At 63.1% G+C, this 49,702-nt stretch carries 46 protein-coding genes; 25 read left to right on the forward strand and 21 right to left on the reverse strand.

The annotated features are described in order from the left end of the window. Positions 1 to 127: 127 nt before the first annotated feature. Together macA and AC07SU_RS27050 are read left to right on the forward strand one after the other, a co-directional pair. On the forward strand, positions 128 to 1,279 hold the full coding sequence (macA, locus tag AC07SU_RS27045; RefSeq protein ID WP_176998981.1) for a macrolide transporter subunit MacA: 1,152 nt from the start codon (positions 128 to 130) through the stop codon (positions 1,277 to 1,279). Positions 1,280 to 1,282: 3 nt separating this feature from the next. Beyond that, positions 1,283 to 3,241: a MacB family efflux pump subunit gene (locus AC07SU_RS27050; RefSeq protein WP_494998785.1), complete on the forward strand. Its 1,959-nt coding sequence runs from the start codon at positions 1,283 to 1,285 to the stop codon at positions 3,239 to 3,241. A 131-nt stretch (positions 3,242 to 3,372) separates the two neighbouring features. On the opposite strand, the gene AC07SU_RS27055 is transcribed toward AC07SU_RS27050, so the two are convergent. Together AC07SU_RS27055 and AC07SU_RS27060 are read right to left on the reverse strand one after the other, a co-directional pair. Continuing rightward, positions 3,373 to 4,044: a response regulator transcription factor gene (locus AC07SU_RS27055; protein ID WP_176998983.1), complete on the reverse strand. Its 672-nt coding sequence runs from the start codon at positions 4,042 to 4,044 to the stop codon at positions 3,373 to 3,375. Between the two features lie 227 nt (positions 4,045 to 4,271). Next, the gene (locus AC07SU_RS27060) at positions 4,272 to 5,516 is read right to left on the reverse strand and encodes a methionine gamma-lyase (protein ID WP_494998786.1); all 1,245 of its coding nucleotides are present in this window, start codon (positions 5,514 to 5,516) and stop codon (positions 4,272 to 4,274) included. Positions 5,517 to 5,639: 123 nt separating this feature from the next. Here AC07SU_RS27060 and AC07SU_RS27065 point away from each other — a divergent pair, with 123 nt between their 5' ends. Continuing rightward, the gene (locus AC07SU_RS27065) at positions 5,640 to 6,110 is read left to right on the forward strand and encodes an Lrp/AsnC family transcriptional regulator (protein WP_176998985.1); all 471 of its coding nucleotides are present in this window, start codon (positions 5,640 to 5,642) and stop codon (positions 6,108 to 6,110) included. A 3-nt stretch (positions 6,111 to 6,113) separates the two neighbouring features. Here the strand turns inward: AC07SU_RS27065 and AC07SU_RS27070 are convergent, their stop codons facing one another. Beyond that, positions 6,114 to 6,902 (reverse strand): AraC family transcriptional regulator, encoded by a 789-nt coding sequence (locus AC07SU_RS27070; RefSeq protein WP_178923240.1) that lies wholly within the window; start codon positions 6,900 to 6,902, stop codon positions 6,114 to 6,116. A gap of 85 nt (positions 6,903 to 6,987) precedes the next feature. Between AC07SU_RS27070 and AC07SU_RS27075 the strand changes: the two genes are divergently transcribed. The 14 genes from AC07SU_RS27075 (at position 6,988) to AC07SU_RS27140 (ending at position 23,061) form a co-directional block, all read left to right on the forward strand. Continuing rightward, positions 6,988 to 7,986, forward strand: a complete 999-nt coding sequence (locus tag AC07SU_RS27075) for a bile acid:sodium symporter family protein (RefSeq protein ID WP_494998787.1) — start codon at positions 6,988 to 6,990, stop codon at positions 7,984 to 7,986. 107 nt (positions 7,987 to 8,093) lie between these two features. Further along, complete coding sequence (locus AC07SU_RS27080) at positions 8,094 to 8,879, forward strand: EAL domain-containing protein (protein WP_176998988.1); 786 nt, start codon at positions 8,094 to 8,096, stop codon at positions 8,877 to 8,879. 63 nt (positions 8,880 to 8,942) lie between these two features. Beyond that, positions 8,943 to 9,569, forward strand: a complete 627-nt coding sequence (locus AC07SU_RS27085; RefSeq protein WP_176998989.1) for a response regulator transcription factor — start codon at positions 8,943 to 8,945, stop codon at positions 9,567 to 9,569. Next, the gene (locus AC07SU_RS27090) at positions 9,570 to 13,241 is read left to right on the forward strand and encodes a transporter substrate-binding domain-containing protein (protein WP_494998788.1); all 3,672 of its coding nucleotides are present in this window, start codon (positions 9,570 to 9,572) and stop codon (positions 13,239 to 13,241) included. 303 nt (positions 13,242 to 13,544) lie between these two features. Continuing rightward, a complete protein-coding gene (locus tag AC07SU_RS27095) occupies positions 13,545 to 14,003 on the forward strand; it encodes an REP-associated tyrosine transposase (RefSeq protein ID WP_494998789.1) in 459 nt (152 codons plus the stop codon). A gap of 387 nt (positions 14,004 to 14,390) precedes the next feature. After that, entirely contained in the window at positions 14,391 to 14,936 is a 546-nt protein-coding gene (locus tag AC07SU_RS27100) for a fimbrial protein (RefSeq protein ID WP_176998991.1), read from the forward strand. A gap of 62 nt (positions 14,937 to 14,998) precedes the next feature. Next, positions 14,999 to 15,736 (forward strand): fimbria/pilus periplasmic chaperone, encoded by a 738-nt coding sequence (locus tag AC07SU_RS27105; protein WP_494998790.1) that lies wholly within the window; start codon positions 14,999 to 15,001, stop codon positions 15,734 to 15,736. 26 nt (positions 15,737 to 15,762) lie between these two features. Beyond that, complete coding sequence (locus AC07SU_RS27110) at positions 15,763 to 18,333, forward strand: fimbria/pilus outer membrane usher protein (RefSeq protein ID WP_494998791.1); 2,571 nt, start codon at positions 15,763 to 15,765, stop codon at positions 18,331 to 18,333. Between the two features lie 12 nt (positions 18,334 to 18,345). Further along, positions 18,346 to 19,464 carry a fimbrial protein gene (locus AC07SU_RS27115; RefSeq protein WP_176998993.1) on the forward strand — a complete coding sequence of 373 codons (1,119 nt, stop codon included), beginning with the start codon at positions 18,346 to 18,348 and terminating at the stop codon, positions 19,462 to 19,464. A gap of 9 nt (positions 19,465 to 19,473) precedes the next feature. Further along, positions 19,474 to 20,685, forward strand: a complete 1,212-nt coding sequence (locus AC07SU_RS27120) for an EAL domain-containing response regulator (RefSeq protein WP_176998994.1) — start codon at positions 19,474 to 19,476, stop codon at positions 20,683 to 20,685. Then, a complete protein-coding gene (locus AC07SU_RS27125) occupies positions 20,682 to 20,966 on the forward strand; it encodes a hypothetical protein (RefSeq protein WP_494998792.1) in 285 nt (94 codons plus the stop codon). Before AC07SU_RS27120 ends, AC07SU_RS27125 begins: the two co-directional genes overlap by 4 nt. Positions 20,967 to 21,021: 55 nt before the next feature. Next, positions 21,022 to 21,381, forward strand: coding sequence for a type 1 fimbrial protein (locus tag AC07SU_RS27130; protein WP_494998793.1), 360 nt, complete (start codon positions 21,022 to 21,024; stop codon positions 21,379 to 21,381). A 124-nt stretch (positions 21,382 to 21,505) separates the two neighbouring features. Further along, positions 21,506 to 22,690: a sugar transporter gene (locus tag AC07SU_RS27135; RefSeq protein ID WP_176998997.1), complete on the forward strand. Its 1,185-nt coding sequence runs from the start codon at positions 21,506 to 21,508 to the stop codon at positions 22,688 to 22,690. 11 nt (positions 22,691 to 22,701) lie between these two features. Continuing rightward, complete coding sequence (locus tag AC07SU_RS27140) at positions 22,702 to 23,061, forward strand: lysozyme inhibitor LprI family protein (RefSeq protein WP_494998794.1); 360 nt, start codon at positions 22,702 to 22,704, stop codon at positions 23,059 to 23,061. A 46-nt stretch (positions 23,062 to 23,107) separates the two neighbouring features. On the opposite strand, the gene AC07SU_RS27145 is transcribed toward AC07SU_RS27140, so the two are convergent. Next, positions 23,108 to 23,518: a hypothetical protein gene (locus AC07SU_RS27145; RefSeq protein ID WP_176998999.1), complete on the reverse strand. Its 411-nt coding sequence runs from the start codon at positions 23,516 to 23,518 to the stop codon at positions 23,108 to 23,110. Between the two features lie 212 nt (positions 23,519 to 23,730). Here AC07SU_RS27145 and aqpZ point away from each other — a divergent pair, with 212 nt between their 5' ends. Further along, complete coding sequence (gene aqpZ / locus AC07SU_RS27150) at positions 23,731 to 24,435, forward strand: aquaporin Z (protein WP_494998795.1); 705 nt, start codon at positions 23,731 to 23,733, stop codon at positions 24,433 to 24,435. Positions 24,436 to 24,486: 51 nt separating this feature from the next. On the opposite strand, the gene tal is transcribed toward aqpZ, so the two are convergent. From tal to AC07SU_RS27185, 7 genes are all read right to left on the reverse strand, one after another. After that, positions 24,487 to 25,410, reverse strand: coding sequence for a transaldolase (gene tal, locus AC07SU_RS27155; RefSeq protein WP_176999001.1), 924 nt, complete (start codon positions 25,408 to 25,410; stop codon positions 24,487 to 24,489). Between the two features lie 24 nt (positions 25,411 to 25,434). Further along, a complete protein-coding gene (locus AC07SU_RS27160) occupies positions 25,435 to 26,388 on the reverse strand; it encodes a sugar-binding transcriptional regulator (RefSeq protein ID WP_494998796.1) in 954 nt (317 codons plus the stop codon). A 45-nt stretch (positions 26,389 to 26,433) separates the two neighbouring features. After that, positions 26,434 to 27,234: an SDR family oxidoreductase gene (locus tag AC07SU_RS27165; protein WP_494998797.1), complete on the reverse strand. Its 801-nt coding sequence runs from the start codon at positions 27,232 to 27,234 to the stop codon at positions 26,434 to 26,436. A 23-nt stretch (positions 27,235 to 27,257) separates the two neighbouring features. Beyond that, positions 27,258 to 28,022, reverse strand: a complete 765-nt coding sequence (locus AC07SU_RS27170; RefSeq protein ID WP_494998798.1) for an SDR family oxidoreductase — start codon at positions 28,020 to 28,022, stop codon at positions 27,258 to 27,260. A gap of 155 nt (positions 28,023 to 28,177) precedes the next feature. Beyond that, positions 28,178 to 29,686 (reverse strand): sugar ABC transporter ATP-binding protein, encoded by a 1,509-nt coding sequence (locus AC07SU_RS27175; protein WP_494998799.1) that lies wholly within the window; start codon positions 29,684 to 29,686, stop codon positions 28,178 to 28,180. 15 nt (positions 29,687 to 29,701) lie between these two features. After that, positions 29,702 to 30,634, reverse strand: a complete 933-nt coding sequence (locus tag AC07SU_RS27180; RefSeq protein WP_176999006.1) for a sugar ABC transporter substrate-binding protein — start codon at positions 30,632 to 30,634, stop codon at positions 29,702 to 29,704. Between the two features lie 50 nt (positions 30,635 to 30,684). Next, positions 30,685 to 31,692, reverse strand: coding sequence for an ABC transporter permease (locus tag AC07SU_RS27185; protein WP_494998800.1), 1,008 nt, complete (start codon positions 31,690 to 31,692; stop codon positions 30,685 to 30,687). A 361-nt stretch (positions 31,693 to 32,053) separates the two neighbouring features. Here AC07SU_RS27185 and AC07SU_RS27190 point away from each other — a divergent pair, with 361 nt between their 5' ends. The 3 genes from AC07SU_RS27190 to AC07SU_RS27200 are packed head-to-tail and all read left to right on the forward strand — an operon-like array spanning position 32,054 to position 35,292. Further along, the gene (locus AC07SU_RS27190; protein ID WP_494998801.1) at positions 32,054 to 32,890 is read left to right on the forward strand and encodes a transketolase; all 837 of its coding nucleotides are present in this window, start codon (positions 32,054 to 32,056) and stop codon (positions 32,888 to 32,890) included. Beyond that, the gene (locus AC07SU_RS27195) at positions 32,880 to 33,812 is read left to right on the forward strand and encodes a transketolase family protein (RefSeq protein ID WP_494998802.1); all 933 of its coding nucleotides are present in this window, start codon (positions 32,880 to 32,882) and stop codon (positions 33,810 to 33,812) included. Before AC07SU_RS27190 ends, AC07SU_RS27195 begins: the two co-directional genes overlap by 11 nt. Positions 33,813 to 33,816: 4 nt before the next feature. Continuing rightward, on the forward strand, positions 33,817 to 35,292 hold the full coding sequence (locus AC07SU_RS27200) for an FGGY family carbohydrate kinase (RefSeq protein WP_494998803.1): 1,476 nt from the start codon (positions 33,817 to 33,819) through the stop codon (positions 35,290 to 35,292). A 115-nt stretch (positions 35,293 to 35,407) separates the two neighbouring features. Here AC07SU_RS27200 and AC07SU_RS27205 read toward each other — a convergent pair whose 3' ends face one another. The 6 genes from AC07SU_RS27205 to AC07SU_RS27230 all read right to left on the reverse strand — a co-directional run bounded on the left by AC07SU_RS27205 (position 35,408) and on the right by AC07SU_RS27230 (position 40,103). Beyond that, a complete protein-coding gene (locus AC07SU_RS27205) occupies positions 35,408 to 36,352 on the reverse strand; it encodes an aliphatic sulfonate ABC transporter substrate-binding protein (RefSeq protein ID WP_494998804.1) in 945 nt (314 codons plus the stop codon). Positions 36,353 to 36,590: 238 nt separating this feature from the next. Continuing rightward, entirely contained in the window at positions 36,591 to 37,487 is an 897-nt protein-coding gene (locus tag AC07SU_RS27210) for a DMT family transporter (protein WP_494998805.1), read from the reverse strand. Continuing rightward, entirely contained in the window at positions 37,474 to 37,749 is a 276-nt protein-coding gene (locus tag AC07SU_RS27215) for an Ada metal-binding domain-containing protein (protein WP_494998806.1), read from the reverse strand. The genes AC07SU_RS27210 and AC07SU_RS27215 overlap by 14 nt, the downstream gene beginning before the upstream one ends. Continuing rightward, on the reverse strand, positions 37,746 to 38,444 hold the full coding sequence (locus tag AC07SU_RS27220) for a 2OG-Fe(II) oxygenase (RefSeq protein ID WP_494998807.1): 699 nt from the start codon (positions 38,442 to 38,444) through the stop codon (positions 37,746 to 37,748). Before AC07SU_RS27220 ends, AC07SU_RS27215 begins: the two co-directional genes overlap by 4 nt. A 2-nt stretch (positions 38,445 to 38,446) precedes the next feature. Further along, positions 38,447 to 39,154 (reverse strand): 2OG-Fe(II) oxygenase, encoded by a 708-nt coding sequence (locus tag AC07SU_RS27225; RefSeq protein ID WP_494998808.1) that lies wholly within the window; start codon positions 39,152 to 39,154, stop codon positions 38,447 to 38,449. A gap of 85 nt (positions 39,155 to 39,239) precedes the next feature. Then, on the reverse strand, positions 39,240 to 40,103 hold the full coding sequence (locus AC07SU_RS27230; protein ID WP_494998809.1) for a LysR family transcriptional regulator: 864 nt from the start codon (positions 40,101 to 40,103) through the stop codon (positions 39,240 to 39,242). A gap of 102 nt (positions 40,104 to 40,205) precedes the next feature. Here AC07SU_RS27230 and AC07SU_RS27235 point away from each other — a divergent pair, with 102 nt between their 5' ends. Beyond that, a complete protein-coding gene (locus AC07SU_RS27235; RefSeq protein WP_494998810.1) occupies positions 40,206 to 41,204 on the forward strand; it encodes a quinone oxidoreductase family protein in 999 nt (332 codons plus the stop codon). Positions 41,205 to 41,265: 61 nt separating this feature from the next. On the opposite strand, the gene AC07SU_RS27240 is transcribed toward AC07SU_RS27235, so the two are convergent. Further along, positions 41,266 to 41,613 (reverse strand): hypothetical protein, encoded by a 348-nt coding sequence (locus AC07SU_RS27240; RefSeq protein ID WP_494998811.1) that lies wholly within the window; start codon positions 41,611 to 41,613, stop codon positions 41,266 to 41,268. A gap of 145 nt (positions 41,614 to 41,758) precedes the next feature. Continuing rightward, complete coding sequence (locus AC07SU_RS27245; RefSeq protein WP_494998812.1) at positions 41,759 to 42,481, reverse strand: pirin family protein; 723 nt, start codon at positions 42,479 to 42,481, stop codon at positions 41,759 to 41,761. Between the two features lie 180 nt (positions 42,482 to 42,661). Here AC07SU_RS27245 and AC07SU_RS27250 point away from each other — a divergent pair, with 180 nt between their 5' ends. Together AC07SU_RS27250 and AC07SU_RS27255 are read left to right on the forward strand one after the other, a co-directional pair. Further along, positions 42,662 to 43,612 (forward strand): GlxA family transcriptional regulator, encoded by a 951-nt coding sequence (locus tag AC07SU_RS27250; RefSeq protein ID WP_494998813.1) that lies wholly within the window; start codon positions 42,662 to 42,664, stop codon positions 43,610 to 43,612. A gap of 149 nt (positions 43,613 to 43,761) precedes the next feature. Next, positions 43,762 to 45,213, forward strand: a complete 1,452-nt coding sequence (locus AC07SU_RS27255; protein ID WP_494998814.1) for an ATP-binding protein — start codon at positions 43,762 to 43,764, stop codon at positions 45,211 to 45,213. On the opposite strand, the gene AC07SU_RS27260 is transcribed toward AC07SU_RS27255, so the two are convergent. Continuing rightward, on the reverse strand, positions 45,160 to 47,922 hold the full coding sequence (locus AC07SU_RS27260; protein ID WP_494998815.1) for an ATP-binding protein: 2,763 nt from the start codon (positions 47,920 to 47,922) through the stop codon (positions 45,160 to 45,162). The two genes, AC07SU_RS27255 and AC07SU_RS27260, sit on opposite strands and share 54 nt — an antisense overlap. A 58-nt stretch (positions 47,923 to 47,980) precedes the next feature. Further along, a complete protein-coding gene (locus tag AC07SU_RS27265) occupies positions 47,981 to 48,379 on the reverse strand; it encodes a helix-turn-helix domain-containing protein (RefSeq protein WP_176999023.1) in 399 nt (132 codons plus the stop codon). Between the two features lie 205 nt (positions 48,380 to 48,584). On the opposite strand from AC07SU_RS27265, the gene AC07SU_RS27270 reads away from it, so the two are divergent. After that, positions 48,585 to 49,493 carry a LysR family transcriptional regulator gene (locus tag AC07SU_RS27270; protein ID WP_176999024.1) on the forward strand — a complete coding sequence of 303 codons (909 nt, stop codon included), beginning with the start codon at positions 48,585 to 48,587 and terminating at the stop codon, positions 49,491 to 49,493. Positions 49,494 to 49,702 lie beyond the last annotated feature (209 nt).

Raw genomic sequence — 49,702 nt, forward strand, 5'->3', positions numbered from 1 at the left:
CGAGTGTTGGGGCAAGAGCCCTTTTGGTTACTTTTGGGGCTCTTTTCCAAAAGTGACCCGCCGTAAGGGCGGAACCCATTTCAGCCGTTACCCAAACAACGGATATGTACCCGATCAAAGGCCATCTATGGAAAAGTCAAAGTTACGCAAGCTGGGAATGCTAACGGTATTAGCCGTAGCCATCGGCCTACTCATTTACACCGTCCAAGCCCCCGCCGACGCCCCCCAATACCTCACCGCCACCGCCGAACGCGGTGACATCGAAAACGCCGTCCTGGCCACCGGCCTGCTCGAAGGCATCAAACAGGTCGACGTCGGCGCCCAAGTCTCCGGCCAGCTCAAATCCCTCAAAGTCAAAGTCGGCGACAAGGTCAAGAAGGGCCAATGGCTCGCCGAAATCGACCCCTTGATCCTGCAAAACACCCTGCGCAAGGCCCAGGTTGACGAAGAAAACCTCCAGGCCCAACGCCGCGCCACGGCCGCCCAACTCAAGCAAGCCAAGTCCGTGTACGAACGCTACAAAGGCCTGCAAATCGACGAATCGGTCTCACGCCAGGACTTCGAAGACGCCGAGTCCACCTACCAGGTGCAACAGGCCAACCTGCTGTCCCTGGACGCACAGATCAAAAGCGCCCACATCCAGATCGACACCGCCAAGGTCAACCTGGCCTATACCCGCATCGTCGCCCCCATCGACGGCGATGTGGTGGGCATCGTCACCCAGGAAGGCCAAACCGTGATTGCCAGCCAACTGGCGCCGGTGCTGCTCAAGCTGGCAGACCTGGACACCATGACCGTCAAGGCCCAGGTCTCCGAGGCCGATGTGATTCACATCAGCCCCGGCCAGCAGGTGTATTTCACCATCCTCGGTGAAGCGGACAAGCGCTACTACGCCAAGCTGCGTGGCACTGAACCGGCACCGCAGAACTTCCTCGAAACCCAGCCCGCCGGCACCCCCAAGCAGAACACGGCGGTGTTCTACAACGCGCTGTTCGACGTGCCCAACCCCGACCATCGCCTGCGCATCGCCATGACGGCCCAGGTGCGCATCGTGCTCGACACCGCCCAAGCGGCGCTGATGGTGCCGGTGGCGGCGCTGGGGCCGCGCAACAACGACGGCACTTACTCGGTGCGGGTGCTCGACGCCAAGGGCAAGGCGGTGTCGCGGGAGGTGAAAACCGGCATCAATAACAACGTCAAGGTGCAGGTGCTCGAAGGCCTCGCCGAAGGTGACAAAGTGGTGATCGGCGACGCCACGCCGGCCGTGGCGGGGAATTGATCGATGACCCAGCCACTGTTGGAACTCAAGGGCATCACCCGCAGTTTCATGGCCGGCGAGCGCGAGTTCATTGCGCTCAAGGGCATCGACCTGACGATCCAGGCCGGGGAGATGGTCGCGATCATCGGCGCCTCGGGGTCGGGCAAGTCCACCCTGATGAACATCCTTGGCGGCCTGGATTACGCCACGGCCGGCAGCTACAAGATCAACGGCATCGAAACCCGTTCCCTGGGCGATGAACAACTGGCGGAACTGCGCCGCGACTACTTCGGTTTTATCTTCCAGCGCTACCACCTGCTGGCGCACTTGAGTGCCTTGCACAACGTGGAAATGCCGGCGATCTACGCCGGCACGCCGGAAACCACGCGTCATAGCCGCGCGCGCGAGCTGCTGGCGCGCCTGGGCCTGGCGGGGCACACCACCCACCGGCCCAGCCAGTTGTCAGGCGGGCAGCAACAGCGCGTGAGTATTGCCCGGGCCTTGATGAATGGCGGGGAGGTGATCCTGGCCGATGAACCCACCGGCGCCCTCGATACCCACAGCGGCAAGGAGGTGATGCGAATCCTCGCCGAGCTGCACGCGGCCGGGCACACGGTGATCATCGTCACCCACGACCCCAAGGTGGCCGCCAATGCCCAGCGCATTGTCGAGGTGTGCGATGGCGAGATCGTCAGTGACAAGGCCAACGACAGCGTCGGGCTGGAGCTGAACACTGAGGCGCCCATCGAGCCCAAGCGCAGTGGCGCCCGGCGTTTGGTGGCCAGCCTGGGGTTGTTCAAGGAAGCGTTCAACATGGCCTGGGTCGCGCTGGTGTCCCACCGCATGCGCACGCTGCTGACCATGCTCGGGATCGTCATCGGTATCACCTCGGTGGTGTCGATCTCGGCCATCGGCGAAGGGGCCAAGCGCTATGTGCTCAAGGACATCCAGGCGATCGGCAGCAACACCATCGACATCTTTTCCGGCACCAGTTTTGGCGACAGCCGTGCCTCGGCCATCGAGACGTTGATGCCGTCGGATGTGGAAGCGTTGAACCAGCTGTATTACGTCGACAGCGCCACGCCGGTGGTGGGCCGCAACCTGTTGCTGCGCTTTGGCAACATCGACCTGGATGCGCAGGTCAACGGCGTGAGCGACCGCTACTTCAAGGTCAAGGGCTTGAAGCTCGAGGCAGGCATTGCCTTCAGCGAAAGCGATGCGCGGCGCCAGGCCCAGGTGGTGGTGATCGACCACAACACCCGCCAGCGCCTGTTCGGGCCGAACATCGACCCCCTCGGCCAGGTGATCCTGGTGGGGAACCTGCCGTGCACGGTGATCGGGGTGACGGCCGACAACAAAAACATGTTCGCCGCGAGCAAGGCGCTGAACGTGTGGGTGCCCTATGAAACCGCAGCGGGGCGGCTGCTGGGGCAACGCCACCTGGACAGCATCACCGTGCGCATCAAGGACGGCCAACCGAGCAAGGTGGTGGAAGACAACGTCAACAAGCTGATGCTGCAACGCCACGGCACCAAGGACTTCTTCACCAATAACCTCGACAGCATCATGCAGACGGTGCAGAAAACCAGCCGTTCGCTGGCGTTGCTGTTGTCGTTGATTGCGGTGATTTCGTTGTTGGTGGGGGGCATTGGGGTGATGAACATCATGCTGGTGTCGGTGACCGAGCGCACCCGCGAGATCGGTATCCGCATGGCGGTGGGCGCGCGGCAGTCAGATATCCGTCAGCAGTTTCTGGTGGAAGCGGTGATGGTGTGCCTGATCGGCGGGATGATCGGCATCTCGCTGTCATTTGCCATTGGCTATCTGTTTTCGTTGTTTGTGAAGGAATGGGAAATGGTGTTCTCCCTGGGCTCGATCGTCACGGCGTTCGCCTGTTCGACGATGATCGGCATCGTGTTCGGCTTTGTGCCGGCACGAAACGCCGCACGCCTGGACCCCATCGAGGCATTGGCCCGGGATTGATGCTTCACGAACGATGAAGGTCAAAATGTGGGAGCTGGCTTGCCTGCGATGGCGGTGTAACAGTCAACCCAAGGGTAGCTGACCCACCGCCATCGCAGGCAAGCCAGCTCCCACATTTGTTCAGCGGTGCCTTAAAGTGCTGTGGTTTCTTCAGTGGCATACATCCACCGCAACAACGAATGCCGCCCGCTGATCCCCAGCTTTATCGATGCGCGCTTGAGGTAGCTTTCGATGGTGTTGACCTTCAACGCCAGTTGCTCCGCCAATTCCGGCGCGGTACGCCCGGCCAGCAGGCCGACGCACACTTCCAGTTCGCGGTTGGACAAGGTCAACCCCGATTGCACCAGGCGTTCTTCAATGCGCCGGCGCAGGGTGTCGATGCCCTGGCTTTGCGGTACCTGCAGTTCGCTGTCGGTGCGGCACGGCTGGATGGCGGCGATGTGTTTTTCCACCATGGGCAGCAACAGCGAGGAAAAGTCCTGCAACATGCTGCGTTCCTGTGGCGAAAAGCTGTCGGACTGGCTCGCGCGGTACACCGACAGCACATAGCGCATGTCGTCTTTGCGCCGCGTCAGGTGCAGTTGTGCCGCGGGCTGTTCTTCCCCCAGCGCGGTCATGGAATCGGTGTACACGGGGCTGATCTTGCGGCGCAATTGCCCTTCGGAACTCACCCGTAGTTGCGAGATATGCGTGGCGTCCACTGCCAGTTGGGTGAGGATGAGGTCATGCAGCATGCGTGGGAAATGGCGACTGCCGGTGCTGGCGATGACCTTGCCTATATGTGGGAACAGGTGTGAGTTCATCAATTCGTCCATGAGATTCAAGTGCAGGCATTCGGCTATATAGCGACGGGGATTAAGAAGGTAACAAGTGCGAATAACCCACAGTGATAATGCGTCCCGTCGGAACGTATGCTAGTACAGCCTGGCGAAAGGATGGGGATCCAATCTGTAAAAAGTCGACATTAAAAACACAAAACGGTGGTCGGACCTGTCCGACCACCGTTGTGGGAAAGTGCCGTGCTTGAGCCTTATCTGACGGCGTGAGCAACCATCGGGGTATGACGCGGGGTTGTGCGTGTGCACTTGGCCAGTGCTTGCTGCACGTCCGCCAGCAAATCGGCGACATCTTCAAGCCCCACCGACAGGCGCACCAGGCCTTCACTGATGCCGTGGGCCGCCCGTTCCTCGGGCGTGTAGGTGGAGTGAGTCATGCTGGCCGGGTGCTGGGCCAGGGATTCGGCATCCCCCAGGCTGACCGCGCGGGTGAACAGCTTGAGTGCGTTCATGAAGCGTCGGCCAGTGTCGATCCCGCCCTTGAGTTCGAAGGCGATCATGCCGCCTGATTGGCTCATTTGCCGCGCCGCTAACTCGTACTGTGGGAAAGAGCGCAAGCCGGGGTAGGTAACGCTCACCACGGCCGGGTGCGCCTGCAGCGCTTCGGCCACGGCCAGGGCGTTGCTGCAGTGGCGGTCCATGCGCAGGGCCAGGGTCTTTAGCCCGCGCATCAACAACGACGCATCCTGAGGCGACATCACGGCGCCGGTCAGGTCCTTGAGCCCTTGCAGGCGGATACGCTGGGCCAGCGCATGGCTGCTCACGGCGATGCCCGCGGTGATATCGCCATGGCCGCTGAGGTATTTGGTGGCCGAGTGCACCACCACATCTGCGCCCAGGTCCAGGGGGCGTTGCAGGTAAGGGGTGCAATAGGTGTTGTCTACCACCAGCGTGATGTTGCCGTGCGTGTGGGCGATGTCGGCCACGGCGGCAATGTCCACCAGTTGCAGGTTGGGGTTGGCCGGGGTTTCGCAATAGATCATGCGCGTGGCGGGGGAGAGTGCGGCGCTTAATGCCTGCGGGTCGGTAAGGTCGACGTGGCGCACTTTGATGCCGAATTCGCCAATGCCGTGGTGCAGCAGCGCGAAGGTGCAGCCGTAGAGCGTCTGGCTGACGATCACTTCATCGCCGGGGCGCAGCAGGGTCCAGAACGTGGCGGCGATGGCGCCCATCCCGGAGCTGAACGCCACCGCGGCCTCGCCGTTTTCCAGGGTGGCCATGCGTGATTCCAGCAGGGCCAGGGTCGGGTTGGAAATGCGCGTATAGAAGTGCCCGTTGGCTTCGCCAGCAAAACACGCCGCGCCATATTCGGCGGTGGGAAAGGCAAAGGTTGCCGACAGGTAGGTGGGCGGCACGAGCGCGCCGTGGTGGTCCTTGGGGTCGTAGCCGTGGTGGATGGCGCGGGTAGAAAAGCCGAATGCATTGTGTTTATTGTTCATGTCGGACGCTCCTTATTTCCTACAATGCTATGCTCATAACCAGAGATGAACGTTGCAAAAAATGCGCATAAATCCCGCGTCCTGGGATGAATCTTCTATAAAAATAATGAATAGAGGCACGTTATGCCCGTGAGTCTGGACCGCACCGACAAAGCCCTGTTAAACGCCCTGCAGGGCAATGCTCGCCTCACCGTGGCCGAATTGGCCGACCGCGTTTCCCTGACCACGTCTCCCTGCTGGCGACGGGTGCGGAACCTGGAAGAGAGCGGGGTGATCAGCGGTTACCAGGCGATCCTGTCGCCCAAAGCCCTGGGGTATGGGGTGACCGCGTTTGTCAGCATCATGATGGAAAGCCATACCCAGGAAATCGCCCGCAAGTTCGAGCAGCGGCTGCTCGAGATTCCGGAGATCGTGGCGTGCCACAACGTGTCGGGGCGCTATGACTTTTTGCTCGAAGTGGTGGCCAGGGACCTGGAGTCGTTTGGCGAGTTTGCCCGCGAGGTGTTGCAGACCCTGCCGTGCGTCAAGGAGATCTATTCGAGCTTTTCCTACAAGTCGGTCCGGCCCTTGCGCGTGATCCCGTTGCCGGGATAAAGCTCAGCGAAAGAACTCCCCCGGCGTCGCCTCGAACTGCTGGCGAAACGCATTGATAAACGCCGACGTCGACTCATACCCGCAGCCCAGCGCCACGTCGGTCACCCGTTCGCCTTGCTCCAGGGCGGGCAGGGCCGTCAGCAGGCGCAAGCGTTGGCGCCAGGCGCGAAAGGTCAGGCCGGTGTCACTGAGGAACAAGCGGCTGAGGGTCTTCTCACTCACCCCCAGTTTCTGGCTCCACTGGCCCAGGGTGGTCTGCTGTTCCGGGTGTGCGTTGAGGCTGCGGTAGATCTGGCGCAAGCGTGGGTCCAGGGGCAGGGGCAGCATCAGGTCGACCTGGGGGGCGGCCGCCAGTTGGTCCAGCACCACCTGGGCCAGGCGCCCGTCGGGCCCGTCCTCGGCATACTCCACCGGCAACTCGCTGAAACTGCGGATCAACTCGCGCAACAGGCTGCTCACTTCCAGTACATGGCAGCGTTCGGCCGCCCAGGTGGTCACGCTGCAATCGAGGTACAGGCTGCGCATTTCGGTGTGCGGCGAACTGAACACCCGGTGCGGCACGCCTGCGGGGATCCACACCGCGCGCTGGGGCGGCGCGACGAAGCGACCGACGCTGGTCTGAATCTCCAGCACCCCGGAAATCGCGTAGGACAATTGCACCCACGGGTGGCTGTGCCGACGGGTCAGCGCCCGGTTGGGCAGCGATTCGGTGCGCCCATACACCGGGCGTGGCAGGCTGGAAAGCCCGGGCACCGTGCGGCGGACGGTCTTGTCATGTCCTTTAGGCGGCATTTACTGGCTCATTGGCGTTAGTCGGTAACAAGCCGTTACGTTAGAGTCGCGAGGATGCTCTTGGCAACCCCTGGAAGATTTGCTTATGACCCGCCCGCGTTTTCTGCCTGACAACTTCACCCTGACGCTGATTGCCACGGTGATCCTCGCCTCCCTGCTGCCCGCCAGCGGCCAGACCGCCGTGGCCTTCGGCTGGGTCACCAACCTGGCCATCGCGCTGCTGTTTTTCCTGCACGGCGCCAAGCTGTCGCGCCAGGCCATCGTGGCCGGTGCCGGCCACTGGCGCCTGCACCTGCTGGTGTTCAGTCTGACCTTTGTGCTGTTCCCGCTGCTGGGCCTGGCGCTCAAACCGGTGCTGTCGCCGCTGATCGGCAAAGACCTGTACATGGGCATGTTGTACCTGTGCGCGTTGCCGGCCACGGTGCAATCGGCGATTGCCTTTACCTCCCTGGCGCGGGGCAATATCCCGGCCGCGATCTGCAGCGCGGCGGCCTCCAGCCTGTTCGGGATTTTCCTGACGCCGTTGCTGGTCACCCTGTTGCTCAATGTGCATGGCGACGGTGGCTCGACCGTCGACGCGATCCTGAAAATCAGCGTGCAACTGCTGCTGCCCTTTATTGCCGGGCAGATCGCCCGTCGCTGGATCGGCGAGTGGGTCGGCCGCAACAAGGCCTGGCTGAAATTCGTCGACCAGGGTTCGATCCTGCTGGTGGTGTACGGCGCGTTCAGCGAGGCCGTCAACGAAGGCATCTGGCACCAGGTCCCGCTGTGGGAACTGGGTGGCCTGGTGGTGGCGTGCTGCGTGTTGCTGGCCCTGGTACTGGTGGCGTCCACGCTGCTGGGCAAGGCCTTTGGCTTTAACCAGGAAGACCGTATCACCATCCTGTTCTGTGGCTCGAAGAAGAGCCTGGCGACCGGTGTGCCGATGGCCCAGGTGCTGTTTGCCGGGGCGACCATGGGCGTGTTGATTCTGCCGCTGATGCTGTTCCACCAGATCCAGCTGATGGTCTGCGCCGCCCTGGCGCAGCGCTATGCCAAGCGCCCGGAGTCGATTCCGGAGCTGATGGCGCAGGTCGATCCTTAATCCTCTCCTGGGAAATTTCCTACGTATAGGTGGGAAGTTTCCCTTATAGATCAAGACTATTCCCAGCCACTATTACCCCATTCGCACCCGCAAAGTGGTTGGTAAGCATGGCCTCTTCCCCCGTCAAACCCTTGCCCAGTGAGCTGGAGATCCAGCGTGGCCTGGCCTTGGGTGAATTTCGCGCCTGGTTCCAACCCAAGTTCTTCATGCACACCGGCCAACTGGCGGGCGTGGAGGCCTTGGTGCGTTGGGAGCACCCGGCGCGGGGCGTGCTGTTGCCCGAAGACTTCCTGGCCGCTGTGCTGGCCTATGACCTGATTGACGACATGTTCAAGCAATTGCTCGAGCAAGGCCTCAGCCTGCTCGGCGTGTTGCGCCGCCAGGCCATGCAGTTGGAGCTGGCGTTCAACCTGCACGCGTCGCAATTGCTCAGTGGTGCTTTGGTCGCCCACATTCAGTGGGCCCTTGGGCAGCACGGTTTTTCCGGCGCTTCCCTGGTGTTCGAGTTTGCCGAAAACGGTTTGCTGAACGCCTCGCCAGCGGTCCAGGAAAACCTGCTGCGCCTGCGCATGTTGGGCTGTGGCTTGGCGATCGACGACTTCGGCAACGGTTTTACGTCCCTCAAGCTGCTCTGCCAACTGCCTTTCAACCAGCTCAAGCTGGACGGCGGCTTTGTACGCCATAGCCCCAGCATGGTCAGCAGCACCCTGGCACTCTCGCGGTTCCTGGGCATGAGCCTGGTGATCGAGGGGGTCAGCGACCCGCAGATCCGCGACGGTGTGCTGGCCCTGGGCTGTGAACTGGGCCAGGGTTTTTACCTGGCCCGGCCCATGGCGGGCTACCGTTTGCTGCCGTGGCTGGAAGCGCAGGCATCGGGCTATTCAAAGCTCTAAGAAATTTCCTACACTCAGGTCGCGCTCGTGTATTTTGTGGCGGCGTGTCTCACAGGGGTTGTTATGTTTAAAGCTTTAGTCGTGGATGATCATCCGTTTATTCGCTCCTCGGTGAAGATGCTCCTCAAGCAGGAAGGCTTTGAGGTCGTGGCCGAGGCAGACAACGGCGCCGATGCGGTGCAGTTGGCCCGTGAACACGAGCCTGAACTGATCGTGCTGGATATCGCCATGCCCAAGCTCGACGGCCTGGAAGTGATCGCGCGCATTTGCGCCCTGGGCCTGCGGTGCAAGATTTTGGTGCTGACCTCGCAGTCGCCGCTGTTCTATTCCATGCGCTGCATGAAGGCCGGCGCGGCGGGGTATATCTCCAAGACCAACGACCTGGATGAGCTGATCAAGGCGATCAAGGCGGTCATGGGCGGCTACACATTCTTCCCCAACCTGGCCCACAGCTCGGTACGCCGCAGTGACGCTGAAACCACCGACCTGGAATTGATCCAGAGCCTGTCCGACCGCGAACTGACCATCTTGCAGCAGCTGTCCAATGGCCTGAGCAACAAGGAAATCGGCGACGCAATGCTGCTGAGCAACAAGACCATCAGCACCTACAAGACCCGCCTGATCGAGAAGCTCAAGGTCAAGTCGGTGGTGTACCTGGCCGATTTCGCCAAGCGCAATAACCTGGTCTGAATGAACACTTCCTCGCGCAAATGGCTGATGGGCGCACTGCTCGCTGGCACCCTGAACAGCGCCGTGCTGGCGGCCGCGCCGGCTGACACCTATCAGGTCCTGGGCCGTTCCCATGTGTCGGAGTACGCCGTCTCGCTCGCCGAGCAGGACTGGAGCTGGCTGCGCGCAAAGGGCGCCCTGGTGCTGGGCGCGTCCGCCCCGGATTACTCGCCGTTTGGCATGACCACCAACGGCCGCGATTACGAAGGCATCACCGCCGACTACGCCAAGCTGCTCAGCGAACTGTTGCGCACCCCGGTGGAAGTGCGCCGCTTTGCCTCCCGGGCCGATGTGATCGAGGCGCTCAAGCGCGGCGAAGTGGACTTTCTCGGCACCGCCAATGGCTTTGAGCAGGCCGACCACGACCTGCTGATGTCGACGTCCTATGCCGAGGACCAGCCGACCCTGGTCACCCAGGTCGCCAACAGCCAGACCCTGACCGAGGACCTGGCCGGCAAGAAGATCGCGATGCTCTACCACTACCTGCCGCCGCAGGAAGTCGAGGCGTTCTACCCCAAGGCCACCTTGCAACTCTATCCCTCGACGCTGAGTGCGATCGGCGCCGTGGCCTTCGGCAATGCCGACGTGTACCTGGGCGACTCCATCAGCGCCCAGTACCTGATCAACAAGAACTACTTGAACAACGTGCAACTGGCCGACTTCTCGCGGATGGAGGTCAGCAACTTCTCCTTTGCGGTGGCACAGGCCAACACCCGCCTGTTGCACATCATCAACACCGCGCTGGCGGCGATCCCCCAGGGCGAGCGCATGACCATCCTGCGCCGCTGGAGCGCGGGTGGCGGCAGCATGCCGGGGCGGACTGCACTGAACTTCAGTGCCAGCGAGCTGCGCTGGATGGCCGCGCACGCTCATGTGAGGGTGTCGGTCGACGACAGCTTCGTGCCGTTCTCGTTTTTCAACGAAGACGGCGAGTTCCGTGGCATCAGCGCCGATGTGCTGGCCAAGGTCGCGCTGCGCACCGGCTTGAAGTTCGACGTGCGCAACACGCAGTCGGTGGCGGGCATGATCGAGCAGATCCGCACGGACAAAGCCGACCTGTTGATTACCGTTACCCCCAGCCAATCCCGTGAAAGCCAGATGCGCTTCACGCGGCCTTACTTGAGCACCCCTTACGTGCTGGTCAGCCGCACCGGCCCGAACAGCCCGGCCACCCTGGATGACATGGCCGGCAAGCGCCTGGCCGTGATCACCGGCAACCCGGTGCGCGACCAGTTGCTGGATCAGTACCCGAACATCACCCTGGTCAACGCGCAGAACGCCCAGCAAGCCATGGCCCAGGTGGCCAACGGGGAGGCCGATGCGGCGGTCAATTCGTTGATCACGGCGCGCTACATGATCTCGCGCCAGTACCGCGACCGGTTGCGCATCACCACCACGGTCGGCACCGAATCGGCGCGGGTTGCGTTCGCCACCTCGCGTGGTGCGCTGGAGCTGTATTCGATCCTGGAGAAGGCACTGCTGAGCATTCCGCCGGAGGAGATGGACGAAGTCACCAACCGCTGGCGCAGTGAAATTGCTGTGGATGACAGCTACTGGCTGCGCAACCGTGCCCTGATCCTGCAAGGCTTTGCCGTTGCCGCAGTCTTGCTGTTGGTGGCGTTCGGCTGGATCGCCTACCTGCGCATGTTGATGCGCCAGCGCAAGCAGGCACAGATCGCCTTGAACGACCAGATGGAGTTCATGCGCGTATTGATCGACGGCACGCCGCATCCTATTTATGTGCGTGACCGTGAAGGGCGGTTGCGCATCTGCAACAGCGGTTACCTGGACGTGTTCGGCGTGGAGCGTGACGCCGTGCTTGGCAAGACGGTAGTCGAAGGCGTGCTCAAGCGCGCCGACGAAGCCGCCGCCTACCACGAAGACTATTTGCAGGTGATGGCCGACGGGGTACCCCGGGTGCAGGACCGCCGCCTGACCATGGGGCCGGACAACGTGTTGACCATTTACCACTGGATGCTGCCGTATCGCGGCAGTGACGGTGAAGTCAGCGGCATGATCGGCGGCTGGATCGACATCAGCGAACGCCAGCACCTGCTTGAAGCCCTGCGCGAAGCCAAGGAAGGTGCCGACGCGGCCAACCGGGCCAAGACCACGTTCCTGGCGACCATGAGCCATGAAATCCGCACGCCGATGAACGCGATTATCGGCATGCTCGAACTGGCAATGAAAAAGGCCGACCAGGGCGTCACCGACCGTTTCTCCATCGAAGTGGCGTCGGGCGCGGCTCGCGGCCTGCTGGACCTGATCGGCGATATTCTCGACATCGCGCGCATCGAATCCGGCCGCCTGTCCCTGGCACCGGAGCGCGCCAACCTGCGTGAACTGGTGGAATCGGTGGCGCGGATTTTCGAAGGGTTGGCACGGCAGAAACAGCTGCAGTTGATCCTCGACCTGGATGCCAGTATCAACCGTGAGGTGCTGGTGGACCCGCTGCGCTTCAAGCAGATTGCGTCCAACCTGTTAAGCAATGCGATCAAGTTCACCGGCCAAGGTCAGGTGCGCCTGCGGGTCAGCGCCGAACCTGCCGCCGATGATGAGCGCCTGGCGATCTGCCTGCGGGTGGAAGACACCGGCAGCGGCATTTCCAGCGAAGACCAGCAGCGTCTGTTCAGCCCGTTTGCCCAGGCCAGCAACCATGGGCAGTCGGCGCGTGGCGGCTCTGGCCTGGGCCTGATGATCAGCCGCACGTTGTGCGAAATGATGGGCGGCACCCTGGTGCTGCACAGTGTGCTGGGGCAGGGCACCCAAGTGGAAATGCGCGCCAGCCTGCCCACCCTGGCGGCGCTGGAACATGCGCCGGCTGCCGAGCCGGTGCAGATGCCGGCGTCCCAGGCATTGAAGGTGCTGGTGATCGACGATTACCCGGCCAACCGCCTGCTGCTCACCCAGCAATTGCATTACCTCGGCCACCGCGTGGTGGATGCCGAGGACGGCGCCCATGGCTTGCGGGCCTGGCGTGCGGAGCATTTCGACGTGGTGATCACCGACTGCAATATGCCGTTGATGAATGGCTATGAACTGGCCAGGGCGATTCGTGATGAAGAACGCGCCAGGGACCAGCACCCTGGACTGATTATTGGCCTGACCGCCAATGCCCAACCTGAAGAAAAAGAGCGCTGCGTGAAGGCCGGCATGGATGATTGCCTGTTCAAGCCCATCAGCCTGCAGGACCTCAGTGCACGCCTGACCTCCTTGACCCCGGAGAGCGTACCGACGCCGGTCGAGGCCTTGCCGGACGACATCGACCTCACCAGCCTGGAACAACTCAGCCGGGGCGACGAGGCCTCCATCAGAAGCCTGCTGCACGATCTGGCCACCAGCAACCAGCAGGACATGTCACGCCTGATGCAGCTGTTCACCCAGCACGACGTCACGGGCCTGTCCGACCTGGCGCACCGGGTCAAGGGCGGCGCGCGGATCATCAAGGCACAACGCCTGATCCAGGCCTGCGAAGCCTTGGAAACCGCCTGCGAAGGGCTCAATTCGGCCGTACTGACCGACGCCGTCGACGCCCTGCAACAAGCCATGGAACAACTCGAACACCACCTCGACACCTACCTGGCTTGTAGTGAGCGAGCTTGCCTCGCGCCGCAGGCGCCGCGCACCCCCTGAAAAACACGGCGCCCCAATTGGCACCGCCACACGCCTGTCCCTGAAATCCACGGCGCCCAAATTGGCTGCCACACACCTTGTAGTGAGCGAGCTTGCCTCGCGCCAGAGGCACCGCGCACTCCCTGGAAAAACACGGCGTCCGGCTTGAGACGGCGGCGCCCCCGGTGCGGGGCAAGCCCGCTCACTACAACGCCCGTGTCCGTGGTGTGGGGTACAGACACGTTCGGTAACTGGATGGCGCGGGGCGGAGGCGGGAGGTGGGCTAGCGTTAGTGCTCTCAAGGACGTTCCCAGGAGCAGCGGTTTGCTACCCACCCCTCAAACCCATCGCCTGCGTCGTGGCCGTTATTCGGAACACGGGCGCAGCTACCTCATCACTGCCGTCGTGCACCACCGCCAACGCCTGTTCACCGACCTGTTTCTCGGCCGCCTGCTGGTTGCCGAATTCCGTCGGGTCCATGAACAAGGCCTGGTCGACTCCCTGGCCTGGGTCATCATGCCCGACCATATCCACTGGTTGTTTGAACTGAAGCAGCAAACGCTGGCCGACGTGGTACGGCGTATCAAGTCACGCAGCACATTGACCATCAACAGACGCCGCCATAGCCAAGAGCGCGTGTGGCAACCCGGGTATTACGACAGGGCTGTGCGGGTGGAGGACGACATTCGCACCATGGCGCGTTACATCGTGGCCAACCCGTTGCGCGCAGGCCTGGTTGAACGGGTGGGTGACTATTCGCTTTGGGACGCCGCCTGGCTCTAATGCCCACTCCCTTAAAAACCACGTCGACTGAATTGGGGCGGCTGCGCCCCCCGGCGCGGGGCAAGCCCGCTCACTACAGGGCCACCACGCTTGTAGTGAGCGAGCTTGCCTCGCGCCAGAGGCACCGCGTTCTACCTGAAAACACGTCGACTGGCTTGAGACGGCTGCGCGCCCAGCGCGGGGCAAGCCCGCTCACTACAGATCTTTGGTGTGGGAAATTTCCTACATGTTGCGGGGATGGATACTACAGGGCTGGGTAATTCCAAGGCGGAAGATAAACCTCGTCGACACAGCAGATGCTTTGTTTATTTCAGGCGCGTATCCGGCGCCTGGCAACTCATCCGTGCATGGCGACAGTGATTAAAACTTTCCCCTTGGAGTTGCACCATGAAGATCAAAGCCCTCTCGCTCGCAGCCCTGGTTTGCGCCACCGGCGCCCAGTTCGCCAATGCTGCCGATGGCACCATCAATTTCAACGGTGAGCTGGTCAACCAGACCTGCACCATCGCCGTTGACGGCGTTGTCAGCCCGGCCGTTGCCACTGTGACCCTGCCAACCATCTCCACGAGCCTGTTGACCGCTGCCGGCCAGGCCGAAGGCCGTACGGGTTTCAACATCCAGTTGAGCAACTGCGTCGGTTCTGCCGCCACGGCTGCTGCGTTCTTCAACTCGGGCGCCACCGTAGACCCGGTCACTGGCAACTTGAACAACATGACCGGCACCGCCACCAATGTGCAGCTGCAACTGGTTGACGCCCAAGGCGGCGCGGTGATCCAGGCCGGTAACACTAACCAGCTCACCCGCACCACCCGCAACACCATCGACGCCAGCGGTGCGGCCAACATGCCGTACGCCGTGCAGTACTTCGCCACCGGCACCACCACCGCCGGCACCGTGGTCAGCTCCATCACGTACAACGTCGACTACCAGTAAGCCCCAGTCACATCTGCGCGCGGCCTGTGCGGCGCGCCGATGTGCGGCTGATGAGGTGTGTTATGTCCTGCCTGAAAATGCTCCGCCGTAGCGCATGTGTGGCCCTCGCCACGTTGGTCTGCTCCCAGGCCATGGCCGGTGTGGTGATCACCGGTACCCGTTTGGTCTACCCCGCGGGCCAGAAGGAAATCACCGTCAAATTGAACAACAACGGGATGCACCCCGCGCTGGTCCAGGCCTGGGTGGATACCGGTGATATCAACGCCAGCCCCACCAGTTCCAAGGCACCGTTCGTGCTGTCGCCGCCGGTGTCGCGCATTGACCCGAGCAAGGGCCAGAGCCTGCGCCTGATGTTCACCGGCGCGCCATTGGTCAGCGATAAAGAGTCGGTGTACTGGCTCAACATCCTGGAGATCCCGCCCAAGGCCGATGGCCCGGTGGACCTCAATGTGCTGCAAATGGCGTTTCGCTCGCGCATCAAGATTTTCTACCGCCCCGATGGCCTGCCGGGCAGTGCCACCGATGCACCCGCCGGGCTGCAATGGAAGGTCATCCCGCAGGGCCAGGGCTATGCGCTGCAGGCCTACAACCCGAGCGCGTTCCATGTGTCGCTGGTGGAACTGACCCTCGCGACCGGCAACCAGCGCTTCGAAGGTGAGAACGGCATGGTCGACCCGGGTGCGACCCGCGTGTTTGCGGTCAATGGCCTCAAGGCCTTGCCGGGCGCAGGCCAGGTCGAGTTCAACGCCATCAACGACTACGGCGCCCTGATGCCGATGCAACAACCGCTCAAGCCCTGACCTCCATCGCGCACGAGTAACTGACCATGACTATTCCAGGCCTGGGCCACGGCCCGCAGGCGCAACCGCGCTTTGCCCTCAACCCGCTCGCAGTGGGTGTCATCACCGCGCTGGTCGGGTGCCTGGCACCGTCGGCGTGGGCTGAAGACGTGCAGTTCAACGACGCCTTCCTGCCCGAGGATTCCCGCAGCCTCGACCTCACCCCGTACCAGAAGAGCAACCCGGTGCTGCCGGGCAACTATCGGGCGGATGTGGCGGTCAACGGCAGCCTGGTCAGCCGTCAGGACATCCGTATCAACGCCGATGCCGATGGCAGCCACCCCGTGGTGTGCTTCAACAGCGGCCTGCTGCAGCTGATTGGCGTGGACATGCACAAGCTGTCGGCCCACGCGAGCGCCGCCCTGGAGAGCGGCGCCACGTGCCTGGAGCTGGGCCAGTTGATCGAAGGCGCCATCGCGACCTTTTCGCCGGACAACCAGCAATTGGATATCAGCATTCCGCAGGTGGCCTTGCGCCGGGACGCCCGTGGGTATGTCAGCCCTGAACTGTGGGACCGTGGCGTCACGGCCGGCACCTTGAGCTACACCTTCAACGCCAACCACAACAAGACCGACTTTGGCACCTACGACTCGGCCTACCTGGGCCTGAATGCCGGCTTGAACCTCGGCGACTGGCGCCTGCGCCACAACGGCTCGCTCAATTGGCAGAAGGACTCGGGCCAGGACTACCAGACCCTCAACACCTACGCCCAGCGCGACGTGACAAGCCTGCAAAGCCAACTGACCGTGGGCGAGGCCAATACCAGCGGCGAGATCTTCGACACCCTGGCCTATCGCGGCGTGCAACTGGGCACCGATGACCGCATGCTGCCCGAGTCCCAGCGCGGCTACGCACCGGTGATCCGTGGCATTGCCCGCACCGGAGCACGGGTGACGGTGCGCCAGGCCGGCAACCTGCTCTACGAAACCACCGTGGCGCCCGGCGCCTTCGTGATCGACGACCTGTACGCCACCGGATACGGCGGCGACCTGGACGTGACCGTGTACGAGGCCGATGGCAGCGAACAACGCTTCGTCGTGCCTTACGCCGCCACCGCCCAACTGCTGCGCCCGGGCACCTCGCGCTTCAGCGTGACCGCCGGTGAAACCCGCAGCAACTACCTCGACCGCCAGGCCAAGCTGGTGCAAGGCACCTACCAACTGGGCCTGAGCAATATCTTCACCGGCTACGGCGGCGTACAGGGCAGCGATGCCTATCGCGCGCTGCTCGGCGGGCTGGCGTTCGGCACGCCGATTGGCGCCATGGCGGTGGATGTGACCCAGGCCCAGACCGACCTTAAAAGCGGCCAGGCCAAAGGGCAGAGCGTGCGCATGAGCTACAGCAAGAACATCCTCAGCACCGGCAGCAACTTCGCCGTGGCGGCCACGCGCTTCTCCACCCAGGACTACCTGGATTTCACCAATGCGATGCAACTGCTGGATGCCGAGCGTACGGGCCTGGATACCAGCCTGTTCGGACGCCCGCGCAGCCGTGTGTCCCTCACCGCCAACCAGAGCCTCGGCCCGTGGGGCCAGGTGGCGTTCAGCGGCTTCACCCAGAATTACTGGAACCAGCCGGGCCGCGATGTGCAATACCAGTTCAGCTACAGCAAACAAGTGCGCCAGGTCAGCTATGGCATCAGCGCCAACCGCGGCCGTGTCGGCCTGGGCGAGATGGACACCAGCCTGTTGTTCACCGTGAGCATGCCTTTGGAGTTCGGCAAGTCCACCCACCAGCCGCAACTGTCGGCGCGGGTCATGCGTGACACCCAGGGCAGCTACAGCGAGCAGGCGACCCTCAGCGGCACTGCCGGCGAGGATCGTCAGTATCAATACAGCCTCACCGGTGGCCATGAAGGTGCCAGCGGTGCCAACAGCACCTCGGTCAACGGCCAATACATCGGGCCCAAGGCGATTGTCGGTGGCACGGTCAGTCGTGGGCAGGGCTACGACAGCCTGTCGCTGAATGCCAGCGGCAGCGTGGTCGCCCACCCCGAAGGCGTGACGTTTACCCCGTATCGCGGCGAAACCATGGCCGTGATCAGCGCGCCAGGTGCCCAGGGCGCCAAGGTGGTCGGCTTCCCGGGCCTCAAGCTCGATGGCCGAGGCAATGCGGTGGTGCCTTACCTGCGCCCCTATGAATTGAACGAAGTGGCGATCGACCCGATCGGCTCTTCCCTGGACGTGGAACTCACCGAAACCAGCCAGCAAGTCGCCCCGCGCGCCGGTGCGGTGGTGGCCCTCAAGTACGGCACCAGCACCGGTGAAGCCCTGTTGCTCAACGTGACGCTCACCGATGGCAGTGCGCTGCCGTTCGGTGCCAGCGTGACCGATGACCGGGGCGTGTCCGTGGGCGTGGTGGGGCAGGGTGGCCAGCTGTATGCGCGGGTCAAGGAGGATGCGCGGCGTTTGTTGATCAGTTGGGGAACCCAGGCCGGCCAGCAATGTGCGTTGCCGCTGCCCGCCGGCAAAAGTGACGGCCAGCAACTGCGCCAGCTGGATGTGGTGTGTGCCTCACCAACGGACACGTCGCGGCTCAGTGCCGCGCGGTCGAACTGATTCGGAGGTTATATGAAGTCTGTATTGGCCATTTTGGCGTGTGTGTTGAGTGTGTTCGGCAGCCAGGTTTCGTTCGCCGCCGTGTGCCGCTTTTCGGACGACAATCCGTTGGGAAACCGGGGTGTGACAGCCACCATGCCGTTGTTGGGGACGAACATCACGGTGGGTCGTGATGTGCCCCTGGGGGCTGAGGTGTATCGCCAGACGTTCGCGCCCGCCAGCGTCATCAAAACCACGTGCAACGACATCAGCACCTACGCGATTGAACGCAATTTCTTCACCCGCACGCCGATGCCGTTGAGCAGTTGGTCCTCGGGCCCCTATGCCGGGAAAATCTATGAAAGTGGCGTGCCCGGGATCGGCATCGTAGTGACGCATGGTAATGATGCCTTGCCCTATGACTGGAACTGGATGAACTGCACCGGTTGGACCGTCACCTGCGTGATTTCGCTGGGCACGGGGACGCTCTCGTTCACGGTGCTTTTCATCAAGACCGGGCCTGTGTCTGCGGGCGTCGTCAATGGCAGCAATATCCCATCGCCGGGTCGCAACCTGATCACCGACATGACGATGGACATGATCCGCCTCAACTTCTCCGGCAGCATCAATATCGTCTCGCGCACCTGCGCCACGCCGGACGTCGCGGTGCCCATGGGCAGCCATCAGCTCAGTGAGTTTTCCGGGCGCAACACCTTCACGCCCTGGAAGGATTTCTCCATTGCCCTGAACAACTGCCCGGCGTTCAACGGCTACTACCAGAGCAGTGGGCCGACCTGGGTCAGCGATGGCGGCAGCGGCGTGGTGGGCAACCTGGATTCACGCAAGAGCAACGTGCTGCGGGTGCGCATCGACCCGACGCTGGCGGCGGTCAACCCCACCCAGGGCATTCTGAACGTCAACCCCAGCGCGCCCGGCGACAGCCCGGCCGCTACCGGTGTGGGGGTGCAGGTGGCCGACAGCCACGGCACGCCCTTGCCACTGGCCACCTTGCGCGCCAGTGGTATCACGCCGCGTGCCGATGAAGGGGCCAGCTATTCCATACCGCTCAAGGCCCGCTATATCCAGACCGAAGACCGCATCACGGCCGGTCCGGCGAATGCCACCGCCACCTTCACCATTGACTATTACTGAGGCTTTTTCATGTCATTTCTACCGCTGCGGGTCCTGGTACTTGAGGACCATCTGTTCCAACGTTCCGTGGCCGTCAGCTTGTTGAAGCAACTGGGCTGTGGCGAAGTGCTGGAAGCTGCCAATGGCGACGAGGCCTTGGTGGCGCTGCACCGCGCCGGCAGTGTGGATGTGGTGGTGTGCGACTTGCAAATGGATGGCATGGATGGCCTGGAGTTTATCCAGCGCATCAGTGCCACCGGGCAGGTGGGCGCGATCATCGTCAGTAGTGGCCTGCCTTGGGACGTGCGCCGCGCGGTGCGCCAGATGGGCGCGCTGCTGGGGGTGAACATGCTTGGGGATATTGGCAAGCCGTTGCAGGCTGAAGCCCTGCAGCCGTTGCTGGAACTTGCGTTGAGCCAGCGCCCGGTGGTTCCTGAGGTGCAGTCGCCGCTGGACATCGCCGATGAGCCGCAGGTACGCCAGGCCATTCTCGACCAGCAACTGGAGGCCTGGTACCAGCCCAAGTTCGACCTGCAGACCGGTGCCGTGCTCGGGGTGGAAGTGTTGGCGCGCTGGAACCACCCGTTCAAGGGGGTGCAGTCGCCCGCGGTGTTTCTGCCGGCGATGGAAAAAGCCGGCCTGATGGACGAACTGCTGTTTGCCCTGATGCGCCAGGGCCTGGCCCTGCAACGCCAGGCCAAGGGCCAGGGTTTGAGCCTGGATCTGGCGTTCAACCTGCACGCGGCGCAGTTGGCCGATGCCGGCCTGACCGCCCACATCAAAGGCCTGCTCAGTGCCTACCAGGCGCCGTGCGCAGGCATCACCTTTGAACTCACCGAGAGCGGCCTGCTGGAAGTGCCAGCCGTGTCCCTGGAAAACCTGGTGCGCCTGCGCATGCTGGGGTGCCGCCTGTCCATCGATGACTTTGGTGCCGGGTTCTCCTCGTTGCAGCGCCTGTGCCAGTTGCCGTTCAACGAGATCAAGCTCGACGCCGAATTCGTCCGTGGCCTGGCCCATGAGCCACGCTGCCGCGCGGTGATCGGCAGCACCCTGGCCCTGGGCAAGACCCTCGACATGTCGGTGGTGGTGGAAGGCATCGAAACCGCCGAGCAACACCAGCAACTGCTGGAACTGGGCTGCACCCAGGGTCAGGGCTACTGGCATGCGCGGCCGATGCAGGGCGCCGACCTGTTGCGCTTGCTGCAAGGCGACGCGCAACTGCGCCGCTGGAGCCAGCCATGATCAATAAAGCCTTGCGCATCATGATCGCCGACCCGCAGCACCACCAGCGCCTGCGCCTGGAACAGGACTTCAACCGCCAGGGTTATTACGCCATTGCGCCGGTGTCGAGCCTTGATGAAATGCTCACGCTGCTCGATTACGGTGGTATGGGCTTTGACCTGGTGCTGGTGAACGCCAGCCTGGGCGCGAGCGAGCGTTTCGACCTGTCGGCCTATTGCCTGGAGCACCCACGGGTGGGGCAGGCGTTGATCTACGCGGTGCCCCAGCGACAAACGGCCTAAAGTCCGAGCCGTCGTGGACGACTACCTTCTTAACTACACAAGAAGGAGCGTCGGCATGAACCTCAAGCGTTTGTCATTGGTTACCGGCTTTCTTGCGGTGTGGGCGGGAAGCTGCATGGCCGCCTCTTCGGGCGTCATTCAGTTTCACGGGAGCATTGTCGAGCCCGGTTGTGTGCCGGACGCACCGGGCGGCGCCGCGATGCTGTTGAAAAACTGCCCGCAAGCGTCACGCGGTAGCCAGTTCGACGTGCGGCCAGCCCGTAGCGTCCAGGCGCTGGGCAACGCTGCGGCCAACGTCAAGCTGGTGACGGACAGCGGCGAGGGGCGCTATTACGACCAGCGGTATGTGCTGGTGGATTCACGGGGCAAGCCCATTCAATCGGGGGCCTACGTGGTCACCATGACCTCGCCTTGAGGGCGCTTGAGGTTAATTTGAGCGGGATGAGCGTCAACAACCAGGTCGCAAACCTATAGAATGCTCGGCGGCGGCGCTTGTCCTGGGCGGCCGCTTGATCATCGCCAGAGTACCGCGCCCTTCAATGAGCATTTCAGCCGCAACCCCCCAAGCCAACTGGCAACCGGTCATCGCCCTCGCGCTGGCCGCGTTTGTGTTCAATACCACCGAATTCGTCCCCGTCGGGCTGCTCAGCGCCATTGGCGCCAGCTTCGACATGCCCATCGCCAGCGTCGGCCTGATGCTCACCATCTACGCCTGGATTGTGTCCCTGACCTCGCTGCCGGTGATGCTGCTGACCCGCAACGTCGAGCGGCGCAAATTGCTGATCGTGCTGTTTGGCCTGTTTATCGCCAGCCATGTCCTGTCCAGTGTTGCCACCAGCTTCGGCATCCTGATGCTCAGCCGGGTCGGCATTGCCTTGTCCCATGCGTTGTTCTGGTCGATCACCGCCTCGCTGGCGGTGCGCCTGGCGCCAGAAGGCAAGCAGGTGCAAGCCCTCGGTCTGCTGGCCACCGGCACCTCCCTGGCGATGGTGCTGGGCATTCCCCTGGGCCGCCTGCTGGGCGAAGCCATGGGCTGGCGCACCACGTTCCTGGTGATCGGCGCCTTTGCGGCCGCCCTGGTGTTCTGGCTGGCGCGCACCTTGCCGTTGCTGCCCAGCCAGAACTCCGGCTCCCTGCGCAGTTTGCCATTGCTGTTCAAGCGCCCGGCGCTGGTGGCGCTCTACGTGCTCACCGCCATGACCGTGACCGCGCAGTTCACCGCCTACAGCTACATCGAACCCTTCGTCGAAGGCGTGGCCGGCATGAGTGGCGGCGCCGTGACCCTGATCCTGCTGGTCTTCGGCGGCGCGGGCATTATCGGCTCGCTGCTGTTCAGCCTGGTACACCGCTTTAACCCGCACCTGTTCGTGGTCGGCGCGGTCTCCATCCTGGCCGCCTGCCTGGCGCTGCTGTTACCCCTGAGCGGTGCCGAGTCGTACCTAGTGGCACTGAGTGTGTTCTGGGGCATGGCGATCATGGGCTTCGGCCTGGCTATGCAATCGAAGGTGCTGGTATTGGCGCCGGATGCCACGGACGTGGCCATGGCTATGTTCTCCGGCATCTACAACATCGGCATCGGCGGCGGCGCCCTGATGGGCAGTTGGGTTGGCAGCCAGTTCGGCTTCGCCTGGATCGGCGCGGCGGGCGGCTTGCTGGCGGCAGTGGCGTTGATTGGGTATTGCCTGGCGATTCGCAAGTTCGGGACGGGTGTACCCCGTCAGTGAGGAGAGACCTTATGACGATCAAACCTTTGGTGCTTGCGCTGCTTGCCAGCGTGTCGGCACTGTTGGTCAGCCCTTCGAGCTTCGCCGCCAGTTTCGATTGCACCAAGGCCAAGGCGCCTGACGAAATCACCATCTGCAAGACCGTCAGCCTGAATGACCAGGATGTGACGATGGCGTTGCTCTACGACCTGAACAAGCACTTCATGGCCATGGGCGGGCGCGGCTCGTTGATGGACGGGCAGGCCGAATGGCTCAAACAGCGTCAAGCCTGTGGTTCGCAGGTGAGCTGTCTGAGCAACGCTTACACGCAGCGCATTGGCATGTTGCGGCGGTTTATTGATGAGCGGGTGATGACAAAGGGGCCGTTTTGATAGCGCTCTGATTTCTGCGGCGTGACGCCTCAATCGGTTTCGGCAATCAGGAGCGATTGCACACTGGATAACGTTTCCAGGTTTGAACGTATTCCCAAAGCAGCTTGCGTTCCAAGTGCTTGATATAGGCCTTCGTTTGAGGGCTTCCAATGTCAACCGGGCAGGCGGACACCCACAGGTGTTCGACCGGCGTGGTCTCCCTCAGGGTCTGTCTGAAGGTGTTGCCGCCTGAGTGACCTGGCCGTTCGTTGAACGCAGACACATTGAACTGCTGCAGTCGTTTGGCAAGCGTCTGCCCGGTGGTCTCACCGATGTAGATAGTTAACTCATGCCCGGTGTGTGAGTCAGGTTTGCTTTCGCTGCGAGCAATGTAATAAACGCCGGGTAATTGTTTACCGGGCAGTTCGTTGCGGTTTGTCCAGGGATGCCAATCAGAGAACTCCAACTTATGCGGCATATGCCTTTCTTCCTTGTAAGACCTAAAGAGGCAATGCTATCTCGAAAAGTGGCTACAGGCCACTATCTGGCGATCCACGTGTTTCATGTATTGACCGAAGACTGGTAAAGAAGACCCCGTAAAAACCAGACAAGTCTCACGGAGTATCTTGTTGCGCATTGCTACCGTCGCCCAGGACCGCACACATCCCGTGTGATGGCACCTGAGTAGCAATGGAGTCGCGTGTGCAAAAGCGTTTGACTGTAGAGTTTCTGGGCACTTTCTGGCTGACGTTCGGCGGCTGTGGCAGTGCCATTCTGGCGGCGGCATTCCCTGGGTTGGGCATTGGTTTTGCCGGTGTGGCCCTGGCATTTGGTCTGACCGTGTTGACCATGGCCTATGCGGTGGGAGGAATTTCCGGCGGGCATTTCAACCCGGCGGTGACCGTCGGCCTGTGGGTGGGGCAGCGTGTGTGTGGCGCTAAGGTGTTGCCCTATATCGTGGCGCAAGTCATCGGCGCGATTGCCGCGGCTGCGGCGCTGTATGTGATTGCCAACGGCCAGCCAGACTTCGAAATGGGCGGCTTTGCAGCCAACGGCTACGGTGCGTTGAGCCCAGGCCTGTTCGACATGAAGGCCGCGCTGGTGGCTGAAGTGATCGCCACGTTCTTCTTTGTGCTGATCATCATGCGCGTCACCGCGCCGGGCCCGGCCGCCGCCTTCGCGCCGATTGCCATCGGCCTGGCCTTGACCCTGATTCACTTGATCCTGATCCCGGTGACCAATACCTCGGTCAACCCTGCACGCAGCACCGGCCCGGCGTTGTTTGCCGGCGGTGAGTACATTGCGCAACTGTGGTTGTTCTGGCTGGCACCGATTGTCGGCGGGGTGCTGGGCGCGTTGGCGGCGCGTGCATTGGACGAACGCAGCCCGCAGTAATGCGGCGGCTTTTGCAGGAGCGTGCTTGTGCGCTCCTGCATAAAACCTGCGTTACAGCGCAGCCAGTACGGCCTCGAGTTTTTCCTGGTCTCGCGCGAATTGGCGAATGCCTTCGGCGAGCTTTTCGGTGGCCATCGCATCTTCATTCGACGCCCAACGGAACTGCGCTTCGGTCAGTTGCTGGCGCGCTTCGCCCGTGGCACCCGGCACCAGTTTGCGTGCCAGCGTGCCGTTGTCTTCGGCGAGTTTTTGCAGCAGGTCCGGGCTGATGGTCAGACGATCACACCCCGCCAGTTCTTCGATCTGGCTGAGGGTGCGGAAACTGGCGCCCATGACCACGGTCGGGATGTTGTTGGCCTTGTAGTAGTTGTAGATGCGCGTCACCGACTGCACGCCCGGGTCTTCGGCGCCGGTGTAGTCCAGGCCGGTGTTCTTGCGGTACCAGTCGTAGATGCGGCCCACGAATGGCGAGATCAGGAACACCCCTGCGTCGGCGCAGGCCACGGCCTGGGCGAAGGAGAAGAGCAGGGTGAGGTTGGTCTGGATACCGGCTTTTTCCAGGCGCTCGGCGGTGCGGATGCCTTCCCAGGTGGAGGCCAGCTTGATCAGCACACGGTCACGGCCGATACCGGCCTGGTCGTACAGGGCGATCAACTGGTTGGCCTTGGCCCACAGCGCGTCTTCATCGAAGGACAGGCGTGCATCCACTTCGGTGGAGATACGCCCCGGGATCACCTTGAGGATGCCAGCCCCCACCGACACCGCGAAGTGATCGCAGGCCAGGTCTACATTGCCCTTGGAGTGGGCGACGGCGCTGCGCAGCAGTTCAGCGTATTCCGGGATGGCCGCGGCCTTGAGCAGCAGCGACGGGTTGGTGGTGGCGTCCACCGGGCGCAGGCGGCTGATGGCTTCCAGGTCGCCGGTGTCGCAGACCACGGTGGTGAATTGTTTGAGTTGTTCGAGCTTGGACGTCATGGGCGGCAGTCTCCAGAAAAGGGGTTAGTGGTTCAGGGCCTGGGCGGTGTCGAGGTCGGTGATCAGGATGTCGAGGTAGCCGCCCTTGAGGGCGCCGCGAATCGCCTGGACCTTGTTCAGCCCGCCCGCCAGGCCAAGCACACGTTGGATCGAGCGCAGTTTGGGCAACGCCACCGACACCACGAATTCTTCGTCTTCTTCCAGTACCGGTTTGCCCTGGGCGTCGAAGTAACGCAGGCAGATATCGCCCACGGCGCCGCGTTCGGCGAGCAGGCGCAGCATGTCTTCGGTGTAGTAGTTGCCGCTGTTGCGCAGCAGTTGCGAGGGTTCCAGGTCGCCAATGCCGACGATCGCCAGGGTGATGCTGTCAAAGCGCTGCAGTACTTCCTTGACCTCTTCCATCTGCACGATGCGCTGCTTGCTTTCCACCGACTGCTCGATGCTCTGGGACGGCAGCAGGAATGCCGGGCAGTTGAGCAAAGTGGCCAGGCGCTGGGTGAGCAGGGTGGCTTCGAAGGCGCCTTTGTGGCCCACGCCGCCGAGCAATTGCACCACTTCCTGGGCGCCTTGCTTGCCCGGTTGCGCGTGCAAATGGCCGACCATGGCGCGGATGGTGCTGCTCCACGACGAAATGCCGATATGGTCCTGGGGCGACAGGCTGGTTTCCAGGTAATGCGCTGCCGCCGAACCGATGGCCTGCTTGATGCTTTCATCGTTGCCGGGTTCGGTGGCTTCCACCACGATCACCCGGCGCACGCCGTAGCGGCGTTGCAACTGGGTTTCCAGTTCCAGATGCAGGCCTTGCAGGCGCATCACGCTGATCTTCACCACGCCTTCCTGCAGCGCCCGGCGCAGGGCGCGGCTGATAAAGGACTGGGACAGGTCCAGTTGCTCGGAAATCTCGGACTGCTTCAGCCCTTCTTCGTAATAGAGGCTGGCGATCTTGGTGATCAGGCGCTGTTCTTCGATCTGGCTCATGAAAGCCTCAATAAATGAATCAATGTCGGTGAGGATACCAAACCCTTACGACATGATCAGGCCGCCATCGATATTGATCGCCTGGCCGGTCAGGTAGGCCGCATCGTCGGAGGCCAGAAACGCCACCAGACCCGCCACATCCGAGGGTTTGCCAGCGCGGCGCAGGGGGATGTTCTTGACCCATTCGGCCATCAGTTCGCCCTTGCCGTAGCGTTTTTCATCGGTGCTGAGGATCTCGCCCCACACGCGGTCGTTGTAGTCCCACATTTCGCTTTCGATGATGCCGGGGCAAAACGCGTTGACCGTGATGTTGTGCCGCGCCAGTTCCAGCGCCAGGCTTTGGGTGATGCCGATGACGCCCATCTTGCTCGCCGCGTAGTGCGGGGTATAGATAAACCCCTGGCGGCCCTGGCCGGACGAGGTGTTGATCAAGCGCCCGCTGCCTTGCTTGACCATGTACTTGGCTGCTTCCCGGCAGCCCAGCCAGACGCCGGTGGTGTTGACGTGCAGCACCTTGTCGAAGTCGGCACGGGGCATTTTGTCGTAGTGATCAATGGTGATGATGCCGGCGTTCTGCACCGACACGTCGATGCTGCCAAAGCGCGCGTGGCCTTCGCGGTAGAGCTTTTCGATATCCTCTTCGTCTGTGACGTCGATGCCAAGGGCGAGGGTGGCGACCTTGTATTCCTGGGCCAACTGGTCGGCGGTGAAGGTCACGCGCTCCAGGTCGTTGGAGGCCAGCACCAGGTTGGCGCCTTCCTGGGCGAAGCGTTCGGCAATGCCGGCGCCGATGCCACGGCAAGCGCCGGTGATGACTACAGTTTTACCGCTGAAGCGTTGCGACATGACAAATGGCTCCAAAAAAAGGTTTACCAGCAGACAAAACCACCATCGACCAACAGGTCGACGCCGGTGCAGAACGACGAAGCCTGGCTGACCAGGAAAATCGCCGGGCCGACCATTTCTTCCACGCTGGCCATGCGGCCCATGGGCGTGGTCTGTTCAAAGATCTTCACCTGGTCGGCCACTTCCGGGCGCGAGTTCATCGGCGTGGCGGTGTAGCCGGGGCTGATGCAATTGACCCGCAGGCCCTTGTCGGCCCATTCCATCGCCAGGCTTTTGCTCAGATGGATCACCCCGGCCTTGGACGTGTTGTAATGGGCTTGCAGCAAGCCACGGTTGACGATGCTGCCGGACATGGACGCGATGTTGACGATAGCGCCCTTGCCCCGGGGCAGCATTACGGCAGCCTGGGCCTGGCAACTGAGGAAAATCCCGGTGAGGTTGATGTCCAGGGTGGTTTGCCAGCGTTGCAGCTCCAAGTCTTCGGCGGCCTGGGCATTGGCGATGCCAGCGCAGTTGACGGCCACGCTGAGTTCGCCGAGTTCGGCTTCGGTACGCGCCACCGCCGCGTCGAGGGCAGCACGTTCGGTGACGGTGCCGCTCAGGGTCAGGGCGCGACGGCCCAGGGCCTGGATGCGTTCCACGGTGCTGGCGATGCCGGGGCTGCCTGGCAGGTCAAAACAGGCCACATCGGCGCCAGCCTCGGCCAGCCCGACCGCGATGGCCTGGCCAATCCCGCTGCCGGCGCCGGTCACGAAGGCTACCTGGCCGTGAAGACTAAAAAGTTGCATGAACGACTCCATTATTTGAAATAACACCGAACCCCTGTGGGAGCTGGCTTGCCTGCGATGGCGGTAGCTCAGTCACATTTGCATTGGCTGACCCTCCGCTATCGCAGGCAAGCCAGCTCCCACATTGGATCTTCATTGTTTGCGAGGGTAGGGCACTAGGCCGTGGCCATTTCCATCACCGAAACCGGTGTGGCCTCGCCGCGCTCCAATATTCCCATCTGCCGGCCCCGGCTCATCACCATCACCCGGTGGGACAGGCCCAGCACTTCGTCCAGGTCCGAACTCACCACAATCACCGCCATGCCCTTGGCTGCCAGGTCTGCGATCACTTCATAGATCGCCGCCCGTGCGCCCACGTCGATGCCGCGGGTGGGCTCGTCGAGGATGAACACCTTGGGGTTGCGCGCCAGCCACTTGGCAATGATCACCTTCTGCTGGTTGCCGCCCGACAAACTGGAAATCCGCGACTGCGGCGCACCTTTCACGCCTAGCCTTGCCACCGCCGTGCGCGCGAATTCGCGCAGCGGGGCAGGCAGTACCCAACCGCGTTTGTCCAGCAGGTCGGTGTTGCCATAGATCAGGTTGTCTTCGATGCGATGTTCCACCACCACGCCTTGCTGCTTGCGGTCTTCGGGCACCAGCACCACACCGGCCTGGATTGCCTCGAAGGGCGAGCGCAACTGGCGAATCTCGCCATCCAGCACCATATGCCCCTTGATGTCCTGGGCCGCGCCGGCAATGGTGCGCACCAGTTCGGTCCGCCCGGCGCCGACCACACCGGCAATGCCAAACACTTCGCCGGCGCGCACACTGAAATCGATGCCGTGCAGCGCAAACTCACGACAACTCAGGTCTTTGACCTGCAACATCACCTGTTCCTTAGGCGCCTGCAACGTCGGGAAAATCCGCTCCAGGCTGCGCCCGACCATTTGTTCCACCAGTTCGCGCACCGGCACTTGGGCCGTGGCGTGCAGGGCGATCTGGCGACCGTCACGCAGCACCAGCACACGGTCGGCGATGCGCGCGATTTCTTCCAGGCGATGGCTGATATAGATGAACGACACGCCTTCAGCCTTGAGCCGCTCCACCTGCTGGAACAACAGCTCGGTTTCTTCACTGCCCAGGGCGGCCGTGGGTTCGTCGAGGATCAGCAGCCGCGCCTTGAGGGTCAGCGCCTTGGCGATTTCCACCAGCTGCTGGGCCGCCACGCTCAGGCCTTCGACCTTGCGCGACGCCGGCACCTTGAGCCCCAGGCGCTCCAACTGGATCTGCGCCTGGGCTTCGATGTAGTCGCGGTCGACCCGCCCGTGACGCATGGGCAGGCGGCCGACGAAGATGTTCTCGGCGATCGACAATTGCGGCAGCAGGCGGATTTCCTGGTGGATCAGGCCGATACCGGCGCTCAACGCGGCCCCCGGCGAGCCGGGGGCGTAGGGCTCGCCGAGCCAGGTCATGCTGCCCCCGGCTTCGGGTTGCACCAGGCCCGCGATGATCGACGACAAGGTCGACTTGCCCGCGCCGTTCTCGCCGAGCAAGGCCAGCACTTCGCCGGGGCGAATGTCCACGTTGACCTGGGACAGCACCTGCACCGGCCCATAGGCCTTGCTGATATTGCGCAGGCACAGCACCGCCTCAGCGGTGGTATCCAGAGCGGCTGCTCTCATGACGACCTCCGAGGTTTACGGGTGCTGTTGCAGGAACGGCGCGACGTTTTCTTTGGTGGTCAGTACGGTCGGCAGCAGTTGTTCCTTGGGCACGGCTTTACCGGCCTTCAGGTCGATGGCCGACGCCACGGCCAGGCGCCCCATCTTCTGGGTCTGCTGGGTCATGGTCGCATTCAGCACGCCACTTTCCACGGCCTTGAGCCCGGCGACGTCGCCGTCGAAACCCACCACCACGACTTTGTGATCGAGGTTGCCGACCTTCACCGCCTGCGCGGCACCGAGGGCCATGGCATCGGCACGGCCGAAGAACACGCTGATGTTCGGGTCACGCTGGAGCAGGTCCTGGGCCACGGCGAAGCCTTTGTCCTGGGCCCATTCGGCCGGTTGCTGGGCGACCACCTTGAGGTCCGGGAAGGCTTTCAAGCCTTCTTCGAAACCTTTGGCCCGGTCTATTTCAGGCGTGGTGCCCAACTGGCCTTGCAGGATGGCGATGCGGCCTTTGCCGTCGGTGATCTTGCCCACGTATTCGGCGAGGGTCTTGGCCCCGGCCACGCTGTCGCTGGCGATAAAGGTGTCACCCGGGGCATCGGGTGCGTTGCGGTCCACGGCAATCACCGGGATGCCGGCGGCCTTGGCGGCTTTGACGGGCACACCGGCTGCGGTGGCGCCGGCCGGGATGTAGATCAACACGTCGATCTGGCGGGTGATCAGGTCTTCAATCTGGCTGACCTGGGTGGACGAGTTGCCCTGGGCGTCCACGGTGATCACCTTGATCCCCTTGGCCTTGCCCTCGGCTTCCACCGATTGCTTGATCTGGTTGAAGAAGTCGGCCTGCAGGTTGGCCACGGCCAGGCCGATGGTCAGGTCCTTGGCCCAGGTGGTGCCGGCTGCGGTGAGGGTGGCGGCCGCGAGTGCGGTGGCGATAAGCAGTTTCTTGGGGCTGAACATGTCGGTGACTCCTGGTTTTATTGTTGGAGGGTGTCAACTGTCGAACAGGTTTATCGGGCGGTGCTGGAGCGGCGTCGCAGGGTGTCGATGGTCACGGCGAGGGCGATGACCACGCCGATCACCACTTGTTGAATGAAGGGCGAGACGCCGAGCAGGTTCAGGCCATTGCGCAACACGCCAATGATCAGCACGCCGACCAGCGTGCCGCTGATGCTGCCCACGCCACCGCTGAGGCTGGCACCGCCAATCACCACGGCGGCGATGGCGTCCAGTTCCAGGCTCAGGCCGGCGCTGGGTTGGGACGAGTCGAGGCGGGCGGCGAGGGTGACGGCGGCGATACCGGCCAGGGCACCGCTGATGGCATAGACCCACAGGGTGATCGCACGCACCTTGATGCCGGACAGGCGCGCCACTTCGGGGCTGCCGCCCATGGCATAGAGGTTGCGGCCACCGGCACGAAAGCGCAGGAACACCCAGGCCACCACCAGCATCACCAGAAACAAGCCGACAGTGGCCGACAGGAACCCGAAGTGCCGCACCGTGGCCAGGCTGGTGAACCAGTCCGGGTAGCCGACGATCTGCCGGCCTTCGGTGAGGATGTTCGCCAGGCCCCTGGCCACCGACATCATGGTCAGCGTGGCAATGAACGGCGGCAGCTTGGCGTAGGTAATCAGCCCACCGGAGACCAGCCCGGCGAGCATGCCGCTGGCGATCGAGATCGGAATTGCAAAGCCCAGGGGCATGGCCTGGTCCTGGTACAACCAGCCCAGCATCATCATCGAGAACGCCAGCACCGAGCCGACCGACAGATCGATGCCGCCGATCACGATCACCGCCGTCATGCCAATCGCCAGGATGCCCAGCACGGTGACTTGATCGAGGATGTTCAGGCCATTGCGCAACGAGAAGAAGAATTCGGAACTGAAGGAGAAGACCAGCACCAGCAGCACAAGGCCGATCAGCGGGCCACCGATGTTGCTGGGAAGCAGTTTCACCAGCCGGGGACGGCGGGTCGGCTTGAGATCGGCCGGGTGATGGACAGAGGCTTTGGCGTCCACATTGTTCTCCTGACTTATTTTTTTTGGAGTTCATTCAGGCAGCGTGAATATTTATGCGCGCCTGACTGTTAATTCAGATTCCAGTGACACCGTGGCAAAGTCAAGCGCTTAATTTTTCATGCATGCCTCTAGACCGCCGTTTTTGCCGGGCGCAAAGCCACGGGATAGATAAGCGCGCGTGGGATTTTAGCCGTCTGTCCGAGGGGCATTTCCGGGTTTTATTTCATTTTTCCGCCGTTCGCTCACTTGACCTGCTGCGGGATCGGCGTCTAAATAGAAATATATTGTCACTGCTGAATAAATATTCAAAACAGCCGTGGACGCTTTCACCCCGCGTGGTCAGCCTCAAAGGAGCCGCTGCATGAATGCCTTCCAGTACGACGCCCACCAGATCAAAGAACAGGCCCGTTTGATCCGGCGCCACGTGATCCGCTTGAATGCCGACTCCCCGGCAGGCGGCCACACCGGGGCGGACCTGTCGGAAACCGACATCCTCGCCACCCTGTATTTCCGCATCCTCAACACCGGCCCCGAGCGCACCGAAGACCCCGAGCGCGATATCTACATCCAGAGCAAAGGCCATGGCGTGGGCGGTTTGTATTGCTGCCTGGCGCAGGCCGGCTACATCCCCACCGATTGGTTGCCGACCTACCAGCACTTCAATTCCCACTTGCCCGGCCACCCGGTGCGGCAGAAAACCCCGGGCATCGAACTCAACACCGGCGCCCTTGGCCACGGCTTGCCCGTGGCGGTAGGGCTGGCGTTGGCGGCGAAGCTGTCGGGCAGTAAAAAGCGCATCTACGTGCTGACCGGCGACGGCGAACTGGCTGAAGGCTCCAACTGGGAAGCGGCGATGGCGGCGGCCAAGTACGGGCTGGATAACCTGTTTGTGATCGTCGACAAGAACAAACTGCAACTGGCCGGGCTGACCGCCGAGATCATGCCGCTGGACCCGTTGGACGTGAAATGGGCGGCCTTCGGTTTCACCGTCAGCGAGTGCGACGGCAATGACGTTGGCCAACTGATCGAGACCCTCGAAACCATGCAAGCCCACACCGGCTCACCCCAGGTGCTGATCGCCCACACCATCAAGGGCAAGGGCGTGTCGTTTATCGAAGCGCGTCCCGAATGGCACCATCGCGTGCCCAAGGGTGACGAAATCAACGCAGCACTGGAGGAGTTGAATCATGGCAAGTGAACACTTGGCGAGCGTCATGGTGGAGGCGTTTATCGCGGCAGTCGATGCCGGCCTGGACGTGGTGCCGGTGGTCAGTGACTCCACCTCCACAGCCAAGATCGGCCCGTTTGCCCAGCGCTTCCCCGAGCGGTTGATCAACGTCGGCATTGCCGAGCAGTCCCTGGTCAGCGTGGCGGCTGGGCTGGCGTTGGGTGGCAAGATCGCGGCCACCTGCAATGCCGCGCCGTTCCTGATTTCCCGCGCCAACGAACAGATCAAGGTGGACGTCTGCTACAACCAAGCCAACGTCAAGATGTTCGGCCTGAACGCGGGCGCCAGTTATGGCCCATTGGCCAGCACCCACCACAGCCTTGACGATATTTCGGTGATGCGCGGGTTTGGCAATGTGCAGATCTTCGCCCCGGCCGACGCGTTGGAGTGCCGGCAGATCATCGATTACGCACTGCGCTATAAAGGCCCGGTGTATGTGCGGCTCGACGGTAAAGCCTTGCCCGAGGTGCACGGCGCCGACTATCGATTCGTGCCCGGCCAAGTGGACATCCTGCGCCAGGGGGCGGACGTGAGCATCGTTGCGTTGGGCTCCGTGGCACACGAAGCGGTGGACGCGGCGGCCTTGCTGGCCGAGCAGGGCATCCAGGCGCAGGTGATCAACCTGTCGTCGATCCGCCCGTTGCAGCGTGACGCCTTGCTCAGTGCACTGAGCGCCACGCGCGCAGTGATTACCGTCGAAGAACACAACATCAATGGCGGCGTTGGCAGCCTGGTCGCCGAAGTGCTGGCCGAAGCCGGGCTGGGTGTCGCACTAGTCCGCCTGGGCATCGGCGACGGAGAATACGCCGCGGCCGGCGCCCGCGAACCGACCCGCGCCTTGCATAACATCGACGCGGCTGGGATTGTGGCGGCTGCCACTCGGTTGCGGTGAACCCATGACAAACCACACTCCGCTGATCCTGGCGATAGATGAAGGCACCAGTAACGCCAAGGCGGTGCTGGTCAACGAACTCGGGCAGGTGATTGCCCGGGGTTCGCGGCCCTTGAGCATCAACCACCCCCAGCCCGGGTTTTCCGAGCAGGACCCGTTGTTGATCTGGCTGCACACCCTGGCCGCGATTGAAGAATGCCTGGCCCAGGTGGATCGGCCGATCACCGCATTGGCCATCAGCAACCAGCGCGAGTCGGTGGTGGCCTGGGACCGGCGCAGCGGTGAGCCATTGTCGCCGTGCATCAGCTGGCAATGCCGGCGCTCCACGGCGTTGTGCGCACAGTTGCATGAGCAGGGGAATGAAGCACGAATCCTGGAAAAGACCGGGCTGGCCCTCGACCCGATGTTTTCCGCTGGCAAATTTCGCTGGATCCTCGACCACCTGGACAACGGGCATGCACGTGCGGCTGCCGGTGAAATCTGCCTGGGCACCGTCGACAGTTGGTTGTTGTGGAAGCTCAGCGGGGGTCAGGTGTTCGCCACCGACTATTCCAACGCCGCGCGCACGCAACTGTTCAACCTGCACACCGGCACCTGGGACCCGGAGCTGTTGGCGCTGTTCGCGATTCCTGCTGCGGCGTTGGCGCCGATCCGGCCGAGTGCGGGTTTCTTCGCCGAAACCGTCGCGCTGGGCGGCTTGCCTGCGGGTATCCCGGTGATGTCGATGATTGGCGACTCCCATGCGGCGCTGTACGGGCAGGGTGGTTTCGCCCCCGGGTTGGTCAAGGCCACCCTCGGCACGGGCTCGTCGTTGATGACACCGATGGGCGGGCCTATTGCGTCCACCCATGGGCTTTCCACCACCTTGGCCTGGCATGACGGCCGCGCGGCGACGTTCGGCATGGAAGGCAACATCGTGCATACCGGCGCCGCCGTGCAGTGGGCCTCGCGGCTGGTCGCCGGTGAGTCGCTGGACGCGTTGACCGAGCAGGCCGCGCAATTGCCGGATAACGGCGGCGTGTACTTTGTGCCGGCGCTGTCCGGGTTGGGGGCACCGCACTGGCAAGCCGACGCCCGTGGCTTGATCTGTGGCCTGAGCGAGGCCACTTCGGGCGCGCATATTTTGCGCGCCTCGCTGGAGTCCATCGGCTATCAGATTCGTGATGTGTTTGAGGCGATGCAGCAGGACATCGGCAGCCCGTTGAAAGAGCTGTGGGTCGACGGCGGCGCGACACGCAATCGCTGGCTGATGCAGTTCCTGGCCGACCTGCTGCAACGTCCGGTGGTGCGCAGCCTGTCGCCGGAAGTCTCGGCATTGGGTGCGGCGCACCTGGCGGGCAGGGCGTTGGGGATTTGGGCGAGTGACGAAGCGTTAAGCCAGTTGGAGCGTCAGCGTGAGCGCTTCGAGCCGCAGGCGGATCCGGCGATGGCAGGGCGTTACGCCGAATGGAAAAAGGCTCTGGCGCGCACCCTTCTCTAACACCCAAACATCAACCCTGTAGGCGCCGGCTTGCCGGCGATAGCGGCCAGCCTGATCCACCGCAATCGCCGGCAAGCCGGCTCCTACAGGTGATCGGGTTGCCAGATGTAGATGTTCATGGCTTCCAGGTCTGTACGTCCTTGGCATCCACAGCCTTGGGCAGCAAGCCGGCCTTGAAGAACGCATCGGCAATCTTCTGCTGTTCGCCCAACTGATCGAGCGTCACCGGTTGCACCTGATAGCTGCGGTGCGCGTTGGCGGCTTCAACGGTGGCCACATCCAGGTTGCCCCACAGCGGGCCCAGCACCTTGGCGGCGTCTTGCGGGTGGGTTTTCACCCATTGGCCGGCTTTTTCCAATTGTTCGTACACCACCTTCAGGACCTCGGGGTGGGCCTTGGCGTAGGACGTGCCCGTCAGGTAATAGCGCTTGTAACTGGCCAGACCCGCGCCATCCGCGAGGGTGCGGGTGGGCAGTTGGCGCTGCACGCCTGTGAGGAAGGGTTCCCAGGTGACCCAGGCATCGACCTTATTGTTCTCGAACGCGGCGCGGCCATCGGCCGGTGTCAGGTAGGCCGGTTCGATATCCGAGAAGGCCAGCCCGGCTTTGGCCAGCGCGGCAATCAACAGGTAGTGGGTGCCAGCGGCTTTGGTGACGGCGACTTTCTTGCCTTTGAGATCGGCCAGTTGCTGGATCGGCGAGTCCTTGCGCACCACGATGGCCTGGGCCGAGGGCGAAGGCGCTTCCTGGGCGAAATAGGTGAGTTTGGCCTGGGCCGCCTGGGCGAAGATCGGCACGGTGTCAGCCACGTCGGCGCTGATGTCGACGTTGCCGACGTTGAGTGCCTCCAGCAGCGGCAGGCCGCTGGGGAACTCGTGCCAGGACACGTCGATGTTGTCGGCCTTGAGGGCTTTTTCCAGGGTGCCCTGGGTTTTGAGCAGGGTAATCAGGGTGGACGATTTCTGGTACCCGATACGCACGGTCTCCTGGGCCTCGGCGCTGACCGCCACGGAAAAAGCCAGAAGCCCGATGACAACGGCGAGGGGACGACGAATAGACATGGCGCGCTCGATCTTCAATGGAATGGCGCCAAGCATAAAGTTCTAAAAACCAATCGATAAATACTCTTTCGATCTGAGCTTAAAGCGCTTTCTCACCTTGTAGTGAGCGGGCTCGCCCCGCGCCCGCGCCGCCACGAACACCGCAGGTTTCCCGGGAATATAGGCGGTGGGGCTTATTACGCCGCGCGGGGTAAACCCGCTCACTACAACCGCCCGCTGCCACAATCCCCGCGAAGGGTCAGGCGGCTGATTTGGGCCGGCTTTCGCTGAGCACAAACCACACGGCCAGGCAGATGAGGCCGCCGCCATAGAGGTGCGCGATAGACAGGTGCTCACCCAGGAACAACACCCCCCACAGCACGCCGAACGGTGGGATCAGGAAGGTCACCGTCAATGAACGAACCGCTCCGATATCGGCGATCAGGCGAAAGTACAGGATGTACGCATACGCGGTGCACACAAACCCCACCACCCCCAACGCTGCCCAGACCGTCGGGTTGCCCCAGCTGTTCGGCGGGTTGAGCACGGCTGAAACACCAAAGAACGGCAGCAGGAACAACGTCGCGCCGATCTGGCTGCCAAAGGCCACGAGCTTGGCGTCCAGCCCGCCCTTGTCGGCGATCCAGCGGCGCGTCAAAAACCCTGCAACGCCGTAGCACCCGGTGGCGACCAGGCACGCCAACGCGCCAATCACCACGGCGACCGAAAGGGTGACCGGCCCGGTGGTGGTCAGCAGGGTGATGCCCATCAGGCCAATCACCACCCCGGCGGCTTTTTTCGGCGTCAGCGGGTCGCTGAAAAACAGCGCGCCCATCATCACCCCCATCAGCGGGGTGGTGGCGTTGAAGATCGCCGAGTAGCCCGCCGGCAGCAACGTGGCCGCCACGCCGTACATCAGGAACGGCACGCCGGAATTGATCACGCCCAACACCAGGGTGGGTTTGAGTTTGCCGTCAAAGGCGATGCGGGTGCGCAGCACGGTGACAATCACCGCCAGCCCGATGGCCCCCAGCAGCACGCGGAAAAACGCCGTGGGCAAGGCGCCCAACACCGGCGCGGCGATGCGCATGAACAGAAAACTGGCGCCCCAGATCGCCGCCAGTACCAGTAGCCGAACACCGTCAGAAAGCTTCATGCATCACCTTTTTTGTGGAATTCCAAATCGCGTAGTGCTCGGGCATGCACACCGCACAAGGCCTGTAGCCGGCGGCAATGGCGGTGGGCTCGTCGGCAAAGAACACGCGGTGTTTCACATAACCACCGTTGGCGATTGCGCGCCGTGCGGCGCTGCAGTCCAGGCGGCCGTAGATCCGGCTGCCGCGATGCCCGGCGCAGGTGCCCGGTACAAGGCTGGCGTAAGGTTTGCCCGTTACCCCGAGCAAGGTGAACGTCTTCATCGGCCACCCTCCTGGGCATCAGGCGCATCATGGAACAGCACTTCCAACCCCACGCGTTCGCCACCGCGCACGCGGCTGATGGCGTGCTTGAGGTTCACACGGTAGTAACCCCGGCTGCCTCTGAACGGGCGCACCGCCGTGGCGATGATCGCCACATCGCCGCGTTTGAGCGGCACCACCATCGGCCGCGATTGCAGGCGCGGACGCTGTTCGGTCATCACCAGCTCACCGCCTTGGAAGTCCGTCCCCGGCTCGGACAGCAGCGCCACCAGTTGCAGGGGAAACACATGGACCCCGGCATTGCGTTGATGCAGGGGCACCTGGTCATGCACACGTAACCGGCATAGGTGGGACTGCCCTCGGGTCTGGCCGGCGTCGTGGTTTTGCCTCAGAAACTCATCCAGCGTAGCCGGGTAGCGCGCGTCGATGGCCAGGGTTTCGTTCCAGCGGTCGGCGACCGGCACCAGGCGCCGGTAGAGCGCCGTGCGCCACTCGGCCAGCGGGGCGGGCAGGTCTGTCTCGAAATAACGCCATTGCGCAAACAGGTCCTGCGCGGTGAGGTGCCCGGCCAGTGAGTCGATGCCGGCTGGGCTCAACAACCCAGGCAGCACGGCGTAGCCTTCGCTATCGAGTTGGCGGTGGAGGTCGGCCCAATCCAATTGATCAAGTGCAGCATCGAACTCAGACGGACTCATGTTCACCTCGCGTCATGAAAAATCAGGCCGACGGCATGGCGCTGGCCACTGCGGATGCGGCTCACACCGTGGCGCATGGCGACTTTACGGAGACCGCGCGGGCCCACGACTGGCCGCTGATTGACGGTAAACACAAGCCCGTCACCCTGACGCAGCGGGATGACTTCGGCGCGCTGGCCCTGGGATGAACGCTCGGTCATGACGAACTCGCCGCCGACGAAATCCCGTCCGGGTTCCGATAACAGAATCGCCACCTGGAGCGGGAAAACGTGCTCGCCATAGAGGTCCTGATGCAGGCAGTTGTAGTCACCGGCGCCATACTTGAGGATCAATGGGGTAGGGCGGGCCTGGCCTGCGGCATGGCAGTGGCGCAGGAACTCGTTCAGCTCACTTGGGTACTGCACGTCGAGGTCGAATTGGAGGTTCCAGGCATTGGCAATCGGGGCGAGACCTGTGTAGAGCGCGTGCCGCAGGTGATCAAGCAGCGGCGGCAAGGGGTAGGCAAAGTATTTGTACTCGCCGCGCCCGAACCCATGCCGCGCCATCACCACCCGCGAGCGATAACCGGCTTCTTGCGCATAGAGCGCGGCGAGCGCCTCGCACTGTTGGGCTGTCAGCAGCGCGGGCAGCACCGCGTTTCCGTGGGCCTCGAGCTCACGTGCGATACGGCTCCAGTCGTGCGCGGGGGCGTTGTCTTGGGGGGTGTGCATGGCCTTGACGCTCATCGGTGGGCAGATGAGCGGAGTCTAGGGGGCCTGTACCGGCTTGGAACTCTGCGGCTTGCGGTCGAATTTTTTAACGGCGCAACTGCGCTTCACCTTCGATGCACGCCACCAGAAACTCCATCACCACTTTCACCAAGGGCGAGCGGCGCATGTCCGGGTACACGGTGAGCCAGATGTCCCGCATCGGGCCGTCGGTGGCGGTGGGCAAGCGGGTCAGCAGTGGGTCGTGGTCGCCCACCAGGGTCGGTAGCACTACCGCGCCTACTTGGGCGCGGGCCGCCATTTGCTGGGTGACCAGTTCGCTGGCGGCAAACACGATGGGGCGCTGGCCGCGCAGTTGGTGCATCCAGGCCTGTTGGGGCAAGTGGTCACGGCTGCTGTCGTAGGCGATGAACACCCATTGAGCGGAAGGCTGTTGCGCTAATTCGGCAGCGCCGTACAACCCGAAGCGCACCACGCCGACCTTGCGCCGTACCAGCGCGTCTTCATCGGGACGCACGGTGCGCAGGGCGATATCCGCCTCGCCTTTGTCCAACGCAGCCAGTTGGGTAGAGGGCATCAGCACCAGATTCAGCTGTGGGTACTGCGCGCGCAATCGCGCTACATGAGGTGCGATGCAGTGGTTGGCGATGGACGGCGGGCAACTGACCCGTACCGTGCCGGCCATCTCGATGGAAGCGACCCGCGACAGGCGCATCACGTCGGTCGCCATTGCGTCCATGCCCGCCGCCAGTTCGGCCAACGCCAGGCCTTGTGCCGTGAGCGGGCGGCTGCGGGGCAGGCGGTCCACCAGTTTTACGCCCAGGGCTTTTTCCAGTGCATCGACCCGGCGCCCCACGGTGGCGTGTTCCACCTGCAGCTCGCGGGCGGCCGCCGACAGCGATTGGGTACGCGCCAACACGGTGAAGTAATACAGGTCTTGCCAGTCGAACATCGGGGTATTTCCGCACAGAGGCTGGGAGGGATTGGGGAATTTTCCTACTGATAGGCTCCTTTTACCATGGCCGCTTCCCAGAGCAAACGGAGTTGTTGCCCGATGAAAGCCATCACCCTGCAAGCCTATGGCGGCCCTGAAGTCGCCCAGTTGCGCCACGATGTTCCCAAGCCCGAGGTCACCCCGGGGCATGTGCTGATCAAAGTTGCCTGCGCCGGAATCAACTTCATGGACATTCATACGCGCCAGGGCAAATACGCCCAGTCGGTGACCTACCCGGTGCGCCTGCCGTGCACCTTGGGCATGGAAGGTGCCGGCGTGGTGGTGGAAGTGGGCGCCGGTGTGAGCCACATGGCCGTGGGCGACCGGGTGGCGTGGTGCATTGCCTGGGGCGCGTATGCCGAATACGCCAATATCCCGGCCGACAAAGTGGCGCAGATTCCCAGCGAAATCACGTTCGATCAGGCGGCTGCCGCGATGTTCCAGGGCTGTACGGCTCACTACCTGATTGATGACGTGGCGCGTTTGCAGGCCGGCGACACTTGCCTGATTCATGCTGCGTCCGGCAGCATCGGGCAATTGCTCGTGCAAATGGCCAACCGTTTGGGCGCGACCGTGTTCACCACTGGCAGCACCGCCGAAAAATGTGCGATAGCGCTTCAGCGCGGCGCCCACCAGGCCTGGACCTATGACGGCTTTGCCGACCGGGTGGTGGACGCCACAGCGGGCCAAGGCGTGGACGTGGTGTTCGACTCGGTGGGCAAAACCACCCTGCGTGACAGTTTCCGTGCCTGCCGCACCCGTGGGTTGATCGTCAATTACGGCAACGTCTCGGGCTCACTGACCGATCTGGACCCGATTGAACTGGGTGAAGCGGGTTCCTTGTTCCTGACCCGCCCACGGCTGGCCGACCACATGGCCGACGGCGCCACCGTGCAACGGCGTGCCAATGCGGTGTTTGCGGCGATGCTGGAAGGTTCGCTCAGTGTGGACATCGAAGGGCATTACAGCCTGGAAACGGTACAGCAGGTGCACGCACGTATCGAGGCGCGGCAGCAGATCGGCAAGGCCGTGTTGTGGATTGACCGCGACCTGCATTAATCAAAGGCGAAAAAAAACCGGCTGATCAGGCCGGTTTGGGGTGCCTCGCCTACAGCGAGGGTTATGCGTTGTTGCTGTGCAGACGATCAGAACCACCTTCAGCCAGGCCACGCTCCTGCAGACGATCAGCACCGCCTTCAGCCAGGCCACGTTCTTGCAGGCGATCAGCACCGCCTTCGGCCAGGCCACGTTCTTGCAGGCGATCAGCACCGCCTTCAGCGACACGACGTTCCAGCAAGCGATCAGAACCGCCTTCGGCAACGCGGTTACCTTGCAGGCGGTCGGCACCACCCTCGGCAACGCGGCTGTCCATCAGGCGATCTGCGCCGCCTTCAGCGACAACAGGGTGAGCAAAAGCGTTGGCGGCGAGTACCGAGAAAGCGAGGCTAAGCAGGATTTGGCGTTTCATGGTTGTGTGCTCCGAGTGTTTAAGTAGGTTGCTGCTGGGTATGGATTTAATGGTACGCGTTGGATTTTTTAAGAGAACTTCATTGCGCTGATGGTGACTATCGACGCCAGCGATGGCCCGTTTCAGTGGGCCATCGTGGTGCACGTCATGGCATCTGCGGCAGTTCTTGCGGGCGCAGGTCGAACACCAGCACTTCGGCATCCGCGCCGCCGCCGAGGCGGATCTGGCGTTCATCCCGTACACGGGCGCCGTCACCTTCCTGCAAGCGCTGGCCGTTGACCTCGACGCTGCCCCGGGCCACATGGATGTACACATGGCGGTCCGGCGCCAGGTCCAGGCTCGCGGTTTCGCTGCCGTTGAACAGCCCGGCATACACCCGCGCATCCTGGCGAACATGCAGCGACCCCTCGGCGCCATCCGGCGAGATGATCAATTGCAAGCGCCCGCGTTTTTGCGCTTCGCTGAAGTGCTCCTGTTGGTAGCGCGGTTCTGCGCCGGCCACGTTCGGCACGATCCAGATCTGCAGGAAGTGCACGCCACGGCTTTGGCTGTGGTTGAACTCGCTGTGTGCCACGCCGCTGCCGGCGCTCATCAGTTGCACGTCGCCCGGGCGGATCACCGAACCGGTGCCCAGGGTGTCCTTGTGTTCCAGGGCGCCTTCAAGCACATAGGAGAAGATCTCCATGTCGCGGTGCGGGTGCTGGCCGAAGCCTTTGCCGGCCGCCACGCGGTCATCGTTGATCACCAGCAGGTCGGAAAAACCCTGCTCGCTGGGGTTCCAGTAGTTGGCGAACGAGAAGGTGTGGAACGACTTCAACCAACCGTGATTGGCGGCGCCGCGTTCGGAAGCTTTGCGAAGGGTCAGCATGGTCTTGTCCTCAAGTGAGCGGGGTCTGCGAAGTGCAGGTCGCTTGCGTTGAGAAGAAGGTTAATAGTTACCGATAAATTCATTAAGAAGCTGAAAGCTGAATAACTGTCTCTCTAAAGTTGACAGTAAAAGGCATGCCATAATGTCCGCCGCTTCCCTTATCGACGGACCTTGCTCTCTATGAAAACCGTGGCCATGGCGCTTTTTCCCGACTTCCTCCTGCTCGACATGGCCGGCCCGCTCGAAGTGTTTTCCATTGCCAACCGCTACCTGCCGCAGTCCGACCACTACCAGATCCTCACCCTCGGCATCGAGCCCGGGCCGCTGCGTGCCTCCAACGGTGTGAGCGTGCAGCCCGACCTGCTGCTCGAGCAGGCGGCTGATGACTATGACCTCCTGCTGATCCCCGGTGGCCCCGGCGCCTACAACGAATGCCACCCGGCGTTGCTGCCCTGGTTGAAAGCCGCCGCACCCCGGGCCCGGCGCTTCGGTTCGATCTGCACCGGCGCCTTTGTGCTCGGGCATGCCGGTTTGCTCGACGGGCACCGCGTGACCACCCACTGGCACTACACCGAGCGCCTGATCAAGGCGTTCCCCAAGGCGATCGTCGAGACCGATCGCATCTACCTGCAGGACGGTCGGCTGATCACGTCGGGTGGCGTCACGGCCGGCATCGACCTGGCGCTGTCCATCGTCGCCCAGGACCACGGCAAGGCGGTGGCGGTGGAGGTGGCCAAAGTGCTGCTGGTGGTGATGAAACGCCAGGGTGGCCAGGCCCAGTTCAGCCCGATGACCGCCGCCGTGGCACCCCATGAAAGCGCGATCACCCGGGTGCAGAACCAGGTGCTGGCGCAGTTGGACCAGCCGTTCACCATTGAGTCGATGGCCGCACTGGCCGGCATGAGCCCACGCCACTTTGCGCGGATGTTCACCAAGGAAGTGCAAATGACGCCCATGGCCTTCCTGCAAGGTGCGCGTATCGACCGCGCCCGGCACCTGCTGGAAACCACCGACCTGCCGCTCAAGACCGTGGCGTTTCACGCAGGCTTTGGCAGCGTGCGCTACATGCGCTTTCTGTTCAGTGACAAGCTCGGCCTGAACCCCACCCAGTACCGACAACAGTTCAGTTAACGACAGGATGTCCGTCTGGGGCACCCGAATGTCCGTGTCGCTCCCCCTGCCAGCATTGTCCTGTCACGACAGGCTGGCAAGATAGCCACAGGCCCACGGAAAAGGATGCGCAGCCGCCCAAGGCCGGGCGTTCCAGCGCTTTTACATAGATGAATAATCCTCACACGGTGAGCTTCGGCCCCTACATCTTTCATCCTCAGCAACGCTTGGTCAGCAAGGCCGGCTGGCCGGTGCCATTGGGTGGGCGTGCGGTGGACATTCTTGCGGTGCTGCTGGAGGCGCCAGGCCAATTTGTCAGCAAGCAGACGCTGATTGCCCGGGTCTGGCCGAGCAGCGTGGTGGAAGAAAACAACCTGCGGGTGCACATCGCGGCCTTGCGCCGGGCCTTGACTGGCCACCCCTATATCCTTAACGAACCGCAACGCGGCTACTGCTTTGCAGCGCCGCAGCAAGACGTGCTGCCCGCGGCGGCGCCTCGGCATAACCTGATGGCGCGGCTCAGCCCGGTGATCGGTCGTGACGAGTTGCTGGGAACGCTGGCACGGCGCCTGTCGGGGCAACGCTTGATGACCCTCACCGGTTGCGCGGGAGTGGGCAAGAGCACCCTGGCGCTGGCCCTGGCCGAACGGGTCTTGCCGCGATACCGCGACGGCGTCTGGTGGGTGGACCTGGCGACAGTCGACGCGCCCACCCAGATGCTGCGCCACCTGGCCAGCGCCCTGCACCTGCAACCCTGTGGCAGCGCCACCGACCTGTGCCAGCAGCTCGCGACGCGCCAGCTGTTGCTGGTGCTCGACGGTGCGGATTTGTTGCTCGGTGCCTGCCGTCACCTGGTGCGTGCCCTGCGGGATAAGGCGCCTCAGGTCAGCGTGGTGTTGAGCAGCCGCGAAGCTTTGCAGGTGCCGGGCGAATGGGTGCAACCCGTACCGCGCCTGGCTGTGCCGGCGCCCTCGGCGTGGGCCAGTGTCGAGCAGGCCATGGCTTACCCGGCGGTGCAGGTGTTCGTTGCACGCGTACGCGCCGCGCAACAAGGCTTTGCCCTGCGACCGCAGGAACTGGCCCCGCTGCGCGATATCTGCCGGCGCCTTGATGGCATCCCGCTGGCCCTCGAATTGGCGGCCGCCCAGGTGAGTGCCCTGGGTGTGCACGGCGTACACGCACAATTGCAGCAAGGCTTGCAGGTGCTGACCCGTGGCCGCCGCACGGCGGTTGAGCGGCACCAGTCCTTCACGGCCGCGCTGGATTGGACGTACGAGCGCCTGAGCTTGCCGGAGCGTTGGCTGTTCCTGCAGATGGCGCTGTTCAAGATGGCGGTGACGTTGCCGGCCTTGAGCCGACTGGTCGCCGGCACCGAGCTGGAGCATGCCGACTTGTCTTACTTGCTGGGGCGCCTGGCGGGTACTTCTTTGCTGACCGTGGAACCCGGCCCCGGGCCTACGCGCTACCGCCTGCTCAACAGTGTGCGCAGCTACGCCCTGGCGCAGTTGCGCAACCCCGAGCAAGTGGCGCGCCTGCAACAAGGCTATGGGCATTACCTGGGGCCGTTTTCAGGCCGGCCGTTTGTCTTGCAGCTCGTCGAGCAGGCGGCGTGCGCGAGTTAGGTCATGGGTGGCAAACCCTTCGGTGAATTGCCCATAGACCGAACCCACCAGTTCGCGGGCGACGCGCAAACGGCCCTGGCTTTTCCACAACCGCGCCAGTGACGTGGCACTGCGTAATTCCCAGGCCAGCGCGCCTTGCTGATGGGCCAGGCCCATAGCCTCCAGCAGCAGTGCTTCGGCCCCACGGGCGTCCGCCATGCCTTCAGCCCGGACTCGCAGAATCTCTGGGGTACACCAACCGGCCGCACCGTTTCGGGCGCGCTCAAACGCGGTGTCACTGGCTTCGCTGGCCTGGAAGGTCAGCAGGAGGTCTTCGACCAATCCCAGGCCTTGCAGCGATGCGTGTTGCGCCGTGCCCGCGTAGTGCTGGGCCCAGGTATGAAACAACTGCACCGAGTGTTTTTGGGATTGTTGCAACAACAGCTCCAGTAACGCCTGTGCTGCCGGGGTGTCGCCGTTGTAGCGAGCGATCACCACACCGGCCAGCGCCAGGGTGTAGCAGATCGACGTGCCGTGGTTGATCTGCAACGCCAGTTCCAGGGCTTGGCTGGCCGTGCGCCAGGCGCGCTCTGGAAAACCGCGCAGCCACAGGGTACGCGCCAGGATGGTCAAGGACGCCACGCTCTGGTCGTACTGCACGCCGAAACCATGGGTAAACCGGTTGAGGTGGCCGCTGTGGGCCATGCGCTGGATCACCTGCTCGGCGTTGTGCAGCGCCAGCGCCTGGTTGCCGGCGAAATGCTGCGCCAGCACCCGCAGGCGCTGGGCGCTGAGGGCCAACAGCGGTTCGGTCTGCGGGCCGAGTTGATCAAAGTGCAGGCTTTGCGCCAACGCCTCACGGTAGTTGCCGCAGCACAGGTTGACCGCCATGTGCCCCGACACTGCACGCAACTGGCCGGCCAGGTCCTTGCCGCCTTCGGCCAGGCGCCGTGCGCAGGCAAAGGCGGCAATGGTCTGCGGTGTGCCTCCCTGGGTGTGATAGGAAAAACTGCCCAGGGCCAGTTGCAGCAACATGTGCAGGCGCTGGCTCGGCGCGTTCGACTGTTTGAGCCGTGCCAGGGCCTTGCCCACGTACAGGCCGTGTTCGCGCAGCAGCGACAACTCTTGCCACAGCGGCATGGCGCCGACCGTCAGGCGAATGCCCAGCAGGTGCGTGCCCTGGTCGCCCAGGCCCCAATCGAGGGCGGCGCGGATGTCTTCACGCAGCGGCGCATAGCGATCGATCCAGGTTTGGGTGGCGATCAGCTCCCAGTCTTCCTGGGCCTGGTTCATCAACGCCAGGCAGCGTTCGGCATGGCGTTCACGGGTGGCCTGGAGTTCATCGGCCACGCTGAGTTGTTCCAGGGCGTAGGTGCGGGTGATGTCCAGCAAGCGGTAGACCATTTCGTCATCGCCGGCTTCCACGTTGAGCAGGGACTTGGCGACCAATTGGGTGATCGACCCCAGTACCTCGCTGGGCGCGATCTGCTCCCCGGCAATCACGGCGGCGGCGCTGGCTAGGCTGAAGCCGCCGCGAAACACCGCCAGGCGACGCAGGCAGATCTGCTCGCAAGGGGTGAGCAGGTCAAAGCTCCAGTCCAGCGTGGCGCGCAGGGTTTGCTGACGGGGCAGGGCGCTGCGCCGGCCACGGGTGAGCAGGCGGAAGTTGTCTTCCATCTGCACCAGCAGCCCCGGCAGGCCGAAGCGTTCGATCTGGGCGGCAACCAGTTCAATGGCCAGGGGAATGCCGTCCAGGCGCTGGCAGATATCAATCGCCAACGGCAGCTCGGCTTCGCTCAGTTCAAAGCTGTCCTGGTGGGACATGGCCCGCTCGATCAGCAACTGCAACGCCGGGTAGCCCAACGCCTGGGCGCGGTTGCCGGTGGCGGGCGGGCAGGCGAGGGGTTCCAGGCGTTGCACGCATTCGCCTTCGGCCCGCAAGGCCTCGCGGCTGGTGGTGAGGATGTGCAGGTGAGGGGCGTGACGCAGCAGGGTTTCGCTGATCAGCGCGATGTCATCGAGCAGGTGTTCGCAGTTGTCGATCACCAGCAGTAGCTGGCGGTCGCGCAGTTGATGGGCAAAGGCGGCGAGGGGCTCATGCTCGGCGCACGTCAGGTCGAGCAGGGCGGCGAGGTTGGGCAGGATCATCGACGGTGCGCTGAGCGGTGCCAGGTCCAGCAGGCGGATGCCGTCGCGGTAATGCCCGATCAGCAGTTCCGCCACGCGCAACGCGACGGTGGTCTTGCCGATGCCCCCGGGGCCGGTCAGGGTGATGAAGCGTTGCTGGGGCAGTTGCTGCACCAGCGTGTCGATCAACGCCTGGCGGCCGATCATGCGGGTGTGGCGCAGCGGCAGGTTGTGGCACGCGCGTTGGGGGGCGCCGTCGGTGGGCGGTGTCATCGGTTCGATGCTCAGTGGTGCAACAAAACTGTAGCCACGCTGCGCCACCGTGACGATATAGCGCTGCCCGGCCTGGCCATCGCCCAGTGCCTTGCGCAACGCCGCCATGTGCACGCGCAGGTTGCCGTCCTCCACCACACTTTTGGGCCAGACCCGGGCGATCAGTGCTTGCTTGCTCACCACATTGCCGGCGTTTTCCAGCAGCACCAGCAGGATGTCGACTGCGCGCCGCCCCAAACGCAGCGGGCGACCGGCCTCCAGCACCAGGCGTTGGTGCGGGTGGACGCGGTAGGGGCCGAAATGCACGGCCTGGTCGCAGTGGTCACTCATGGGTGGCCGTGCTCTGGAAAAAGGGTCTGGGCAGCATATGCCACGCGGGTGCAGACCACTAGGCCGCGATCACTTGGGGCTTGTGGCGTAATTGGTGGTTTCGCCAGGTCATCGGGTTGACGCCTTCGCTGCGGGTGAACATGTGGCAGAAGTGCGCCTGGTCGCAAAACCCGCATTCCAGGCTGATTTGCGTCAGGCTCAGGGCGGAGCCGGTGATCAGCTCCTTGGCCCGTTGGATGCGCTGTTGGCGTATCCACTCCTGGGGCGACAGCCCGGTGGTGCACTTGAACGCGCGGGAAAAATGGCTGCGCGACAGCGCACAGGCCTGGGCCAGGTCAGCGATGGCCAGGCTTTCACCGAGGTTGGCGAGGATCAGTTGTTTGGCAATCCGCTCGCGCCGGGGGCAGAGGCCGCCGGTGGCGGATAAGCGGGGAGCACAGTGCTCGAGTCGGGCCATGACGAGTATCCGCAGTCGATGGGAGCGTTCCCGGTGAATGGATGCAGTGTAGACGTGGTCAATCTTGTTGCCGGACCGTCTGGCTGACGAGTTAATCGTTGTTAATTTCGCCAGGTCCAGGGCCGGAAAAGACAGCACAGACGTGCAATCGCGGCGCCGACGGGCGTGCTTATCTGGCGGCTTGCCAACCGTTTGGATACACGCCATGAACCGTAACGACCTGCGCCGCGTCGACATGAACCTGCTGGTGATTTTCGAAGCGCTGATGTTCGAAAAGAACCTGACCCGGGTGGCCGAAAAGCTGTTCATGGGCCAGCCTGCCGTGAGTGCGGCACTGGGGCGTTTGCGGGATTTGTTCGACGACCCGTTGCTGCTGCGCAACGGGCGGGGCATGGAGCCCACGCCACGCGCCGTGGCGATACTCAAGGAGCTGCAACCGGCCATGGACACCATTTCGGGCGCGGTCAGCCGCGCCAAGGATTTCGACCCTTCTACCAGCTGTGCGGTGTTTCGCATTGGCCTGTCCGATGACGCCGAATTTGGCCTGTTCCCGCCGTTGCTCAGCCAACTTCGTGAAGAGGCCCCGGGGATCATCGTGGTGGTGCGCCGGGCCAATTACCTGCTGATGTCGTCGTTGCTGGCCAGTGGCGAGATTTCGGTGGGGGTGAGCTACACCACCGAACTGCCGGCGAATGCCAAGCGCAAGAAATTGCGGGATATACCGTGCAAGGTGCTGCGCGGGGATGACGGGGTGCAGCCGCTGACGTTGGACGACTACTGTTCGCGGCCCCATGCGATGGTGTCGTTTTCGGGGGATTTGAGCGGCAATATCGACCTTGATTTGGCGCGCATTGGCCGGTCGCGGCGAGTGGTGTTGGCGGTGCCGCAGTTCAGTGGCTTGCGGGCGTTGTTGGCGGGGACGCAGATCATTGCGACGGTGCCGGATTACGCGGCGTGTGCGTTGACGGAGGGGACGACGTTGCGGGCGGAGGATCCGCCGTTTGCGATTGATGCGGCGGAGTTGTCGATGGTGTGGAGTGGGGTGCATGACAACGACCCGGCGGAGCGGTGGTTGCGGGGGAGGATTGGGGAGCATATGGCTCGGGTGGTTTGATCGGGGGCTTATCCATTACTGCAGTAACGGCTACTTATGGTTCCGCCCTTACGGCGGCTCACTTTTGAACAGCGCAAAAGTAAGCAAAACGCTCTTGCCCCAACACTCGGTGCCTCGCTTAGGCTCGGCATGCCCTCACTCCGGCTTGAATCCGTGGGCCGCCGTCATGGGCCATCCCTGGCCCAGGACGGCTAACCCGGCGTCCTGCC

This window comes from Pseudomonas sp. GW821-FHT05H12 (assembly GCF_059419385.1).

Coding starts and splice junctions, on each gene's coding strand:
- macA (WP_176998981.1), top strand. CDS start 128: ATGGAAAAGTCAAAGTTACGCAAGCTGGGAATGCTAACGGTATTAGCC.
- AC07SU_RS27050 (WP_494998785.1), top strand. CDS start 1,283: ATGACCCAGCCACTGTTGGAACTCAAGGGCATCACCCGCAGTTTCATG.
- AC07SU_RS27055 (WP_176998983.1), bottom strand. CDS start 4,044: ATGAACTCACACCTGTTCCCACATATAGGCAAGGTCATCGCCAGCACC.
- AC07SU_RS27060 (WP_494998786.1), bottom strand. CDS start 5,516: ATGAACAATAAACACAATGCATTCGGCTTTTCTACCCGCGCCATCCAC.
- AC07SU_RS27065 (WP_176998985.1), top strand. CDS start 5,640: ATGCCCGTGAGTCTGGACCGCACCGACAAAGCCCTGTTAAACGCCCTG.
- AC07SU_RS27070 (WP_178923240.1), bottom strand. CDS start 6,902: ATGCCGCCTAAAGGACATGACAAGACCGTCCGCCGCACGGTGCCCGGG.
- AC07SU_RS27075 (WP_494998787.1), top strand. CDS start 6,988: ATGACCCGCCCGCGTTTTCTGCCTGACAACTTCACCCTGACGCTGATT.
- AC07SU_RS27080 (WP_176998988.1), top strand. CDS start 8,094: ATGGCCTCTTCCCCCGTCAAACCCTTGCCCAGTGAGCTGGAGATCCAG.
- AC07SU_RS27085 (WP_176998989.1), top strand. CDS start 8,943: ATGTTTAAAGCTTTAGTCGTGGATGATCATCCGTTTATTCGCTCCTCG.
- AC07SU_RS27090 (WP_494998788.1), top strand. CDS start 9,570: ATGAACACTTCCTCGCGCAAATGGCTGATGGGCGCACTGCTCGCTGGC.
- AC07SU_RS27100 (WP_176998991.1), top strand. CDS start 14,391: ATGAAGATCAAAGCCCTCTCGCTCGCAGCCCTGGTTTGCGCCACCGGC.
- AC07SU_RS27105 (WP_494998790.1), top strand. CDS start 14,999: ATGTCCTGCCTGAAAATGCTCCGCCGTAGCGCATGTGTGGCCCTCGCC.
- AC07SU_RS27110 (WP_494998791.1), top strand. CDS start 15,763: ATGACTATTCCAGGCCTGGGCCACGGCCCGCAGGCGCAACCGCGCTTT.
- AC07SU_RS27115 (WP_176998993.1), top strand. CDS start 18,346: ATGAAGTCTGTATTGGCCATTTTGGCGTGTGTGTTGAGTGTGTTCGGC.
- AC07SU_RS27120 (WP_176998994.1), top strand. CDS start 19,474: ATGTCATTTCTACCGCTGCGGGTCCTGGTACTTGAGGACCATCTGTTC.
- AC07SU_RS27125 (WP_494998792.1), top strand. CDS start 20,682: ATGATCAATAAAGCCTTGCGCATCATGATCGCCGACCCGCAGCACCAC.
- AC07SU_RS27130 (WP_494998793.1), top strand. CDS start 21,022: ATGAACCTCAAGCGTTTGTCATTGGTTACCGGCTTTCTTGCGGTGTGG.
- AC07SU_RS27135 (WP_176998997.1), top strand. CDS start 21,506: ATGAGCATTTCAGCCGCAACCCCCCAAGCCAACTGGCAACCGGTCATC.
- AC07SU_RS27140 (WP_494998794.1), top strand. CDS start 22,702: ATGACGATCAAACCTTTGGTGCTTGCGCTGCTTGCCAGCGTGTCGGCA.
- AC07SU_RS27145 (WP_176998999.1), bottom strand. CDS start 23,518: ATGCCGCATAAGTTGGAGTTCTCTGATTGGCATCCCTGGACAAACCGC.
- aqpZ (WP_494998795.1), top strand. CDS start 23,731: ATGGAGTCGCGTGTGCAAAAGCGTTTGACTGTAGAGTTTCTGGGCACT.
- tal (WP_176999001.1), bottom strand. CDS start 25,410: ATGACGTCCAAGCTCGAACAACTCAAACAATTCACCACCGTGGTCTGC.
- AC07SU_RS27160 (WP_494998796.1), bottom strand. CDS start 26,388: ATGAGCCAGATCGAAGAACAGCGCCTGATCACCAAGATCGCCAGCCTC.
- AC07SU_RS27165 (WP_494998797.1), bottom strand. CDS start 27,234: ATGTCGCAACGCTTCAGCGGTAAAACTGTAGTCATCACCGGCGCTTGC.
- AC07SU_RS27170 (WP_494998798.1), bottom strand. CDS start 28,022: ATGCAACTTTTTAGTCTTCACGGCCAGGTAGCCTTCGTGACCGGCGCC.
- AC07SU_RS27175 (WP_494998799.1), bottom strand. CDS start 29,686: ATGAGAGCAGCCGCTCTGGATACCACCGCTGAGGCGGTGCTGTGCCTG.
- AC07SU_RS27180 (WP_176999006.1), bottom strand. CDS start 30,634: ATGTTCAGCCCCAAGAAACTGCTTATCGCCACCGCACTCGCGGCCGCC.
- AC07SU_RS27190 (WP_494998801.1), top strand. CDS start 32,054: ATGAATGCCTTCCAGTACGACGCCCACCAGATCAAAGAACAGGCCCGT.
- AC07SU_RS27195 (WP_494998802.1), top strand. CDS start 32,880: ATGGCAAGTGAACACTTGGCGAGCGTCATGGTGGAGGCGTTTATCGCG.
- AC07SU_RS27200 (WP_494998803.1), top strand. CDS start 33,817: ATGACAAACCACACTCCGCTGATCCTGGCGATAGATGAAGGCACCAGT.
- AC07SU_RS27205 (WP_494998804.1), bottom strand. CDS start 36,352: ATGTCTATTCGTCGTCCCCTCGCCGTTGTCATCGGGCTTCTGGCTTTT.
- AC07SU_RS27210 (WP_494998805.1), bottom strand. CDS start 37,487: ATGAAGCTTTCTGACGGTGTTCGGCTACTGGTACTGGCGGCGATCTGG.
- AC07SU_RS27215 (WP_494998806.1), bottom strand. CDS start 37,749: ATGAAGACGTTCACCTTGCTCGGGGTAACGGGCAAACCTTACGCCAGC.
- AC07SU_RS27220 (WP_494998807.1), bottom strand. CDS start 38,444: ATGAGTCCGTCTGAGTTCGATGCTGCACTTGATCAATTGGATTGGGCC.
- AC07SU_RS27225 (WP_494998808.1), bottom strand. CDS start 39,154: ATGCACACCCCCCAAGACAACGCCCCCGCGCACGACTGGAGCCGTATC.
- AC07SU_RS27230 (WP_494998809.1), bottom strand. CDS start 40,103: ATGTTCGACTGGCAAGACCTGTATTACTTCACCGTGTTGGCGCGTACC.
- AC07SU_RS27235 (WP_494998810.1), top strand. CDS start 40,206: ATGAAAGCCATCACCCTGCAAGCCTATGGCGGCCCTGAAGTCGCCCAG.
- AC07SU_RS27240 (WP_494998811.1), bottom strand. CDS start 41,613: ATGAAACGCCAAATCCTGCTTAGCCTCGCTTTCTCGGTACTCGCCGCC.
- AC07SU_RS27245 (WP_494998812.1), bottom strand. CDS start 42,481: ATGCTGACCCTTCGCAAAGCTTCCGAACGCGGCGCCGCCAATCACGGT.
- AC07SU_RS27250 (WP_494998813.1), top strand. CDS start 42,662: ATGAAAACCGTGGCCATGGCGCTTTTTCCCGACTTCCTCCTGCTCGAC.
- AC07SU_RS27255 (WP_494998814.1), top strand. CDS start 43,762: ATGAATAATCCTCACACGGTGAGCTTCGGCCCCTACATCTTTCATCCT.
- AC07SU_RS27260 (WP_494998815.1), bottom strand. CDS start 47,922: ATGAGTGACCACTGCGACCAGGCCGTGCATTTCGGCCCCTACCGCGTC.
- AC07SU_RS27265 (WP_176999023.1), bottom strand. CDS start 48,379: ATGGCCCGACTCGAGCACTGTGCTCCCCGCTTATCCGCCACCGGCGGC.
- AC07SU_RS27270 (WP_176999024.1), top strand. CDS start 48,585: ATGAACCGTAACGACCTGCGCCGCGTCGACATGAACCTGCTGGTGATT.